The sequence below is a fragment of the Methyloceanibacter sp. genome (genome assembly GCF_051306395.1).
Classification (GTDB): domain Bacteria; phylum Pseudomonadota; class Alphaproteobacteria; order Rhizobiales; family Methyloligellaceae; genus Methyloceanibacter.
Genome location: NZ_JBPPND010000003.1, coordinates 1 through 50,646, shown reverse-complemented (window position 1 = coordinate 50,646; position 50,646 = coordinate 1). Strand labels below are relative to the sequence as shown.

Annotated in this window: 47 protein-coding genes and 1 pseudogene; 25 read left to right on the top strand and 23 right to left on the bottom strand. The window is 64.3% G+C overall.

What is annotated here, in order from left to right:
• The 3 genes from ACSLE4_RS00310 to prfB form a co-directional block, all read left to right on the top strand.
• Positions 1 to 688: N-acetylmuramoyl-L-alanine amidase family protein (locus ACSLE4_RS00310; protein ID WP_435902494.1), on the top strand; the 688-nt coding region annotated here is incomplete at its 5' end.
• Between the two features lie 222 nt (positions 689 to 910).
• Positions 911 to 3,463: a penicillin-binding protein 1A gene (locus ACSLE4_RS00305; protein ID WP_435902497.1), complete on the top strand. Its 2,553-nt coding sequence runs from the start codon at positions 911 to 913 to the stop codon at positions 3,461 to 3,463.
• 93 nt (positions 3,464 to 3,556) lie between these two features.
• Positions 3,557 to 4,670 (top strand): peptide chain release factor 2 gene (gene prfB, locus ACSLE4_RS00300; protein ID WP_435902493.1). Its coding sequence is split into 2 segments (ribosomal slippage): positions 3,557 to 3,625 and positions 3,627 to 4,670, totalling 1,113 coding nucleotides; the frame shifts between segments, so codons are not numbered across the junction.
• Between the two features lie 44 nt (positions 4,671 to 4,714).
• On the opposite strand, the gene ACSLE4_RS00295 is transcribed toward prfB, so the two are convergent.
• Complete coding sequence (locus tag ACSLE4_RS00295; RefSeq protein WP_435902492.1) at positions 4,715 to 5,266, bottom strand: bactofilin family protein; 552 nt, start codon at positions 5,264 to 5,266, stop codon at positions 4,715 to 4,717.
• 524 nt (positions 5,267 to 5,790) lie between these two features.
• Between ACSLE4_RS00295 and ACSLE4_RS00290 the strand changes: the two genes are divergently transcribed.
• The gene (locus ACSLE4_RS00290; protein ID WP_435902491.1) at positions 5,791 to 9,441 is read left to right on the top strand and encodes a YhdP family protein; all 3,651 of its coding nucleotides are present in this window, start codon (positions 5,791 to 5,793) and stop codon (positions 9,439 to 9,441) included.
• A gap of 15 nt (positions 9,442 to 9,456) precedes the next feature.
• Here the strand turns inward: ACSLE4_RS00290 and tyrS are convergent, their stop codons facing one another.
• Together tyrS and ACSLE4_RS00280 are read right to left on the bottom strand one after the other, a co-directional pair.
• Entirely contained in the window at positions 9,457 to 10,710 is a 1,254-nt protein-coding gene (gene tyrS / locus ACSLE4_RS00285; protein WP_435902490.1) for a tyrosine--tRNA ligase, read from the bottom strand.
• Between the two features lie 86 nt (positions 10,711 to 10,796).
• Entirely contained in the window at positions 10,797 to 11,465 is a 669-nt protein-coding gene (locus ACSLE4_RS00280) for an alpha/beta hydrolase (protein WP_435902489.1), read from the bottom strand.
• Between the two features lie 280 nt (positions 11,466 to 11,745).
• Here ACSLE4_RS00280 and ACSLE4_RS00275 point away from each other — a divergent pair, with 280 nt between their 5' ends.
• From ACSLE4_RS00275 to ACSLE4_RS00240, 8 genes are read left to right on the top strand one after another with little or no spacing between them, the layout of a single operon-like run.
• Complete coding sequence (locus tag ACSLE4_RS00275) at positions 11,746 to 12,897, top strand: cysteine desulfurase family protein (RefSeq protein ID WP_435902488.1); 1,152 nt, start codon at positions 11,746 to 11,748, stop codon at positions 12,895 to 12,897.
• Positions 12,898 to 12,933: 36 nt separating this feature from the next.
• The gene (sufB, locus tag ACSLE4_RS00270) at positions 12,934 to 14,406 is read left to right on the top strand and encodes a Fe-S cluster assembly protein SufB (protein ID WP_435902487.1); all 1,473 of its coding nucleotides are present in this window, start codon (positions 12,934 to 12,936) and stop codon (positions 14,404 to 14,406) included.
• Between the two features lie 31 nt (positions 14,407 to 14,437).
• On the top strand, positions 14,438 to 14,698 hold the full coding sequence (locus tag ACSLE4_RS00265) for a hypothetical protein (RefSeq protein WP_435902496.1): 261 nt from the start codon (positions 14,438 to 14,440) through the stop codon (positions 14,696 to 14,698).
• Between the two features lie 46 nt (positions 14,699 to 14,744).
• Positions 14,745 to 15,500 (top strand): Fe-S cluster assembly ATPase SufC, encoded by a 756-nt coding sequence (gene sufC, locus ACSLE4_RS00260; protein WP_435902486.1) that lies wholly within the window; start codon positions 14,745 to 14,747, stop codon positions 15,498 to 15,500.
• 11 nt (positions 15,501 to 15,511) lie between these two features.
• Positions 15,512 to 16,864 (top strand): Fe-S cluster assembly protein SufD, encoded by a 1,353-nt coding sequence (gene sufD / locus ACSLE4_RS00255; protein ID WP_435902485.1) that lies wholly within the window; start codon positions 15,512 to 15,514, stop codon positions 16,862 to 16,864.
• Positions 16,865 to 16,876: 12 nt separating this feature from the next.
• Complete coding sequence (locus tag ACSLE4_RS00250; RefSeq protein ID WP_435902484.1) at positions 16,877 to 18,157, top strand: cysteine desulfurase; 1,281 nt, start codon at positions 16,877 to 16,879, stop codon at positions 18,155 to 18,157.
• 14 nt (positions 18,158 to 18,171) lie between these two features.
• On the top strand, positions 18,172 to 18,663 hold the full coding sequence (locus ACSLE4_RS00245; RefSeq protein WP_435902483.1) for an SUF system Fe-S cluster assembly protein: 492 nt from the start codon (positions 18,172 to 18,174) through the stop codon (positions 18,661 to 18,663).
• 46 nt (positions 18,664 to 18,709) lie between these two features.
• Positions 18,710 to 19,099 carry a HesB/IscA family protein gene (locus tag ACSLE4_RS00240; protein WP_435902482.1) on the top strand — a complete coding sequence of 130 codons (390 nt, stop codon included), beginning with the start codon at positions 18,710 to 18,712 and terminating at the stop codon, positions 19,097 to 19,099.
• A gap of 135 nt (positions 19,100 to 19,234) precedes the next feature.
• Here ACSLE4_RS00240 and ACSLE4_RS00235 read toward each other — a convergent pair whose 3' ends face one another.
• Positions 19,235 to 20,731 carry a DEAD/DEAH box helicase gene (locus tag ACSLE4_RS00235; RefSeq protein ID WP_435902481.1) on the bottom strand — a complete coding sequence of 499 codons (1,497 nt, stop codon included), beginning with the start codon at positions 20,729 to 20,731 and terminating at the stop codon, positions 19,235 to 19,237.
• Between the two features lie 268 nt (positions 20,732 to 20,999).
• Here ACSLE4_RS00235 and ACSLE4_RS00230 point away from each other — a divergent pair.
• Positions 21,000 to 21,371: pseudogene (locus ACSLE4_RS00230) on the top strand (methyltransferase family protein); the annotation flags it as partial.
• A gap of 96 nt (positions 21,372 to 21,467) precedes the next feature.
• Here ACSLE4_RS00230 and parE read toward each other — a convergent pair.
• The 5 genes from parE to phnD all read right to left on the bottom strand — a co-directional run bounded on the left by parE (position 21,468) and on the right by phnD (position 27,142).
• A complete protein-coding gene (parE, locus tag ACSLE4_RS00225; RefSeq protein WP_435902480.1) occupies positions 21,468 to 23,537 on the bottom strand; it encodes a DNA topoisomerase IV subunit B in 2,070 nt (689 codons plus the stop codon).
• 108 nt (positions 23,538 to 23,645) lie between these two features.
• The gene (phnE, locus tag ACSLE4_RS00220; protein WP_435902479.1) at positions 23,646 to 24,461 is read right to left on the bottom strand and encodes a phosphonate ABC transporter, permease protein PhnE; all 816 of its coding nucleotides are present in this window, start codon (positions 24,459 to 24,461) and stop codon (positions 23,646 to 23,648) included.
• Positions 24,461 to 25,267, bottom strand: coding sequence for a phosphonate ABC transporter, permease protein PhnE (gene phnE, locus ACSLE4_RS00215; protein WP_435902478.1), 807 nt, complete (start codon positions 25,265 to 25,267; stop codon positions 24,461 to 24,463). The genes phnE (ACSLE4_RS00220) and phnE (ACSLE4_RS00215) overlap by 1 nt, the downstream gene beginning before the upstream one ends.
• Entirely contained in the window at positions 25,264 to 26,088 is an 825-nt protein-coding gene (gene phnC / locus ACSLE4_RS00210; RefSeq protein ID WP_435902477.1) for a phosphonate ABC transporter ATP-binding protein, read from the bottom strand. Before phnC ends, phnE (ACSLE4_RS00215) begins: the two co-directional genes overlap by 4 nt.
• Positions 26,089 to 26,176: 88 nt before the next feature.
• Positions 26,177 to 27,142: a phosphate/phosphite/phosphonate ABC transporter substrate-binding protein gene (phnD, locus tag ACSLE4_RS00205; RefSeq protein ID WP_435902476.1), complete on the bottom strand. Its 966-nt coding sequence runs from the start codon at positions 27,140 to 27,142 to the stop codon at positions 26,177 to 26,179.
• Positions 27,143 to 27,267: 125 nt separating this feature from the next.
• Between phnD and ACSLE4_RS00200 the strand changes: the two genes are divergently transcribed.
• Together ACSLE4_RS00200 and ACSLE4_RS00195 are read left to right on the top strand one after the other, a co-directional pair.
• The gene (locus tag ACSLE4_RS00200) at positions 27,268 to 27,822 is read left to right on the top strand and encodes a thioredoxin family protein (protein ID WP_435902475.1); all 555 of its coding nucleotides are present in this window, start codon (positions 27,268 to 27,270) and stop codon (positions 27,820 to 27,822) included.
• 104 nt (positions 27,823 to 27,926) lie between these two features.
• Positions 27,927 to 28,223, top strand: coding sequence for a hypothetical protein (locus tag ACSLE4_RS00195; RefSeq protein ID WP_435902474.1), 297 nt, complete (start codon positions 27,927 to 27,929; stop codon positions 28,221 to 28,223).
• Positions 28,224 to 28,397: 174 nt separating this feature from the next.
• Here ACSLE4_RS00195 and glnA read toward each other — a convergent pair whose 3' ends face one another.
• Complete coding sequence (gene glnA / locus ACSLE4_RS00190; protein WP_435902473.1) at positions 28,398 to 29,807, bottom strand: type I glutamate--ammonia ligase; 1,410 nt, start codon at positions 29,805 to 29,807, stop codon at positions 28,398 to 28,400.
• 112 nt (positions 29,808 to 29,919) lie between these two features.
• The gene (locus tag ACSLE4_RS00185) at positions 29,920 to 30,258 is read right to left on the bottom strand and encodes a P-II family nitrogen regulator (RefSeq protein ID WP_435902472.1); all 339 of its coding nucleotides are present in this window, start codon (positions 30,256 to 30,258) and stop codon (positions 29,920 to 29,922) included.
• 268 nt (positions 30,259 to 30,526) lie between these two features.
• Here ACSLE4_RS00185 and ACSLE4_RS00180 point away from each other — a divergent pair, with 268 nt between their 5' ends.
• The 7 genes from ACSLE4_RS00180 to ACSLE4_RS00150 all read left to right on the top strand — a co-directional run bounded on the left by ACSLE4_RS00180 (position 30,527) and on the right by ACSLE4_RS00150 (position 37,701).
• Positions 30,527 to 32,014, top strand: coding sequence for an NAD(P)H-hydrate dehydratase (locus tag ACSLE4_RS00180; protein ID WP_435902471.1), 1,488 nt, complete (start codon positions 30,527 to 30,529; stop codon positions 32,012 to 32,014).
• A gap of 113 nt (positions 32,015 to 32,127) precedes the next feature.
• Complete coding sequence (locus ACSLE4_RS00175; RefSeq protein ID WP_435902470.1) at positions 32,128 to 33,822, top strand: tetratricopeptide repeat protein; 1,695 nt, start codon at positions 32,128 to 32,130, stop codon at positions 33,820 to 33,822.
• A 31-nt stretch (positions 33,823 to 33,853) separates the two neighbouring features.
• Positions 33,854 to 34,579: a (5-formylfuran-3-yl)methyl phosphate synthase gene (locus ACSLE4_RS00170; RefSeq protein WP_435902469.1), complete on the top strand. Its 726-nt coding sequence runs from the start codon at positions 33,854 to 33,856 to the stop codon at positions 34,577 to 34,579.
• A 41-nt stretch (positions 34,580 to 34,620) separates the two neighbouring features.
• Positions 34,621 to 35,028: a dihydroneopterin aldolase gene (locus ACSLE4_RS00165; RefSeq protein ID WP_435902468.1), complete on the top strand. Its 408-nt coding sequence runs from the start codon at positions 34,621 to 34,623 to the stop codon at positions 35,026 to 35,028.
• A gap of 1 nt (position 35,029) precedes the next feature.
• A complete protein-coding gene (locus tag ACSLE4_RS00160; RefSeq protein WP_435902467.1) occupies positions 35,030 to 35,692 on the top strand; it encodes an amino acid kinase family protein in 663 nt (220 codons plus the stop codon).
• Between the two features lie 10 nt (positions 35,693 to 35,702).
• Positions 35,703 to 37,112: a DUF6513 domain-containing protein gene (locus tag ACSLE4_RS00155; protein WP_435902466.1), complete on the top strand. Its 1,410-nt coding sequence runs from the start codon at positions 35,703 to 35,705 to the stop codon at positions 37,110 to 37,112.
• Positions 37,113 to 37,131: 19 nt separating this feature from the next.
• Positions 37,132 to 37,701 (top strand): DUF447 domain-containing protein, encoded by a 570-nt coding sequence (locus ACSLE4_RS00150; protein ID WP_435902465.1) that lies wholly within the window; start codon positions 37,132 to 37,134, stop codon positions 37,699 to 37,701.
• Here ACSLE4_RS00150 and ACSLE4_RS00145 read toward each other — a convergent pair.
• Positions 37,698 to 38,738, bottom strand: coding sequence for a GlxA family transcriptional regulator (locus tag ACSLE4_RS00145; protein ID WP_435902464.1), 1,041 nt, complete (start codon positions 38,736 to 38,738; stop codon positions 37,698 to 37,700). The genes ACSLE4_RS00150 and ACSLE4_RS00145 overlap by 4 nt on opposite strands.
• 128 nt (positions 38,739 to 38,866) lie before the next feature.
• On the opposite strand from ACSLE4_RS00145, the gene ACSLE4_RS00140 reads away from it, so the two are divergent.
• Together ACSLE4_RS00140 and ACSLE4_RS00135 are read left to right on the top strand one after the other, a co-directional pair.
• Positions 38,867 to 39,445 carry an OsmC family protein gene (locus ACSLE4_RS00140; RefSeq protein ID WP_435902463.1) on the top strand — a complete coding sequence of 193 codons (579 nt, stop codon included), beginning with the start codon at positions 38,867 to 38,869 and terminating at the stop codon, positions 39,443 to 39,445.
• A gap of 165 nt (positions 39,446 to 39,610) precedes the next feature.
• Complete coding sequence (locus tag ACSLE4_RS00135) at positions 39,611 to 40,030, top strand: CBS domain-containing protein (RefSeq protein WP_435902462.1); 420 nt, start codon at positions 39,611 to 39,613, stop codon at positions 40,028 to 40,030.
• 63 nt (positions 40,031 to 40,093) lie between these two features.
• On the opposite strand, the gene ACSLE4_RS00130 is transcribed toward ACSLE4_RS00135, so the two are convergent.
• From ACSLE4_RS00130 to ACSLE4_RS00120, 3 genes are all read right to left on the bottom strand, one after another.
• Positions 40,094 to 40,345: a hypothetical protein gene (locus ACSLE4_RS00130; RefSeq protein ID WP_435902461.1), complete on the bottom strand. Its 252-nt coding sequence runs from the start codon at positions 40,343 to 40,345 to the stop codon at positions 40,094 to 40,096.
• Positions 40,346 to 40,570: 225 nt separating this feature from the next.
• Positions 40,571 to 41,743, bottom strand: a complete 1,173-nt coding sequence (locus ACSLE4_RS00125) for an acyl-CoA desaturase (protein ID WP_435902460.1) — start codon at positions 41,741 to 41,743, stop codon at positions 40,571 to 40,573.
• A 99-nt stretch (positions 41,744 to 41,842) separates the two neighbouring features.
• On the bottom strand, positions 41,843 to 42,877 hold the full coding sequence (locus ACSLE4_RS00120) for a hydantoinase/oxoprolinase family protein (protein WP_435902459.1): 1,035 nt from the start codon (positions 42,875 to 42,877) through the stop codon (positions 41,843 to 41,845).
• A 67-nt stretch (positions 42,878 to 42,944) separates the two neighbouring features.
• Here ACSLE4_RS00120 and ACSLE4_RS00115 point away from each other — a divergent pair, with 67 nt between their 5' ends.
• A complete protein-coding gene (locus ACSLE4_RS00115; protein WP_435902458.1) occupies positions 42,945 to 43,727 on the top strand; it encodes a HisA/HisF-related TIM barrel protein in 783 nt (260 codons plus the stop codon).
• A gap of 107 nt (positions 43,728 to 43,834) precedes the next feature.
• Here the strand turns inward: ACSLE4_RS00115 and fae are convergent, their stop codons facing one another.
• The 8 genes from fae to ACSLE4_RS00075 all read right to left on the bottom strand — a co-directional run.
• Positions 43,835 to 44,344 carry a formaldehyde-activating enzyme gene (fae, locus tag ACSLE4_RS00110; protein WP_435902457.1) on the bottom strand — a complete coding sequence of 170 codons (510 nt, stop codon included), beginning with the start codon at positions 44,342 to 44,344 and terminating at the stop codon, positions 43,835 to 43,837.
• A 218-nt stretch (positions 44,345 to 44,562) separates the two neighbouring features.
• The gene (locus tag ACSLE4_RS00105; RefSeq protein WP_435902456.1) at positions 44,563 to 45,411 is read right to left on the bottom strand and encodes a triphosphoribosyl-dephospho-CoA synthase; all 849 of its coding nucleotides are present in this window, start codon (positions 45,409 to 45,411) and stop codon (positions 44,563 to 44,565) included.
• Positions 45,408 to 46,343: a RimK family alpha-L-glutamate ligase gene (locus ACSLE4_RS00100; protein ID WP_435902455.1), complete on the bottom strand. Its 936-nt coding sequence runs from the start codon at positions 46,341 to 46,343 to the stop codon at positions 45,408 to 45,410. Before ACSLE4_RS00100 ends, ACSLE4_RS00105 begins: the two co-directional genes overlap by 4 nt.
• A 5-nt stretch (positions 46,344 to 46,348) precedes the next feature.
• Positions 46,349 to 47,311, bottom strand: a complete 963-nt coding sequence (mch, locus tag ACSLE4_RS00095; protein ID WP_435902454.1) for a methenyltetrahydromethanopterin cyclohydrolase — start codon at positions 47,309 to 47,311, stop codon at positions 46,349 to 46,351.
• Positions 47,253 to 48,464: an ATP-grasp domain-containing protein gene (locus ACSLE4_RS00090; RefSeq protein ID WP_435902453.1), complete on the bottom strand. Its 1,212-nt coding sequence runs from the start codon at positions 48,462 to 48,464 to the stop codon at positions 47,253 to 47,255. Before ACSLE4_RS00090 ends, mch begins: the two co-directional genes overlap by 59 nt.
• 25 nt (positions 48,465 to 48,489) lie before the next feature.
• Positions 48,490 to 49,386 carry an NAD(P)-dependent methylenetetrahydromethanopterin dehydrogenase gene (locus ACSLE4_RS00085; protein WP_435902452.1) on the bottom strand — a complete coding sequence of 299 codons (897 nt, stop codon included), beginning with the start codon at positions 49,384 to 49,386 and terminating at the stop codon, positions 48,490 to 48,492.
• 119 nt (positions 49,387 to 49,505) lie between these two features.
• Entirely contained in the window at positions 49,506 to 50,477 is a 972-nt protein-coding gene (locus ACSLE4_RS00080; protein WP_435902451.1) for a GHMP family kinase ATP-binding protein, read from the bottom strand.
• A 26-nt stretch (positions 50,478 to 50,503) separates the two neighbouring features.
• Positions 50,504 to 50,646, bottom strand: a 143-nt coding sequence (locus tag ACSLE4_RS00075) for a nuclear transport factor 2 family protein (protein ID WP_435902495.1), incomplete at its 5' end; no start/stop codon positions are given.

The following is a 50,646-nucleotide window of genomic DNA, read 5'->3' as shown; positions in this document are numbered from 1 at the left end:
ACTCGATCCCGGCCATGGTGGCGTCGATCCGGGCGCGAGCAGCGCCAACGGCGTGAACGAGAAGGCGGTGGTGCTCGAATTCTCCAAACGGCTGAGGGAGAAGCTTATCGCCACGGGGCGATACGAGGTGTTCATGACCCGGGACGACGACACCTTCCTGCCGCGGAAGGAGCGCGTCGCCTGCGCCCAGAAGAAGGGGGCCGGGCGGTGCCTGACGATCCACGCCGATTACTTCCCGACCAAGATCGACGACGCCCGCGGCGCCACCGTCTACACGTTGTCGGAGAAGGCGAGTGACTCCGAAGCGCGCGCGCTCGCCGCCAAGGAAAACTTCTCCGACGCCATCGCCGGGGTGGAACTGCCGGAGGATTCCGACGAGGTGGTGACCAACATCCTCATCGATCTCGCCCAGCGCGAGACCAAGAACCGCTCGGTGGTGTTCGCCCGGTCGATCGTGGGCGAGCTTGCCGCCAAGGGGACGCTGCACACCAAGCGCCTCCGCTCGGCCGGCTTCCGCGTCTTGAAGGCTCCGGACGTCCCCTCGGTGCTGCTCGAACTCGGCTTCCTGTCGAATCCCGACGACGAGAAGCAGCTCACCTCCGAGGCCTGGCGGGACCGTATGGCCGATTCGGTGACCGCGGCCATCGACGGCTACTTCACCAAGCGCATCGCCCGCGTTCCCTTCTGATTTTAACGATAGCTGGGCCTGACCCCCCAAGAAGCCCTAAATTCCGGACGACTCTTGCGTTTTGTTGCCATATTCTTGGTTAGGGTGGGCTCGGGTGCCCCGTGAGGCTGACAGGCGGGGTCGGGACGGTAGAAAACCATGGATATCACGACACCGGTCAAGCCGCCGGAGCAACGGCGGCGCCGTAAACGCGGCGGCTTCTTCCTGCGCTTTCTCGGCTTCATGTTCGCCGCCAGCATGATTCTGGTCATCGCCGTAGCGGGCGCGGCCGCCTTTGTGCTGTGGAAGGTTTCGCAGGAACTGCCCGACTACGAGGTGCTCGCCAAGTACGAGCCTCCAGTGATGACGCGCATCCACGCCAATGACGGCCGGCTCATTGCCGAGTATGCGCGCCAGCGGCGCATTTACGTGCCAATCACCGCAGTCCCCAAGCGCGTGACCGAGGCCTTCATCTCGGCCGAGGACAAGAATTTCTATCAGCACGGCGGCCTGGACATTCAGGGCATCCTTCGCGCCGTGGTGACCAATCTGAGCGCGGTCCAATCCGGCGGCCGCATGGTCGGTGCTTCGACAATCACTCAGCAGGTAGCCAAGAACTTCCTCCTTTCGAACGATCAGAACATCGAGCGGAAGTTGAAGGAAGCGATCCTCGCCATCCGCATCGAGCGCGCCTTCACCAAGGAGCAGATTCTCGAACTTTATCTGAACGAGATCTATCTCGGCGCCGGCGCCTACGGCGTGGCCGCCGCGGCGCAGACCTATTGGAACAAGGCGCTGAACGAGCTGACTTTGGCGGAGGCAGCCTATCTCGCCACCCTGCCGAAGGCGCCGAGCAACTACGACGCCTTCAAGCATACCGAGCGCGCCATCGCGCGGCGGAACTGGGTGATCGACCGTATCGTCGAGAATGGCTTCGCCACTCATGAGGAGGGCGAGGCCGCCAAGGCTCAGCCGCTTGGCGTGCTGGCGCGGACGTATGGTCCCAAGATCCATGCCTCGGAATATTTCGCCGAGGAAGTGCGTCGCAAGATCATCGACGATTTCGGCGAGGACAAGCTCTATGGCGGTGGGCTGTCGGTTCGCACCACGCTCGATCCTCGGATGCAGGCCATCGCCCGCAAAGCGCTGGTCAAGGGGCTAACCGACTATGATCGGGTCCATGCCGGCTGGCGCGGCGTGGAGGAGACGATCGACCCCGCCGGTGATTGGGGCAAGACCCTTGCCGGCGTTCCGGTGTGGAGCGACATCGAGCCGTGGAAGCTTGCCGTCGTACTCGAAGTCTCGAACGACGAGGCCAAGATCGGCATCCGTCCGGGCCGCGACAAGGAAGGCAAGCTGGTCGCCGAGCGCGAAACCGGTGTCATTCCCGCCGCGGAAGTGAAATGGACCCGCAAGACGGTGACGCAGGCTCTCAAGCCCGGTGACGTGGTCTATGTCGCTCCCCTCGAACCGAAGACCGACAAGGACGGCAATCCCGCGCCGGAAGAGACAGTCGCCGGGAAGTGGTCGCTCCAGCAGGTTCCGAAGGTGAGCGGCGCCATCACGGCGATGGACCCGCATACGGGCCGCGTGCTCGCCATCATCGGCGGCTTCAGCTTCCACCAGAGCCAGTTCGACCGCGCCACTCAGGCGCTGCGCCAGCCGGGCTCCTCGTTCAAGCCCATCATCTATCTGACGGCGATCGACAATGGCTACACGCCGTCCAGCATCGTCGTCGACGGACAGATTTGCGTTAGCCAAGGCCGCGGCATGCCGCCTTGGTGTCCGAAGAACTATTCGGGGGGCGGCGCTGGTCCTTCCACCCTGCGCTACGGCATCGAGAAGTCGCGCAACCTGATGACGGTCCGCTTGTCGCGCGATATCGGCATGCCCGTCATCGCCGAGTACGCGCGGCGCTTCGGCGTCTACGACAACTTGATGCCTGCACTATCCATGTCGCTCGGCGCTGGCGAGACCACGCTGCTGCGCATGGTCAACGCCTATGGGATGATCGCTAATGGCGGCAAGAAGGTCGAAGCCACGTTCATCGACCGCATTCAGGACCGCTACGGCCGTACTGTATGGCGGCATGACAAGCGCGATTGCAGCGGGTGCGACGCGCGCGAATGGGATCGCCAGGCCGAGCCGGAACTCGTCGATGTCCGCGAGCAGGTGGTCGACCCGATCTCCGCCTTCCAGATGGTCGGCATCATGGAAGGTGTCGTGCAACACGGCACCGCACGCCGCTTGACGTCGCTGAACCGGCCGTTGGCCGGCAAGACCGGCACCACCAACGACTACAAGGATGCCTGGTTCATCGGCTACACGCCCGATCTCGTCGTCGGGGCGTATGTCGGTTACGACCAGCCGAAGCCGATGGGGCGCAGCGCCACTGGCGGCGGTCTCGCCGCGCCGATCGTGAAGGATTTCCTCGAGGAGGCGCTGAAAGACGTGCCGCCGGTGCCGTTCCGGGCGCCGCCCGGCGCCATGCTGGTCCGTGTCAACCACAAGACGGGCTTGCCCGCCCGCAGGGGGGACAGCGGCGTGATTATGGAAGCTTTCAAGCCGGGACACGTCCCCGACGGCGCCGTCATCGTCGAAGGCGAAGCGCCGGAAGGCGCCGAGCAGCAGGGCGAGGCCTTCCCGGAGTACCCGGATAACGCCCGGGCCGGCGGTCCGCCGCAAGGATTTCCGCCCCCGCGGCAATACCGGGCGCCGCCGCCGGGCCAGTCCGGCTTCCAGGGGCCGCCCAGCAACGACCGGGCTTTGACATCGGGCGCCGGCGGCCTCTACTAGACCTTCATTTCGAGAGTTGGATCCGGGCGCGGCTGCCGCGCCCGGGGCCATGCGTATTGACGAGCCAACACGTCAAGAACACTGAGGAAGAAGATGCGCGCCGAAACCGAGACGCTCGTGAATGAGATCAAGGAGTCCTTATCTTTGCTACGGAGGCATCTTTGACCCCGATCAAGCAAAGGCGCGCCTGACGGAACTCGACCGCGAGGCGGAGGCGCCGGACTTTTGGAACGACGCTCAGCGCGCGCAAGGCCTCATGCGCGAACGCCAGCAGCTCGAAACTGCGCTCAACGCCTTCGACCGTATCGCACGCGAGCTCGACGACAACCTCACGCTCGCCGCGCTCGGCGAGGAAGAGGGCGACGAGAGCATTATCGCCGAGGCGGACGAGGCGCTGCGCAAGCTGCGGGCCGAGGCGCACACCCGTGAGGTGGAGGCGCTGTTGTCGGGCGAAGCGGATGCCAACGACGCCTATGTGGAGATCCACGCGGGCGCCGGCGGCACCGAAAGCCAAGACTGGGCGCAAATGCTGGAGCGCATGTATATGCGCTGGGCGGAAGGCCGCGGCTACAAAGTCGAGCTGATCGGCGAGAACTACGGCGAGGAGGCCGGCATCAAATCGGCCACGGTCCTGGTCAAGGGCATGAACGCCTATGGCTGGCTCAAGACGGAGTCGGGCGTGCATCGCCTAGTGCGTATATCGCCGTTCGATTCGAACGCCCGCCGGCACACCAGCTTCGCCTCGGTGTGGATCTATCCCGCGATCGACGACACCATCGAAATCGAAATCGACGACAAGGACGTCCGCATCGACACATACCGAGCTTCGGGCGCGGGCGGGCAGCACGTCAACACCACCGACAGCGCCGTGCGCATCACTCATGAGCCTACCGGCATTGTCGTGCAGTGCCAGAACGAACGGTCGCAACACAAGAACCGGGCCACGGCATGGGCCATGCTGCGCGCGCGGCTTTACGAGGCCGAGCTCAAGCGCCGCGAAGAGGAAGCGCTCGCCACCGCGGCCTCGAAGTCCGATATCGGCTGGGGTCACCAGATCCGGTCCTACGTCCTTCAGCCCTATCAGTTGGTGAAGGACCTGAGGACGGGCGTCGAGAGCACGAACCCGCCGGCCGTGCTCGACGGTGATATCGACGGGTTCATCGAGGCGGCGCTTGCCGAACGCATCAGCGCCGACGCCAAGACCTAGCCCGGGCGTCAATGAAAGCGCGCGATCGGCGAAAGCGTTGTCGGCTACTCGGCGGCGTGGCTCGAGAAGGGATTCTCCGACTCCGCGCTCTTTTCCGAACGCGGACTAGGCGACTTCACATCGGCCATCGGATCGTCCGAACGGCGCGACTTCCCTTCGAAATACGCACCCTGCTCGATGGCAAGGCTCTGATGGAAGATGTCGCCCTCCACATGGGACTGCGCCTGGAGCGTCACACGCAGGCCCCGGACCGAGCCCATGACCTTGCCGCGCACCACCACGTCCTCGGCGATGACAGAGCCGTTGATCTGGGACTTGTCGCCGAGCAGCAGCGAGCCGCAATGGATGTCGCCCTGAATTTCGCCGTCGACCTGGATCTCGCCCTTGGACGTCACGTTGCCCGTGATCGTCAGGTCCTCGCCGATGATGGAGGGAACCATCTTGCTGGCGCTGGAACTGGAACTTGGGCTCGGGCCTTTGGCGTAAGTGGCCGGCCGCTCGGTGAACGGCGATGACTTCGACTCCGAGCCGCTGTTCGAACGCTCACCACCCAACTTGGTGACGGCCTCGCCCGGCTCAGGTTTCTTCGTGAACATACTTGGGTACCTCCCCATCCAATACGAGTGACGCAGCGCGAAAGGCAACTCGGCACCAGGTCCCGCGACAGGAGACAGTAAAGCTGTCTAAGTGAATTGTCGCGGCGCTTCTCGCCCGAGAGCTAATACCCAGCACCCAACTCCTGATCGTGACAATATCGTCTCGGTTTAACCTTGTCATGGGGGTTCTATGCCCGGCTCCGGGCCGCTTCCGGAGGCCGGAGAACGCCGGTTTACACCCTGAATCGCCTTGGTTTAGCCGATTTTGATGCTTCTTATGGCACAAGACCTTAGCCTCGCTTTGCGCGCCGTGGTAACGAGGCCCAAGGCGGGATGTTTAAGGGTGCGCCTTGGGGGGTGCCGGTACAGACCAAGAGCGGATCGGGCTCGCGGCGCTAGGATCAAGCGGCGGTGGCCGTTCTGGTGTCTGGCTTGTCGCCGCAGCCCTCTTTCGAGGGCGCGGCAGGATCGTTGGCCAAACTGTTGGGACCTGTGACTGAATGGACGAACCGCTCGCAGGAGCCTTGGCCAAGCTGACCGCGGAGGGTCGCAAAGCCATCCGCGCCTTGCCCGTCCGTGGCCGTCAGCTGGTGAAGAGCGTTCCGCCGCCGGTTCAGGTTCAGCTCGCCAAGCTTTCCAACCGCAGCGCCCATGTCTGCCGCGAAGTCTTCGCCGGCATTCTTGTCGTCGGCCTCATCGCCATCGTTCTCGGCTATGGACGCTTGGCGCGCGGTCCCATGTCTCTCCCGGGGCTGGTCCCGCCGATCGAGGGTGCGATCAACGAACAGCTCTCGGGCCTTCAGGTGAAGATCGACGACGCTGTGCTTCAGCGCAGCGGCGAGGGCCCTGGCGTGCTGTTCCGCCTGCGCAATATTCGCCTCATCGACCCCGATGGGGAGGTGGTGGCACAAGCGCCGCTCGCCGCCATCGGCATGAGCGGCAGCGCGCTTCTAACGGGGCGGCTGGCGCCGGGCAGCGTCGACTTCATCGGGCCGCGGCTGTTGATGAGCTACAATGACGGCCAAGGCCTGTCGCTCGCCTTCTCCAAGCCAGGCGAGGACGGCGATGCGCTGATGCGGGGCACGCTTGCTGAGGACGGCGCGTCCAGCGGCGTCGCGAAACAAGGGACGCCGCAGATGGCCCCGCCCGCGCCTGCCGGGGGCGCGCGCAAGTTCAACCTTACCAACACCGTGAATGAGGTGTTCCAGCGCGCCCGCCGTGGCGACACCTCCTATCTCACCCGTTTCGGATTCAAGAACGCGATCGTCGTCCTCAACCGGGACGGCGATCAGACGCTGTGGCAAGTGCCGGACTTCGCCATCGATTTCGACCATCGGGACCGGCGCAGCATCATTGTCGGCCAGGCCAATGTCGCCTCGAGCCGTGGCGATTGGCAACTCGAAATGCGCACCGAGCAGCATGCGCAAACCAAAGGTCTTGGCATCACCGCGCTGATCGAGAACTTGGTGCCATCCGGGATCGCGGGCAACTTCCCGACCATCGGCATCCTGCGGGCGCTGGACATGGCCGTCGACGGCGAGACGACGGTCGAGCTTTCCCAGACAGGCGACTTCATCTCGGGCGAGGCGAGGGTGCGGCTGGCGCCGGGCCAGATCACCCCGCCTTGGGATCGTGACACGCCGATGCGGATCGACCACGGCGATGTCACCGTTCGCTATCTGAAGGGGCAGGATATCGTCGAGATCGCGCCTTCGACGCTGCGTTGGGGAAAGAGCCAAGCGACATTCAGCGGCACGTTCACCCCGGTGCGCAATGACAACAAAGTTGTTTCTTGGAACTTCACCATGCGGGCCGACGACGCCGTGCTCGGGGTCGAGGAATTCGGGCTCGGTCCCACCAAGATCGATGAATGGACGGCGACGGGTAGTCTGTCGCCCAAAGACGGCAGCGTGACGCTCTCCGGTTTCGTCATTCGTGCCGGAGACGCGAAGATCGCGGTGTCCGGCGCCGTGGTCGGCGGGTCGTCGGGATCGCCCGCGGTCAATCTTTCGGGCGAGGTCAGCCCTATGCCGGTGGACACGCTGAAGCAACTTTGGCCCAAATTCCTGGCCGGCAAGGCCCGCACCTGGGTGCTGGAGCGCACCGCCGGCGGCCAAATTCTTGGCGGCAGGTTCAACGTCGCACTCCCCGCCGGCGCCCTCGATGCCATCGAGCAGGGCGCCGCGGCGCCGGAAGGGGCCATCAACGTCGAGCTCAACTTTACCGGCATGAGCATCGCCTACATTCCCAAGATGCCGCCTGTGGTGACCGGCAACGGTAAGCTGACGGTCGCGGGCACGGAGTTCACGGTCGACATTCCGTCCGGGAAGATTGTCGTTTCGGAGGGCAACGAGGTTGCGCTCAGCGAGGGGCGTTTCTACATACCGGACCTGCGCGAGGATCCCCAGCAAGGCGTCATCACCTATAAAGCGTCTGCGGCGACGCCTACGGTCATGCAACTTCTGGATCACGAGCCGCTTGGCTACATTCAAGAGGTCGGCCTGAAGCCCGATTTCCTCGGCGGGTCCGCCGCCGGCGAGTTCATCTTGTCGATGCCGCTCAAGGCGGAGCTCGATTTCCAGGAGATCAAGATGAGTGGCATGGCCCGCCTCGAGGACGCCATTGCCGCCAACCTGGTGGGCGACATGGGCATCCAAGGCGGTACGCTCAACGTCGATCTTTCCAATGAGGGCGTTAGCGCCGCCGGCGAGATCACCATCAAGGGCGTGCCGGCGAATATCCATTGGCGGCGCGTCTTCTATGCGCCCGACGAAGAGCAACCGCCGATCGCAATCTCCGCGACCCTGGATGCGGCCTTGCGCGAGCAGCTCGGCATCAAGGTCAATCATCTGGTGAAGGGACCGACCCCGCTCACCCTGTTCGTGAAGGGTATGAAGCCGGGAGAGGAGATCGAAGGGGCTGCCGGCATGAGCATGGAGGCCGACCTGACCAACGCCGAGCTCCTGTTCGGCAGCATGGGTTGGACCAAGCCTGCGGGCCAGGATGCCAAGATCAGTTTCGATGTGGTCAACCACGAGGACGGCTCGACGGACCTCGCCAACTTTAAGATCGTCGGCGACAAGATCGCCGTTTACGGCGATATCGCGCTCGATCCGGAGAAGCACCTCAAGAACTTCTATTTCTCAGACTTCTCGGTGAATCCCGAAACCCACGTGGAGATCAAGGCCGAGGTTCGCGACGATCAGGTGCTCGAGATTCACGCCGAAGGTCCAAGCTTTGACGGCAGACAGTTCTTCCGGTCGCTGTTCTCGGCGGGCCAACTGGTCGAGGACGGCTCGGCGGAACCCGACGATCCCTTCGGCATCGATTTCACGGCGAAGATCGGCCGCGTGGTGGGCTTCTACGACACCACGGCCACGGACGTGGATGTCATGCTCAAAAAGCGCGACGGACGGCTTATCGCGCTGCGCGGCAAGGGCAATTTGAACGGCAAGCAGCCGGCGGGGGCCGAGCTCGAAATGCGGAACAAGGCGCGCATTCTCAAGGCCGAAGCCCTGAATGCGGGCGCCGCCTTCCGGCTCGTCGGCTTCTACCGAAGCATCGAGGGAGGCGAGGCGTCGCTCCAGGTCAACATGGACGCGGGCGGACCGGGCGCCAAGTCCGGTACTTTGTGGGCACGAGACTTCAGCGTCGTTGGCGACAGTGTCGTCGCCGACGTTCTCACCGATCCAAGCTCGACGGCGGTACTCGGCCAAAACAAGCGCCCGGTCGCCCAATCGAAGATCGCCTTCAAGCGCCTGCGTGCGCCTTTTGTCGTCGGCGCCGGCAAGTTCCGGCTGCGCGATGCCTATGTGAACGGCCCGCAGCTCGGCGCGACCTTGCGCGGCACGGTCGACTTCAAGTCGCAAACGGTCGATCTCGGCGGCACCTATGTCCCGCTCTATGGGCTGAACTCGGCGCTCGGCGCCATTCCCATTCTCGGCCGGGTGCTGGTCGGCCGCCAGGGAGAGGGCGTGGTGGGCATCACCTTCGCCATCAAGGGCAAGCTCGAGGACCCCACGGTGCTGGTCAATCCCATGTCGGTGATGGCGCCGGGCATCTTCCGGCAGATTTTCGATTTCACCGGCTCGGTTCCCCCCGATGCGGCGGCGGCCAACACGACAGGCCAAGAGTACGAGCGCATTCGGCCGTTCCAGTTCCAGGAATCCAGATAGTCGGGGGAGGTCCGCTTAGATGGGCCGGATCAGCGCGTGGCGCTTCTTGCCGAGCGAGAGCTTGATCACGCCGTCATCCGTCAGGTCCGCAAGGCTCAGCACCTGCCGTTCATCGGTGGCGGCCACGTCGTTGACCTTGATGCCGCCGCCTTTGATCTGACGCCGCGCCTCGCCGGTCGATTTCACGAAGCCGGCCAGCACGCTCGCGGTCAGCACGCCCAAGCCCTTTTCGAGGTCCGCGCGGGGCACGTCGATGCTCGGCAGGCTCGAGGCGATCTGTCCTTGCTCGAACGTCGTCCGCGCCGTCTCCGCCGCGCGGTCGGCCGCGTCACGCCCATGCACGAGCGCGGTGGCTTCCGTGGCCAGGACCTTCTTTGCCTCGTTCAGCTCGGCCCCTTGTAGCGCGGCAAGCCTGTCGATCTCATCAAGGGAAAGTTCTGTGAACAGCTTGAGGAAGCGCGGCACGTCGGCATCCTCGGCGTTCCGCCAGAACTGCCAGTAGTCATACGGGGAGAGCATATCGGGGTTGAGCCACATGGCGCCTGCCGCCGTCTTGCCCATCTTGGCGCCGGACGAGGTCGTCAGCAGCGGCGTGGTCAGCCCGAACAGCTCCACGCCTTCGGTGCGCCGGCCGAGCTCAATCCCGGTGACGATATTGCCCCATTGGTCCGAGCCGCCCATTTGCAGGCGGCAACCCTCGCGCCGGTAAAGCTCCACGAAGTCGTACGCCTGGAGCACCATGTAGTTGAACTCGATGAAGCTGAGATTCTGCTCGCGCTCGAGCCTGAGCTTCACGGAGTCCTGGCTCAGCATGCGGTTGACGCTGAAATGCCGGCCATAATCGCGCAGGAAATCGATGTAGTTGAGCGCCTCGAGCCAATCGGAGTTGTTGACCAGGATGGCGTCGCGCTCCCCGTCGCCGAAGCTCAAGAACTTCCCGAACACCGATTCGATGCCCGCGATATTCGCAGCGATCTCGGCATCGGTGAGGACCTTTCGCATCTCGTCCTTGCCGGAGGGATCGCCCACCTTGGTGGTGCCGCCACCGATGAGCACGATTGGCCGGTGCCCGGTCTGCTGAAGCTTCCTGAGCAACATGATGCTGACCAGGTTGCCCACATGCAGGCTCGGCGCCGTGCAGTCGAAGCCGATATAGCCGGTGATGATCTCGGACCGCGCGAGCTTATCGAGCGCCGCTTCGTCGGTACATTGGTGGATGTAGCCGCGCGTGGCGAGCTCGTGGAGAAGGTCCGATTTGACGGTGCTCATGGCGTCAGAGGGGCGCTCGAGGGTCGACAATGGTGTTCGCCAGAGCGTCTATCAGGTTTGGGAGGCGAATACCAAACCCTGCGCGCCTACGCCGCCGAGTCCTTCCGCGTCTTCCGCTTGCCCAGGCGCTTGTCGAGATAGCCGTCGACCACCTCCATGAGGCCGTCCATGCGCTCCTCGAAGAAGTGGTTCGCGTCCGGCACGGTCTGGTGGTCGATGACGATGCCCTTCTGGGTCTTCAGGCGATCGACGAGCCCACGCACCGAGTCCGTTGGCACGACTCGATCTTTCGCGCCGTTGACCATTAGCCCGGAGGACGGGCAGGGCGCTAGGAAGGTGAAGTCGTAGAGGTTCGCGGGGGGCGCCACGGAGATGAAGCCTTCGACCTCGGGACGGCGCATCAGCAGCTGCATGGCGATCCAGGCGCCGAACGACACCCCGGCGATCCAGCAGGACGGCGCATCGGCGTTATAGCCCTGGAGCCAGTCGAGCGCGGTGGCCGCGTCCGCGAGCTCGCCTGGCCCGTTGTCGAACAGGCCCTCGCTGCGGCCCACGCCCCGGAAGTTGAAACGCAGCACCGAGAAGCCGCGCTTCTGGAAGGCGTAATACAGGTGGTACACGACCTGATTGTTCATCGTCCCGCCGAACTGCGGATGCGGATGCAGGATCAGGGCGACAGGCGAGCTCGGAGAGCCCTCGTGATGATAGCGGGCTTCGATCCGGCCGCTGGGGCCGCTGATATTGACTTCAGGCATGAACGATTGGCCTCGACTTGGCGTTGTTGCGCTGCTGGGGTTGTGCTCTACGATCTATATGGGGCGGGTGTTCCGGCGCACCAACAAATGCCGCAAACCTTGACTCTGCCGCCTCAGCATCCTATACAAGCTAAGAGCTTAGAATTGTTCCAAACAAGGCCGTTCCAAATCAGCTGGGCGCTTGGAGCGGTCCGATTGTCAGGCCGCGCTTCATAGCATGGGCAACCGGGGCTCGTGCAAGCGTTAACCGGCGGCGTTTGGCCGCGAGCTTCGGCAGAGCATGAACCAGCGCGCTTATCTCGACCATAACGCGACGTCTCCCTTGCGCCCGGAAGTGCGTGAAGCGGTTGCCGCTGCGCTGTCGCTTCAGGGCAATCCCTCTTCGGTGCATGCGGAAGGCCGCGCCGCCCGTGCCGCGGTCGAGGAGGCCCGCGCCAAGGTGGCGGCGCTGGTCGGTGCGCGCCCCGAAGACGTGATCTTTACGAGCGGCGGCACCGAGGCGAACGCGCTGGCGCTGGCAGCACCCGCCGGCGAGGACTCCTGGCACTGTTATCTGTCGGCGATCGAGCATCCCTCGGTGCTGGCGGGCGGCCGGTTCCATCCGGAGACCACCACCCTCATTCCGGTCACGGCAGACGGCGTGGCCGATCTCGCGGTGCTCGCGGAAAAGCTCGAAAAGCACAAGCCCGGCGGCTGGCGGCCGCTCGTGTCTCTCATGGCCGCCAACAACGAGACCGGCGCCATCCAGCCGGTGGCCGACGCCGCTCAGCTCGTCCATGAGGCGGGCGGCATTCTGCATAGTGACGCGGTCCAGAGTGCCGGCCGTATGCCCCTTGATATCCGTGTACTCGGTGCCGACATGATGACCTTGTCGGCCCACAAGATCGGCGGACCGAAGGGGGTAGGCGCACTCGTCCTCGCGGAGGGCGTGGGTGTCGAGCCTCTGATCAAGGGTGGCGGCCAAGAGGGCCGCCGCCGCGCCGGCACCGAGAACGTGCCGGGTATAGTCGGCTTCGGTGTCGCGGCCGATCTCGCCGCCGCCGAGATTTCTCGAATGAATGAGATCGCCGCGCTCCGGGATACCCTGGAAGCGGGTGTGCGTGGTCTTGCCGCCGATGCGGTGATCTTCTCGGATCGCGTGTCGCGCCTGCCCAACACCTCCGCGATCGCCATCCCCGGCGTGAAGGCCGAGACGATGGTCATCGGGCTCGATCTCGCCGGCGTCGCCGTGAGCGCGGGAAGCGCCTGCTCTTCGGGTAAGGTCGAAGCCTCACACGTGCTCGCCGCCATGGGCGTGGCGCCCGAAGTGGCCCAGGGCGCGATCCGCATAAGCCTTGGTTTCGGCACTGAGAATACCGATATCCAATATTGTCTCAGCGCTCTCGCCGGCCTCATCAAGCGTCTCAAGAAAGATGCGAAGGAAGCAGCCTAACCGGCTGGTGAAACACTAGAATTTGGGAAGAAGAATATGCCCGCAGTTGAAGAAACCGTCGAACGCGTCAAACAGATCGACGTCGACAAGTACAAATACGGCTTCTTCACCGACATTGAATCGGTCAGGGCCCCAAAAGGCCTGAACGAGGACGTCGTCCGTTTCATCTCGGAGAAGAAGGGCGAGCCGCAGTGGATGCTCGACTGGCGGCTTGACGCCTATCGCCGCTGGCGCACCATGCAAGAGCCCACCTGGGCCAATGTCCAGTATCCAAAGATCGATTTCGAGGAGCTCTATTACTACTCGGCGCCGAAGAGCACGGCCGGCCCCAAGAGCCTCGCCGACGTCGATCCGGAGCTGCTCAAGACCTATGAGAAGCTCGGCATCCCGCTGAAAGAGCAGGAAGTGCTGGCCGGCGTGCAGGGCGCGCCCAGGGTCGCGGTCGACGCCGTGTTCGATAGCGTGTCCGTGGTCACCACCTTCAAGGAGGAGCTGGCCAAGGCGGGCGTGATCTTCTGCTCCATCTCCGAGGCCATCAAGAACCATCCGGAGCTGGTGAAGAAGTATCTGGGCTCGGTGGTGCCGGTGTCCGACAATTTCTACGCGACGCTGAACTCCGCGGTGTTCTCCGACGGCTCGTTCGTCTACGTGCCGGAAGGGGTGCGCTGCCCCATGGAGCTCTCCACCTATTTCCGCATCAATGCCGAGAACACCGGCCAGTTCGAGCGCACGCTCATTATCGCCGACAAGGGCGCCTATGTGAGCTATCTCGAAGGCTGCACCGCGCCCATGCGCGACGAGAACCAGCTTCATGCCGCCGTGGTTGAGCTGGTCGCGCTGGAAGACGCCGAGATCAAATACTCGACGGTGCAGAACTGGTACCCGGGCGACGCCAAAGGCAAGGGCGGCGTGTACAATTTCGTCACCAAGCGCGGCGATTGCCGGGGCGACCGCTCCAAGATTTCCTGGACGCAGGTCGAGACGGGCTCCGCCATCACCTGGAAATACCCATCTTGCATCCTGCGCGGCCACGGCAGCAGAGGCGAGTTCTACTCGATCGCCATTTCCAACGGCTATCAGCAAGTCGACAGCGGTACCAAGATGATCCATCTCGGCCGCGATACGTCGAGCCGCATCATCTCCAAGGGCATCGCCGCCGGGCACTCAAACAACACCTATCGCGGGCTCGTTTCGGCGCATCGCAAGGCCACGAACGCGCGGAACTTCACCTGCTGCGACTCCCTGCTCATCGGCGACAAATGCGGCGCACACACCGTGCCCTATATCGAGGCGAAGAATGCGAGCGCGACCTTCGAGCACGAGGCGACCACCTCGAAGATCTCTGACGACCAGCTGTTCTATTGCCTGAGCCGCGGGCTTTCGGAAGAGGAGGCCGTGGCGCTGATCGTCAACGGCTTCGTCCGCGACGTGCTTCAGCACCTGCCCATGGAGTTCATGGCCGAGACCCAGAAGCTCATCGGCATCTCGTTGGAGGGCAGTGTTGGGTAGCGCACGGATCCTCGACCAGGACTTAAAGGCCATGTCCCGCGAGCAGTTGATCGAGGAAGTGATGCGCCTGCGCGCGGGTATCAGGGAACATCGCGACGCGAGCGGCCATGATCTTTGCTGGCATCATCCTAGGCTCTGGGGTCTCTTGCCGGGGAAGACCGATCCGCTGCCGGTGGTTCCGCCTTGGCCTGAGTTTCTCGCCGGCTGCCTCAAGTACCGCAAGTCGCTCGATGAGCAACTACCAGGGAGAGTCGAGTCTGTCGGCGACTACGAAGGCGAGAAAAGCCGGTAGCCTGGGTCACTTCAGATGCAATGCCAAGGGTTAGAAAGAAGTCGTAATGCTTGAGATCAAAAACCTGCACGCCAAAGTCGACGGCAACGAGATCCTCAAAGGCCTCGACCTCACCCTGCCTGCTGGCGAGGTGCATGCCATCATGGGGCCGAACGGCTCCGGCAAGTCGACGCTCGCTTATGTGCTGGCCGGCAAGGAGGACTACGAGGTTACCGACGGTTCGATCACCTGGAAGGGGGAGGATCTGCTCGCGATGGACCCCTCCGAGCGCGCTGTCGCCGGCGTCTTCCTGGCCTTCCAGTATCCGATGGAGATTCCCGGCGTCGCCACCATGACCTTCCTGCGCAGCGCCGTGAACGCGGTGCGCAAGGCCCGCGACGAGGAAGAGTATTCCACGCCGGATTTCCTCCGCCTGGTCAAGGAGAAGGCGAAGGCGCTCAAGATCGATCCCGAGATGCTGCGGCGTCCGCTCAATGTCGGCTTTTCCGGCGGCGAGAAGAAGCGCAACGAGATCCTGCAAATGGCGCTTTTGGAGCCGGGGCTTTGTGTGCTCGATGAGACGGATTCCGGCCTCGACATCGATGCGCTTCGCATCGTCGCCGACGGCGTGAATGCGTTGCGCTCGAAAGAGCGCTCCATGCTTGTGATCACGCACTATCAGCGTCTGTTGAACTACATCGTGCCGGACAAGGTGCACGTGATGTCCGACGGCCGCGTGGCGCGTTCGGGCGGGCCTGAGCTTGCTCTTGAGCTCGAGAGATCCGGTTACGCCGAATTCGGCGGCGAAGCCACGGCCGCGTAGGGGGAGCGTTTATGGACCTGTCCGTCCAACAGTTTCGCAGCAAGGCCGAGCAGGAGCTGCTCGATCTCTACGCGAAGGCGGAGAACGCGCTACCTGGCGCGGCCAACCCCTTCGTGGCGGAGCTGCGCAAGACCGCCATCAAGGCTTATGCAGGCCTAGGACTGCCTCATCGCCGCGTGGAGGCCTGGAAATACACCGATTTGCGCGCGCGCCTTGAAGAGGTGAACCCGCTCATCGTGGCGTTGGGCGCCTCCGTGAGCGAAGCGGAGTTCGAGAGAGCTTTGGGCAAGCGGATCGCCGCCTTGCCGGCCTATCGCCTGGTGCTGGTCGAAGGCGAGCTTCGGGTCGATCTGTCCGACATGGCGGGCCTGGGCGAGGCCGGCGCCGAAGTGGGCTCGCTCGCCCATTTGCTCGAAATGCCGCCGGAATGGCTCAAGGAAGCGCTCGGCCAGGTGAATCCGCGCGAGGACGACGCGGTGCTCGCGCTCAACACCGCGCTGATGACCGGCGGCGTCGCCTTGCGTCTCCCTCGGGGCCTGACCCTGCAAAAGCCCATCCATATCGTGCATCTCGACGGCACCGGCCAGCCGGCCTCGACCTTCACCCGCAACGTCATCGTCGCGGAGGAGGGGGCGTCCGCCACCGTGCTTGAGAGCTACGGCACGCTCGGCATGCAAGGGCTTCAGCGCAACGCCGTGACCGAGGTCAAGCTCGGCGACAAGTCGGCGATTCAACATATCAAGCTGCAACGCGAAGCCACTGATACGATTCACCTGAATGTGTGGACTGCGAGCATCGCCGCCGATGCCCGCTACAACGCGTTCCAGTTTTCCCTCGGCGCGGCGCTCGCCCGCAACCAGCTCTATGTAGGCTTCGACGGCGAAGGCTCGGCGACGGACGTGTCCGGCGCCGATCTTCTGCGCGGCAAGCAGCATTGCGATACCACGCTCATCGTGGAGCATCGCGTGCCGGCCTGCGAAAGCCGCGAGCTGTTCAAGCTCGTCCTCGACGACGAGGCGCGCGGCATCTTCCAGGGCAAGGTCGTCGTTCTGCCAGATGCGCAGAAGACCGACGGTAAGCAAATGGCGCAGGCGCTGCTGCTCTCCGAGACGGCGGAGTTCGACTCGAAGCCCGAGCTCGAGATCTTCGCCGACGACGTCGTCTGCGGTCACGGCGCCACCTCCGGCCAGATCGACGACGAGCTCCTGTTCTATCTGGAGTCCCGCGGCCTGCCGGAGCAGGAAGCGCGCGCGCTGCTGATCCAAGCTTTTGTCGGCGAGGCCTTCGCGGTCGTGGAGAACGAGGCCTTGCAGGAGGCCTTCGCCGCCGCGTCCGCCGAATGGCTCGGCGCGCCGGCGGAGTAGGGCGAGGAGCCGATGACCATCCTCACACCATCGGCCAAGGACGTTCGGGTCAAGGATCTCCGCGCGACGGATGCAAGCTTCGACGTCGAGGCCATCCGCGCGGACTTTCCCATTCTGTCTGAGACGGTCCATGGCAAGCCGCTGACTTATCTCGACAATGGCGCATCGGCTCAGAAGCCGCGGCAAGTCATCGACGCCATCGCCCACGCCTACGGCCACGAATACGCCAACGTCCATCGCGGGCTGCACCATCTGTCGAATTTGGCCACCATCAACTTCGAGAAGGCGCGCGGGAAGGTGCGGGCGTTCCTCAATGCGCGCGCCGACGAGGAGATTATCTTCACCCGCAACGCCACCGAGGCCATCAACCTCGTGGCCTCGTCCTTCGGGCGGCCGCGCATCGGTGCAGGCGATGAGATTCTGCTCACCATCATGGAGCATCACTCGAACATCGTGCCCTGGCACTTCATTCGCGAGCGGCAAGGCGCGGTGCTGAAATGGGCGCCGGTGTCGGACGAGGGCGAGTTTCTGCTCGACGAGTTCGAGAAGCTCATCACCCCGCGCACCAAGATAATCGCCATTACACACATGTCGAACGTGCTGGGCACGATTGTGCCGGTGAAGGATGTCGTGCGGATCGCGCACGAACACGGCATTCCGGTCTTGGTGGATGGTGCCCAATGCGCGGTCCACCTTCCGGTCGACGTGCAAGAGCTCGATTGCGACTTCTACGCCTTCACCGGTCACAAGCTCTACGGCCCCACCGGCATCGGCGTGCTCTACGGCAAGAAGGAGCTGCTTGAGGAGATGCCGCCGTATCAGGGCGGCGGCGAGATGATCGGCTACGTCACCACCGACGAGATCACCTACGGCAAGCCACCGCACCGCTTCGAAGCGGGCACGCCGGCCATCGTCCAGGCGATCGGGCTCGGCGCGGCCATCGATTATGTGGAGGGGATCGGCCGCGAGCGCATCGCTGCCCATGAGCGGGTGGTTCTCGACTACGCCATGGAGAAGCTCGGGGAATTGAATTGGCTGAGGATTTTCGGCCGCGCCAAGGACAAGGGCAGCATCATTTCCTTTGAAGTGGACGGGGCTCACGCCCACGATGTGAGCACGATCCTGGACCGCTACGGCGTGGCCGTGCGCGCTGGCACCCATTGCTGCGAGCCGCTGCTGGCCCGGTTCGGCGTGACCTCGACATGCCGTGCCTCATTCGCCATGTATAATACCTTCGAGGAGGTCGACCGGCTGGCGGATGCGCTACGGAAGACCCGTGAGATGTTCTCTTAAGAGAGACAAGCGAGATGACTGAAAAGACTCAGCGAAACGAGACCGAGGAAGCCCCCGACGATCTGTCGCCGGGCATGGCGCAGTCCGCGCCCGGTCACGTGCAGACGCCTGGCGAAGCGCCGGCGCCGGGTGAGCCAGGTGCCGCGCCGGACCCCGCGGCTATCGAGGAGGACGCACCGTCCTCCATTCCGCCGGAGGAGTTGGAGCGGTTGCGCGAGGACCTTGTCGCCGCGCTCAAGACCGTGTTCGATCCGGAGATTCCCTGCGACATCTACGAGCTTGGGCTCATCTACAAGATCGACGTCGACGACGACCGCAATATCGAGGTCGACATGACGCTGACGGCGCCGGGGTGTCCCGTGGCGGGCGACATGCCGGGCTGGGTCGAAAATGCCGTGTCTTCGGTGCCGGGCGTCGGCCAGGTGAAGGTCAACCTGACCTTCGACCCGCCCTGGGACATGTCGCGCATGTCCGACGAGGCGCGCCTCGCTTTGAATATGTTCTAAAATTCAAGCCCTTGAACGACCGAGCAAATCATCCCAAGTTTCTATCATGAACACTCGCCCTCGCCCCCAAGCCATGCGCCTCACTGAAGCCGCCGCGGAGCGCATCCGCAAGCTCTCCGCAGATTCGGGCAAGGAGATCGAAGGCGTGCGCATCGGCGTGAAGAACGGCGGCTGCGCCGGCATGGAATACACCATGGAGTACGCGCAAGAGCGCGGGCCTCATGACGAGGTGGTGGAGGACAAGGGGGTCAGACTTTTGATTGACCCCACGGCTGTGATGTTCCTGCTCGGCACCGAGATGGACTATCAGGTGAACGAGATGCGCGCGGGCTTCGTGTTCAACAACCCGAACCAGACATCAGCGTGTGGCTGCGGCGAGTCGGTGATGTTGCAGGCCGCCACCGAGCGCGATACAGCCGAAGCCTCCTCCGACTAAAGCTCCGCATTATCCATTGTGATCGTCATGGCCGGGCTTGTTCCGGCCATCCACGTTTTGACCGCGCGGCAGAGAAATCGTGAATGCCGGAAAAGGCCGGCACGACAGGAGTTGGATTTGGGAGGCCTAGGGCGTCTACGGCACTCGGACCGAGCGCATCATGAAGGCCGGGACGTGGTCGCCCATGCCGCGAGCCTTGCCCCGGGGCTGCTCGGAGGGCCTTGAATCGTCCTTCGGCGCCTGCTTTTCACGCCGGCCGTCCCTGCCTTGCGCCTCGGGCGCCTTCGAGGGCTGGCTGTTGCTTTCGGCGGCCTTCGGGGCCTGGCCGTTGCTTTCGGCGGCTTTGGGCGATCTTGGTGCCGGCTTTGGCGCCTCGCTGCGTTGGGCGGGCTTCGCCTCGCCCGAAGCGCTTGAGGACTGCTGGCCGCCGCGCCGCGAACGGCCACCGCGCCGGCGTCCCCGACCATTGCCGCGATCCGACGTTTCGGCCTCCGCCGCCTCTTCGGGAACAGGAGCGCCGTCGAGCCAGGGAATCTCCTGGCGCAACATCGCTTCGATGGCCTTCAGGGCCTTGCGGTCCTTGGGTGTCACCAGCATGGCGGCAAAACCGTGGAGGCCTGCGCGGCCCGTGCGGCCGATGCGGTGTATGTAGTCTTCCGGGTGCACCGGCACGTCGTAATTAAAAATGTGGCTCACCGCGGGAATATCGAGCCCCCGGGCCGCCACGTCGCTCGCGGCGAGAAAAGCGATCGTGCCGTTGCGGAAAGCGTCCAATGTCGCCGTGCGCTGCCGCTGGTCCATATCGCCATGCAGCGCACCGACATTGAAGCCATGGCGCTGTAGCGAGCGGAACACGACACCGACATCCTTTTTTCGGTTGCAGAAGATGATGGCGTTCTTGACGGCCACCTCCTTCATCAACTCGCGAAGGGCCTGGCGCTTGGCGGCGGGCTCGTCGGACGTCCTTTTCAGGCGTTGCACGATGGTCGTCGCGGCGGTGGCCGGCGCCGAGACTTCGATGCGTTCGGGATTGTGAAGGAAGTTGTCGGCGAGACGTGCGATTTCGGGCGGCATGGTCGCCGAGAAAAAGAGGGTCTGCCGCGTGAAGGGAAGCATCTTGCAGATACGCTCGATGTCGGGAATGAAGCCCATGTCGAGCATTCGATCGGCTTCGTCGACCACCAGGATCTCGACGCCGTTGAGGAGAAGCTTGCCGCGCTCGCGGTGATCGAGCAGTCGGCCCGGCGTCGCGATCACCACGTCGGCGCCGCGGTCGAGCTTCTTGTCCTGTTCGTCGTAGGACACGCCGCCGATCAGAAGCGCCACCGTCAGCTTGTGGCTCTTGCCGAGGAGCTCGAAGGCTTCGGCGACCTGGGCGGCGAGTTCTCGCGTCGGCTCCAGGATCAGCGTCCGCGGCATCCGCGCTCTTGCGCGTCCGCGTTCGAGCCGCGTCAGCATGGGCAACACGAAGGAAGCCGTCTTGCCGGTGCCGGTCTGGGCGATGCCGAGCACGTCGCGGCCCGTGACCGCGATCGGAATGGCGGTCGCTTGAATCGGGGTGGGTGTATCGAAACCCGCCGCTTCCACGGCAGCTTCGACTTTGGGGCTTAAGCCAAGATTAGAGAAGCTCATGCGTTAGCAATATTACCGCGCTGACCTGTTAGGCCACGCGTCTTCTTTCTAAAGGCGCAAAGATTTGCTGCTACGATTCGCGGGCTTCGCGCAAGTGATCATCGAAGCATTACGGCCTTATGACCGTTGATGGCTTGTCCATGACATAGGCGGCATGAACGGCGTGCGCAAGGGGCAAAAGTTCGCAGAAACAGAGTAAATAGCCCGGCATGGGGCTATTTTCGGCTCCCAAGACGTGAAATCCGGGTGGCAAAGGGCGGAGCGCGGGATGAGGACGAACGACTATGCCGACGTGGCGATCAAGCCGCCACTCCTGTTCCTGGCCGCGCTGGCGCTGGGCTATGTCCTGACCCGCTATGTTCCCATAGGCCCGGGTCTCGCCTCGCCGAATGGGCTCGGCCTCACGGTGGGTCTGATTTTTGTCGCGGTTGGCTTCGCGCTGGCCATCCGCGCCATGCAAATGTTCCGCCGCGCCGGCACCCATGTGGCGCCCGGCCAGCCGGCGGCCGCGCTGGTCACCGCGGGGCCTTACCGCTTCACGCGGAATCCCATCTATATCGGCTTCGTGCTGGTCTATTTCGGTCTGTCGATCGTGCTGACGAGCGTATGGATCCTGCTGCTGCTCGTCCCCGTGGCGCTGATCCTTCAGCGCGGCGTCGTGCTCCGCGAGGAAGCCTATCTGGAGCGCAAATTCGGCGAGGGCTTACACGGAGCGCGTGCCGCGCTGGCTCTGAGGCTAGATGTCGAGCTCCTCCGGCTCGGCGAAAGCGGCCCGCTCCTGGATGAACTTGAAGCGCGCTTCGGGCTTGTTGCCCATAAGCTGATCGACCAGCTTGGTGGTGCCGGTGCGGTCTTCTTCGTCGATCTCCACGCGCAGCAGCGTGCGCGTCGAACGGTTCATGGTCGTTTCTTTGAGCTGCTTTGGAAGCATCTCGCCCAAGCCCTTGAAACGACTCACGTCGATTTTGCCGCGCCCGTTGAACTCCGACGCCATCAATTGATCCTTGTGGGCGTCGTTGCGGGCGTAGAGCGTCTTGGCGCCCTGGCTGATGCGAAAGAGCGGAGGCACGGCGAGATAAAGATGCCCGCCTTCGACCAGCCCCTTCATCTCCTGATAGAAGAAGGTGATGAGCAGCGAGGCGATATGCATGCCGTCCACGTCGGCGTCGGTCATGATGACGACTTTCTCGTAGCGCAGGTCGTCCTCGCTATAGCGGGTGCCCGTGCCACAGCCGAGCGCCTGGATGAGATCGCTCAAGAGTTGGTTGTCGGCAAGCTTGGCGGAACTCGCGCTCGCCACGTTGAGGATCTTGCCGCGCAAAGGCAGCACGGCTTGCGTGGCGCGGTCGCGCGCCTGCTTGGCGGAGCCTCCGGCGGAATCGCCCTCGACAATGAAGATCTCGGTGCCTTCGGCGCCCGTGGAGGCGCAATCGGCAAGCTTGCCGGGGAGGCGTAGGCGCCTTGTCGCCGTCTGCCGGCCGACTTCTTTTTCTTTGCGCCGCCTTAAGCGCTCCTCCGAACGATCCACCACCCAGTCGAGCAGGCGGCTCGCTTGGTTGGGATGGCCGGTCAACCAATGATCGAAGGAATCGCGCACGGTGTTCTCGACGATGCGCGCCGCTTCCTGCGTTGCCAGCCGGTCCTTGGTTTGGCCCTGAAACTCCGGCTCGCGGATGAACACCGACAGCATGGCGGCGGCCGTGCCGAGCACGTCGTCGGCGGTGATCTGTGACACGCGCTTGACCCCGGCGAGTTCGCCATAGGCGCGAAGGCCCTTGGTCAGCGCCGCGCGCAAACCCGCCTCGTGGGTGCCGCCGTCCGGCGTCGGCACGGTGTTGCAGTAGGAGTTCAAGAATCCGTCGGCATTGACCCAGGCGATCGCCCATTCGACCGAGCCATGCCCTTGCGCCTTTTCGATGCGCCCGGCGAACACGTCGTTAGTGACGGTGGTCAGACCTTCGATGCGGGTGGCGAGAAAGTCTTTCAGACCGCCGGGGAAATGGAGCACTGCCGTTTCGGGCGTCTCGGCGTCGTTGCCGAGCAGCGCCTTGGCGCAGGACCAGCGGATCTCGACGCCGCGGAACAGATAGGCCTTGGACCGCGCCATACGGAACAGGCGTGACGGCTTGAAGGCCGCGCCCTTGCCGAAGATTTTGGGATCCGGCTTAAAACGGATGCGTGTGCCGCGCCGGTTCTTGATGGGCCCGAGATTTTTGATCGGGCCATCGGGCACGCCGCGCGTATAGCTCTGCCGGTAGAGCTTCTGGCCGCGCGCGACCTCAACCTCGAGCGACTCGGACAGCGCATTCGCCACCGACACGCCGACGCCGTGCAGGCCGCCGCTTGTGGCGTAGACCTTGGAGTCGAATTTTCCGCCCGCGTGCAGCGTGGTCATGATGACTTCGAGCGCGGACTTCTTCTTGAACTTGGGATGCGGATCGATGGGGATGCCGCGGCCGTTGTCGGCCACCGTGAGGATCCCGTCCGCGTCGAGGTCGACCTCGATGCGGCTCGCATGTCCCTCAACCGCCTCGTCCATGGCGTTGTCCAGCACCTCGGCGAAGAGGTGGTGCATCGCTTTCTCGTCGGTGCCGCCGATATACATGCCCGGGCGCCGCCGGACCGGCTCGAGCCCCTCCAGCACCTCGATGTCCGCGGCCGTATAGGCGTCGTCGCCGGTTCCGCGGGCCTTGGAGGCCTTTTTCGCGGGCGCCTTGGCGGTCGCCGGCCTCCTTTGCGGGGCGGCGTCGAACAAATCGTCCGGGGAAACGGATTTGCGTTTGGTTGCTATGGACGGACTCCTCATGCCGGAAGGCGTGTCGCCTTCGCGAATCCGGAGAGAATCAACGACTTTTGGAACTGTTCGTTAGCTCGCACGCGCTTGGGGCTTTTTCAAGAGCCTGGCGCGTGGATGTCAGATGATGGCCGCACGGACCTTGGCCGAAATCCATTCGGAGATGGCGACCGTCACGAGGATGACGATGAAGATGACGGTGACCTCCGCCCAAGCGAGCCGGGCGAGCGACGACTGGAGCTGAAGCCCGATGCCCCCGGCGCCGACCAGGCCGAGAATGGTGGATTCCCGGATATTGATGTCCCAGCGGAACACGGAGATGCCGGCGAAGGCGGGCGCGATCTGCGGCCACACGGCGTAGTCCATGACCTGCCAGCGCGAGGCTCCGGTGGCGGCGACGGATTCGACCTGGGCCTGGTCGATCTCCTCGATCGCCTCGTAGAGCAGCTTGCCGATAAAGCCGATGGAGCGCAGCGCGATGGCGACGATGCCCGCCGTCAGGCCGGGCCCAATGATGGCGACCAGCAGCAGCGCCCAGATCAGCGAGTTGATCGAGCGCGAGGCGACGATCACGAGGAGCGCCACCGGCCGGACCAGCGCCGCACTCGGGGTCGTGTTGCGCGCGGCGAGAAACGCGACAGGCGTCGCCAACACGAGGCCGAGCGCCGTGCCGAGCGTGGCCATGTTGAGCGTGTCCCAGAGGGGCCCCCACAACCGGTCGAGATAGGACCAGCGCGGCGGCCAGGCGCGGGCGAGAAGATCGCCCGCTTGGCGCGGCGCGTCCTCGACGAACAGCCAGATCGTGTTCTTGTTCATCACCTGCCAGCACAGGACGAACAGCACCGCGAGCGTCAGCCAACCGGCCCAGATGCCCCATTGGGTGAACTGTGTGCGGCGCTGCCAGAGGAGCCGGTCGTTTACGGTAGTCACCGGCATCACTGCACCCATTTCCGCAAATGGCTGGAGGCATATTCGGCGGCGAGCACGACGAGGATGATCATGATCAAAATCGCGCCCGCCGTGTCGTAGTCGTAGCGCTGCATCGCCGTGTTGAGCGTGGCGCCGATGCCGCCTGCGCCGACAATGCCGATGACCGCGCTCTCGCGGAAATTGATATCGAGCCGGTAGAGCGACAGACCGATCAGCCGGGGCATGACCTGGGGCTGAATGCCGTAATTGATCACCTGCCACCAATTGGCGCCGGTGGCGCGGATGGCTTCTGCTTGAGCCTCGTTGATGTCTTCGATGTCCTCGGCGAGCAATTTCGCCATGAAGCCGATCGTGGCGAAGGAGAGGGTGAGGAAACCCGCGAACGGGCCGAAGCCGAACATTGCCACAAACAGGATGGCGATGATCACTTCCTGGAAGGCGCGCGACAGCGCGATGATGGCGCGGCAGACCGCATAGACCGGCAGCGGCGCGATGTTGCGCGCGGCGCCCAAACCAATCGGCACCGAGATCAGACAGCCGACCACGGTGGAGGTGACCGTCATGGTCAGGCTCTCCTCCATGCCGCGCCAGATGTCGCGGGATCGCGTCGTGAAGTCCGGCACGAGGAAGCCTTCGAGAAAGCGCGCGCCTTGGCTCAAGCCTTCGCCGATCCGCTCCCAATTGACGTCGAGGGTGGAGAGCGCTGCGGCGAGATAGACGAGCCCGCCGAGATAGAGTCCCCAGCGCAGCCACGGATTGGCGATGAGCGGCGGGCGTTTCCAGCGGTGCGGCTGAGTAAGTGCCGTGCTCATGCGAGCCCGGCCATGCGTTCCTCGCGTGCATGCGCGTCAAGATCAATGTCGTCTTCGGCCTTATCGTCGTGGATCTGCGTCCAGTCCTCTTCGCCGTAGATCTCGGTGAGCATGGCCGTGTTGAGCGCGGCCGGGGCGCCGTCGAAGACGATTTGCCCTGCGCGCAAGCCGATGATGCGATCGACGAACATCTTGGCCAGCAGTACGTCGTGCAGGCTGATGATCGCGGGCAGCGTGCGCTCGCGGCAGATTTCGCAGATAAGCCGCATGATCTGCCGCGCCGTCTTCGGGTCGAGCGAGGCCGTGGGCTCGTCAACCAGTAGAAGTTCGGGGTCCTGCTCGAGCGCCCGGGCGATGCCCACGCGTTGCCGCTGACCGCCGGAGAGCGCGCTGGCCCGTTTGTCAGCCTGCTCGGTCAGCCCGACCCGGTCGAGCAGCGTGAACGCCTTGTCCACGTCGGCTTGCGGAAAGCGCCGGAGGAACGAGCGCCAGAACGGCACGTAGCCGAGACGCCCCGAGAGCACGTTCTCCATGACGCTCAGCCGTTCGACCAGCGCGTATTCCTGGAAGATCATGCCCATGCGCCGGCGCGCGCGGCGCAAGCCTCCGCGCCCGAGCTGCGTGATGTCGGTGTCGTTGAGTTGCACCTGGCCGCTTGTCGGCTCGACCAACCGGTTGATGCAACGGATGAGCGTGGACTTGCCCGCGCCAGACGGCCCGATCAGCCCGACGACCTGCCCGGCGGGCACCTCGAAGGAGACGCCGTTGAGCGCGTGATCGCCGGTCCTATACCGTTTGCTGAGAGAGGAGACGCGCAGCATCGCTCACATCCGGGCCCAAAGGTTCCGGCATGGTATGGGAAAGGCTCCGCGCCGCAAACTCATGAGTGGGCCGGGCTAACAGGTTGCGTCAATTGCAGGAATAGACGACGCCGTTCGCCTCGTCGATCTGGCGGATGACGGCCCAATCGTCCTTGAAGCTGATGGGGATGAATTTGGTATCGCCGGACTTCGAGAACTCTTCGAGCAGCTTGGTGCCTTCCCAATCGAAGGAGAAGAACGCGTTCCTGATCTTCCCCTGAAGCTCCGGCGTGAGATTGTGGGCAACGCCGAAGCCCGTGGTGGGAAAAGTCTGAGATGTATAGATGGTCTTGAGCTGATCCTTCTCCACGAGGCCGCGGTCGATCATGCGCGCCTTGATCGAGTTGGCGACCGCCGCGGCGTCATAGTCCTTGTTGGCGACGCCGAGCACCGAGGTATCGTGCGCGCCGGAGAACCTCGGCGTGTAGTCGCGCTCGGCCTTCAGGCCGAACTCCGATTTCAGCAAAGCCGACGGCGCCTTGTAGCCGGAGTTCGACGTCTCCGAGGTGAACGCCATCGTCTTGCCCTTGAGGTCCGCGGGCTTCTCGATGCCTGAGCCCGGATAGGTGATGATCTCCATCTCGTAGCCGAACGAGCCGTCCTCACCCGCCATCATCGTGAAGGGGCGGAAACCCGCGCACGCCACGGCAAGTGGGTTCGAGCCGGTGTTGAAGCCCGCGACGTGCAAGCGCCCTGCGCGCATCGCCTCGATCTGTGCAGCGTTCGACTGCACGGGGAAGAATTGCACGCGCTTGCCCGTCACCTCGGTCAAATGGTCGAGGAATTCCTGCCACACCTCGGCATAGACCGCCGGGTCCTCGACGGGCGTATAGGCGAAGATCAGCATCGAGGGATCGACTTGCGCGGACGCATCCGCCGGGATATCGGCGATCATGTCGCCGTCTTTGTCCTGATAGCGGCTGTCGAGCTGGAAGGCCGCGCTCACGGGAAGGCCGATGGCCGCCGGCACGCAAAATGCCACCGACACACCGAGCGTCAGAAGAAATCGCCTCATCCTGTCGGTCTTTCCCCTAGCTTGTCTGGTTTTGATCCGGACCGGCCCATGCGCTAGCATTAGGCACAAGGCCAGCCCCGAAGCTAGTGGGCGGCCATGACAGATTTGCGAAGAGGAGACCCCGTGTGGCTGAGCATACCCCCGTCTGCGATTTCGGCTGGAAGGCGCCCGAATTCACGCTTCCAGGTGTCGACGGCAAGACCTACGGCTTGCAGGAGCTGAAAGGTCCGAACGGCACGCTCGTCGTGTTCATCTGCAATCACTGCCCCTATGTCAAAGCGGTGATCGACCGCCTCGTGCGCGACGCCACGGAGCTGAAGGCGCTCGGCGTCAACACCGTGACCATCTGCTCCAACGACGCGACCACGCATCCGGACGACTCCTTCGAGCCCATGAAGGACTTCGCGCAAGAACACGGCTTCACCTTTCCCTATCTCCATGACGAAAGCCAAGACGTGGCCCGCGCCTACGATGCCGTCTGCACGCCGGACTTTTTCGGCTTCAACAAGGACCTGGAACTTCAGTATCGTGGCCGGCTCGACGAGAGCGGGCGCGATCCCGCGGGGCCCGATGTGCGCCGCGAATTGTTCGAGGCGATGAAACAAGTCGCCGAGACTGGCCAAGGCCCGCGAGCCCAGACGGCGTCCATCGGCTGCTCCATCAAGTGGAAGGCGGCGTGAGCGTTTTGGGTCACCGTTAAACCCCCGTTTAAGTCTACGGCTTTTCCGTTTCTTTACCTGCGTGTCGCTAAAATTCATCCCAAATCGAGGGGAATTTGCGCGGCATGTTGATTCGATACGCCATGCTGATGGGAGCGGCGGCCGCGGCTATTTGGGGCGCCGTCAATCTCGGCACGAGCAATGCGAGCATGATGTTGGTCGATGCGGGGCAGGGCGCGCCGCAGACGAACCTGTCGCTATGGGTGCTCGGCCTGATTGCGGCGTTTATCACCCTGTCGCTCGGCCGCTTCGTGATCTTCGGCCTGCCCTCGATGATGGACGATTGGTACCGCGACAACAAATCGTGGCTGGTCTTGGGCGGCGGCGGGGCTCTGATCTACGGGGTGTTTTATTTGATGTAGCCGCAAGGCTCGGGAGTTTTGGGGGAGCCTGGCAAGGACCAATGGCTTCCCGCGTCCGACGGGGGAACGCGGGAGGAAAAGGGCTAAAGGTTCTGCAAGGCCGGGCGAAAGAGGGGCGGCCGCCCAATAAGCGGCCGTCCCATCTTCGTTTGAACGGTCTAAGCCTGAAGCGGCCTAGACGCTGTAATACATGTCGAACTCGATCGGGTGGGGCATCATCTCGAAGCGCTCCACCTCTTCCATCTTCAGCTCCAGATAGGCGTCGATCGCGTCGTCGGTGAACACGTTCCCCTTCTTGAGGAAGGCGCGGTCGGCGTCCAGCGACTCGCAAGCTTCGCGCAGCGACCCGCATACGGTCGGCACCTTCTCGAGCTCCTCCGGCGGCAGATCGTACAGGTTCTTGTCGATCGGATCGCCCGGATCGAGCTTGTTCTCGATGCCGTCGAGGCCGGCCATGAGCATGGCGGCGAAGGCGAGATACGGATTCGCGGTCGGATCGGGGAAGCGCACCTCGACGCGCTTGGACTTCGGACCCGTGCCGAGCGGAATGCGGCACGAAGCGGAGCGGTTGCGCGAGGAGTAGGCCAGCAGCACCGGCGCCTCGTAACCGGGCACCAGACGCTTATAGGAGTTGGTGCTCGGGTTGGTGAAGGCGTTCAGCGCCTTGGCGTGTTTCAGGATACCGGCAATGTAGTGCAGCGCCGTGTCCGACAGGTCGGCGTATTTGTCGCCGGCGAAGATCGGGCTGCCGTCCTTCCAGATCGACTGATGGGTGTGCATGCCCGAGCCGTTGTCGCCGAATACCGGCTTCGGCATGAAGGTCGCGGTCTTGCCGTAGACATGCGCCACGTTGTGGATCACGTATTTATAGATCTGCATCGCGTCGCCGGTCTGGATGATCGGGCCGAACTTGATGCCGAGCTCGTGCTGGGCGGCGCCCACCTCGTGGTGGTGCTTTTCGGTGCTGACGCCCATCTCCGACATCACCGAAAGCATCTCCGAGCGCAGGTCTTGCGCGGAATCGACCGGCGGCACGGGGAAGTAGCCGCCCTTGGTGCGCGGCCGGTGGCCGAGATTGCCCATCTCGTACTCGGTGCCCATGTTTGACGGCAGCTCCGTGGAGTCGATGCGGTAGCCGCAGCTATAGGGCTCTGCGGTGAAGCGTACGTCGTCGAAGACGAAGAACTCGGCCTCGGGTCCGAACACGGCCGTGTCGCCTACACCCGTCTGCTGCATATAGGCTTGCGCCTTGCCGGCGATGGAACGCGGATCGCGCTCATAGGGCTCGTTGGTGAGCGGCTCGAGCACGTCGCAGAACACGGCCAGCGTGCTCTGCGCGAAAAACGGGTCGATCACCGCCGAGTTGCAGTCCGGCATGAGCTTCATGTCCGACTCGTTGATCGCCTTCCAACCGGCGATCGACGAACCGTCGAACATCACGCCCTCTGCAAAAGCCTCTTCGTCCATGAGGGCCGAGTCCATCGTCACGTGCTGCAACTTCCCCCGCGGATCGGTGAAGCGCAGATCGACGAACTTGATCTCCTCGTCTTTGAGCTTCTTAGCAATGGTCTTTGCGTCTGCCATGTCCACTCCCTGTCATGCGTGCTTAAGCTGCCCATTGAGGGGGGCGGCTGTTAGGTTGCTTCCATTTATAGTCTGAACTTCTATAGTCTGAACTTCTCCAGGCCGTCCCCCGTCAGATAGCATCGTTTCCGGTCTCGCCCGTCCGGATGCGCACGGCTTCCTCAACGTTGGAGACGAAAATCTTTCCATCGCCGATACGCCCCGTCTTGGCCGAGGCGATGATGGCTTCGACGGCTTTTTCCACCATGTTGTCGCCAAGCACGAGCTCAAGCTTCACTTTGGGCAGGAAATCAACGACATACTCGGCGCCGCGGTAAAGTTCGGTGTGCCCCTTCTGCCGGCCGAACCCCTTGGCCTCGGTTACAGTGATGCCTTGAAGCCCAATCTCTTGCAGGGCTTCCTTCACCTCATCGAGCTTGAAGGGCTTGATGATCGCTTCAATCTTTTTCATTCTTCGTGATACCTCCCAGCAACGCACAGCAGCCCTTCGCCGCGAAGTCGCGCCGCCAATTAAAAGCACTACGCGCCAGCCAAAGCACGCAATGTGCCAACTTTATGTGCGAAAGTTATTCAAATGATTCCAGCACCCTATCGCCTAATCGCAAATTGTGAAGGCGAAATGAATTGGGAGTGTGCCCACTATATAGGCGGCTCGCCTAATATTCGTGCAGAAATGCGCGCGGCGGAACCAGAACGCATGTCCGGCGGAAGGCAAAGCCATGCTTGAGCTGTTGACCGCGGAGGAAATGGGACGCGCCGACCGTCTCACCATCGAGAGCGGCGTACCCGGCGCCATGCTCATGGAGAATGCGGGCCTCGGCGTCGCCGATGAGATCTCGGCGCGGTTTCCCGATGCCTCGACTGTCGCGGTGCTGTGCGGTCCCGGCAACAACGGCGGCGACGGCTTCGTCGCGGCGCGGCATCTCCTGGAGCGCGGTTATCGCGTGCGCCTCGGCTTCGATGGCGATCCGGCCAAGCTCCCGGCCGATGCCGCTCACATGGCGGGACGGTTCAAGGGCGCCGTCGGCCCGCTGGGCACCGATCTACTCGCCGACGCCGAAGTGATCGTCGACGGGCTGTTCGGGGCAGGGCTCGCGCGGCCGATCGAAGGCAGGCTTGCCGCGCTGATCGAGGAAGCCAATGAATGCGGGGCGCCGATCGTCGCCATCGACGTGCCGAGCGGCATCGACGGCACGACCGGCGCCGTCCGCGGCACGGCGATGCGTGCCGTCGCCACGGTCACCTTCTTCCGGCGCAAGCCTGGGCATCTCCTGCTGCCGGGCCGGCTTTGCTGCGGCGCGGTGCGTGTTGTCGATATCGGCATTCCAGCGTCCGTTCTGGAAACGGTGAAGCCTAACACCTTCGCCAATGAGCCCGGCTTGTGGCTTGCCGAATTCCCGTGGCCCACGGAGGAGGGACACAAATATCTGCGCGGTCACGCACTGGTCGCCTCCGGTCCCATGGAGTCGACCGGGGCCGCGCGGCTCGCCGCGCGCGGTGCGCTAAGGGCCGGCGCTGGGCTCGTTACCGTCGCCTCGCCGCGCGACGCGCTCGCCGTGAACGCGGCACAGCTCACCGCGATCATGGTGCGCGAGGCGGACGGGCCCCAAGGGATCGCCGCGCTGCTTGCCGATCCGCGCAAGAATGCCTTTCTCATCGGCCCGGGCCACGGTGTCGGCGAAGAGACGAAGGCCATGGTGCTCGCGGCGCTCAAAGCCGGGCCGGCGGTGGTGCTCGACGCCGACGCGCTGACATCGTTCGCCGACGACAAGGAGACGCTGTTCAACGCGATTCATGCGCGTGAAGCACCTGTGGTGATGACCCCGCATGAGGGCGAGTTCGCCCGCCTGTTCGGCGATGTCGCGGGAAAGTCGAAGGTCGAGAAATCGCGCACCGCCGCGTCTCAGGCCGGCGCGACCGTGGTTCTCAAAGGCGCCGACACGGTGATTGCCGCGCCAAGCGGCGAGGCCGCCATCGATGCCAACGGTACCCCCTGGCTCGCCACGGCAGGCTCCGGCGACGTGCTGGGGGGCATGGTTCTCGGCCTCCTGGCCCAAGGCATGACGGGCTTTCTCGCGGCGAGCGCGGCGGTATGGATGCACGGCCAGGCGGCCAAAATCTTCGGGCCAGGGCTCATCGCCGAGGATCTTCCGGAGACACTGCCTCAGGTCTTGCGGGGCCTGGAAAGCGGCCGGGCGCAAGGCTGACCGAAGCCTGTGGACGGCCCCCAAAGCGAAGAGTGACCGTTTATTGACACACTCCAACGTTATGGGGGACATGAAGGGTTATAACCCCTGGGAGAGGCCGAGCCGACGCCGCCATGGCATCCTTTCGCGCGAAAATTTGTCTGACCCTCGCCGCCGCTACAGTCGTGGCCGTGGTGGGCGCGGCCCAGGCCGAGGATCAGGTTCTGCTGCGCGCCCGCGAAGGCGCCGCGGCCATGATCCGTGGGCAGTTCGAGCGCGCGGTTTCTCTCTACGACGAGGCCCTGGCCACGCCGGATGTCTCCAAATTCGTCCAGGCCAGCATCTACAGCGATCGCGGCGTCGCCAAATGGCGCATGAAGCAGACCCGGGAAGCGGTCGACGATTTCAACGAGTCCATTCAGCTCTCGCCGGAAAGTGCCACCGTCTACAACAACCGCGGCAACGCGCTGATGGATCTCGGGCATCCTGAGGAGGCCATCAAGGACTTCGACCGCGCGATTCAGCTTCAGCCCGCCTACGGCGCCGCCTACAACAACCGCGGTAATGCCTATGCCGCCTTGCATGACTATGAGGCGGCGTTCCAGTCCTTCCGCAACGCCACGACGCTTCTGCCCAAGAGCCCTGCGCCCTTCAACGGCCGCGGGCGCGCGCACACAGAGCTCGACCGCTATCATGCGGCCTTGCGCGATCTGACCCGCGCCATCGCGCTCGACCAGAAATATGCCGCCGCCTACCGCAATCGCGCCGAAGCCCATTTCGCCATCGGCAATTACGGCGAAGCGGCGGAGGACGCCACTCAAGCGCTCGATTTGGAGCCCGACCGGCCACAGCCCAAGCTCGTGCTGCTGCGCGCCGAAGCCTACGCCGCAGAGAACAAATTCCGTGAAGCGATCGCCGACTTCGACCGGGCGCTCGAACTCGACCCCAATTTGATCGAAGCTTACGTGGAGCGCGGCGTGCTGTTCGCCAAGAACAACCGCTACGACGACGCCATCGGCGATTACAACCGCGCCATCGAGATGGATCCTAAAAACGCCAAGGCCTTCGCCATGCGCGCCGAGGTGAAGCTGAACCAGGAAGCGCCGGGCGAAGCCTTGACCGACGTCAACCAGGCGCTTTTCTTAAGCCTCGGCGATCCGCTCGCCTTGCGCATCCGCGGCAACATCTACGAGGCTGAGGAGCGCGTCGGCGACGCCATCTACGATTATCAAAAGGCCCTGACCAAGGACCCGTTCCAGGCCGAAGCCCGCGCCGCGCTCGTCCGTCTCGATCAAGAGGTGCCCGCGGACACCGGCCAGCCGCTCGGCGAGCCCGTGGACGGCTGGGTCGTTAGCGAGGCGTCGCCCGGCCGCTACATTGCCACCAACCCGGACTACCGCGGCTTGCGCGCCGAGATCGAAATGTTCGGTCAGGGCCAGCCCAAGATCCTGGAATGGAAGCTGCTGCGCGGCGCCTTGTCGGGCATCGGGTTGCTGAAATACTACGCCGGCAGTGCCGGCGAGGACGGCGAGCTGGAATATGTGGCGATTATCGACACGCGCGCCGACAAGGTCGTCTCCATCGAGCCGGAGCGTTGGGGGTCGAAGCCCGCCACCTGGACCTGGCAGGCCGTTTCGGTGGTAGTGACCGATCCCGACGGCCATTCCAACGAGGTGGCCCTGCGCAAAGTCAGCCGAACCGCTCCCGTGGCCCGCCGCCAGAACGACGGCGTTTTCGGCGGCCAGAGCCGAAGCCGCCAGAGAACGCAACGCCGCGGCGGTGGCGGCGGCGGCGGCAGCCCCGGCATGCTCGATTGGCTGTTCCGCTGATGCAGATTGCCGGCGCGTGCCAAAGACATTCATGACCCGGTTCCTCGCCAGCGTCCGCGATCCCGCCGAGACTGAGGTGGTCCTCGCCGCCGGCGCCGATATCGTCGATCTCAAGGACCCGGCGCAGGGCGCGCTGGGCGCCGTCGCGCCGGAGCTTATCGAGGCGTGTGTGGCGCGGATCGCGCGCCGCACGCCGGTGAGCGCCACGGTGGGCGATCTCCCCATGGAGCCCGACGGCGTAGCACAAGCGGTGGCAGCGACAGCGGCCTTGGGCGTTGACGACGTGAAGCTTGGCATTCTTCCTGGCGGCGATCCGCAAGCCTGCTTTGCCGCTTTGCGTGCGCTCGACCTGCGCACGGGGCTGATCCTCGTGCTCTTCGCCGACGCCATGCCGGCCTTCGATCCGGTGGCGGCGGCGAAGGCCGCGGGCGCACGGGGGCTGATGCTCGACACGGCCGGCAAGGGGACGGGCGCGCTCCCCGACCATATGGCGATGAACGATATCGCAGGATTCGTGGAGGCAGGACGCCGCGCGGGGCTCATGGTAGGCGTCGCCGGGTCTCTGCGGGCGTCCCATGTGGCACCGCTGCTCGCGCTCCAGCCTGACGTGATCGGCTTTCGCGGGGCGCTGTGCCGCGATGGGGTGCGGGATCGCGGGCTCGATCCGGAGGCATGCCGCCGGATCCGGGCCTTGATCCCAGCGGGCCGGGCTCACGAACAGCGTTTCCAGGAGCCGCACGCCGCCGCTCTATGCTAGAGCTTCGGCACGACCCGAATGCCGCCACAGGACCGGAGCGAATGATGGAACAGCGACTGGGACGCGTGTCCTCCACGCGCGAAACGGGCGACACGCTCGACCGGATTTTCGTGCACGATTACGTGCTCGATGTGGAGATCGGGGTGCACCATAACGAGAAAGGCGTGACTCAGCGCGTGCGCTTCTCCGTCGATATCGACGTCGCGCCGAGCACCGGCGCGCTCGATGACGACATCGCACGAACCCTCGATTACGACTACGTCATCAACGGCATCAAAGAGATCATCGCGCGCGGACACATCAATCTGGTTGAGACCTTGGCCGAGGAAGTAGCTCAGCATTGCCTGGCCCATCCGCGCACGGCCTGGGTCAAGGTCGTCATCGAGAAGCTCGACAAGGACCCCGGCGCCGTTGGCGTCGAGATCGTCCGGAGGAAGCGGGAGGACTGAGATGGACGCCGCGCCGCAAAGAGCCGCGTCCGTCCTGCGCGCGTCTACGGCCCGTCCCATCGTGGTCAAGCTTGGCGGCAGCGTTGTCCGCTCAGGCGCGCTTGCCTCCTGGCTCGAGGTTATTGCCGAGGCCCAGACCCCCGTGGTGATCGTGCCGGGGGGAGGAGCGCTCGCCGACGAAGTGCGCACTTGTCAGCAGCAGCTCGGATTCGGCGAGGCGTCCGCCCATCGCATGGCGCTGCTTGCCATGGACCAGCTGGCCTGGGCCGTTGCGGGTGTGCGGCCTGGCTTCGAAGTGGGCACCACGGAAGCGGTCTTGCGCGCAATCCTCGGCCGCGGTCTCGTCGCGCTCTGGGCGCCGTCGGCGCTGATCGCCGAACGCACCGATATCGAGGCCACCTGGCGGCTGACCTCCGACAGCCTGGCGCTCTGGCTTGCCGGCAAGCTCGGCGCCGAGCGCTGCTATCTCATAAAGTCGGTCGCCGCGGCGCGCGGTACGAGAAGCGCGCAAGCACTGGCGGCCGATGGCGTCGTGGACGAAGCCTTCCCGGCCATGCTCGCCGACACAGGCGTCCGCGCGGCGATATTCGGCCAAGGCGATCAGCCGGCGCTGGCCGAGGCGCTCGCCGGCGACGCGACGCAAGCCGGCCTTCTGATCGAATAGGCTCCAAACCATGGCCGAGACCATTCTGTTTCTGACCGGACATCTGGCGCAGCCTCGTCTGGAAGCCGTGCTCGACGGCATGGACGCGGAGTTCGACTGGAAGGTCTTCGATATCGGCGTGAAGGTCGCGGCACTGATGACCGAGGAGATCATCCTGCGCCGGCTAGAGTCGGCGGGCGATGCGGAGAAGATCATGCTGCCCGGCCGCTGCCGCGCCGATCTCGATCGGCTGAGTGAGCATTATGGGGTGCCGGTCGTGCGCGGACCGGACGAGGTCAAGGACATCCCGATCTTCTTTGGCCGTGCGCGCAAAGCCTCCGACATGACGCAATACGACATCCAGATCTTCGCGGAAATCATCGATGCCACGACTCTGAGCATCGAACAGATTCTCGAACGCGCCGAGGAGTATTCCTACAAGGGCGCGAACGTGATCGACTTGGGATGCCTGCCCGATACGCCGTTTCCCCATCTCGAAGAGGCGGTGGTCGCGCTCAAGAGGCACGGCTACAAGGTCAGCATCGACTCCGCGGACCCGGACGAGCTGCTGCGCGGCGGTAAGGCGGGCGCTGACTATTTGCTGAGCCTCAACGAATCCACGCTCCATATTGCCGACGAGGTCCCCTCGGTTTCCGTCCTCATCCCCAGGGACCATGGCGACATGGCATCGCTCGACCGGGCGATGGATGCGCTCGATGCCAAGGGTCTTCCGTATCTCGCCGACCCCGTGCTCGATCCGATCAATTTCGGCTTCATGAAATCCCTCGAACGCTATGCGCAGCTCCGCCGGGAGCGCCCGGAGGTCGACATTTTGCTCGGCACCGGCAATCTCACCGAGCTGACCGACGCCGATACCACGGGGATCACCGCTGTATTGATCGGCATCGCTTCCGAACTCAAGATCAAGAACGTGCTGGTAGTGCAGGTCAGCCCGCATACAAGGCGGACCTACGAGGAGCACGACATCGCACGGCGCATGATGTTCGCCTCCCGCGCCGACGGCGAGCTCCCGAAGGGGTATACGGACCAGCTGCTTGGCCTTCACGCGAAGCGGCCCTTTCCGCAGACCCCGGAGGAGATCGAGGAAAACGCCGCCGCCGTGCGCGATAGGAATTATCGCGTCGAGGTCGCCGAAGATGGCGTGCACATCTATAACCGGGACGGTCATCACGTCGCTCAGGATGTGTTCGGGCTGTTTCCCAAGCTCGGGATCGAGGAAGACGGTCCTCACGCGTTCTATTTGGGGGCGGAGCTGGTAAAGGCGGAGATCGCCTGGAGGCTGGCCAAACGTTACGCTCAGGATGAGCCGCTCGATTGGGGCGTCGCGGCCGACTGCCCGGTCGACGACCGGACCCGGCTAAAGGACGCTGGACACACGCTGCTCGCGAAAAAGAAGAAGAAGGCGGGCAAGGCTTCATGACGCCGAGAAGGAATGCCTCATGCCGATGATCCGCGAATGCATTGTCACCACGCTGGGCGAGGAGGGGAGGGTGCATATCGCGCCGCTCGGCCTCATCGAGGACGGCGACGGCTGGATCATCGCCCCGTTCCGCCCCTCGACCACGTTGGACAATTTGCAGACCACGCCGTTCGCCGTGGCGAATTTCACCGACGACGTGCTGGTCTTTGCCGGCTGTCTCACCGGCAACAAGGACTGGCCGACGCGCAGCGCCACGGAAATCCCCGGCGCCATTCTCGATGGATCGCTCGCCCATGCCGAGCTTGCCGTGGAGCGCGTGGAGGAGGACGAGCTACGCCCACGCTTCCATTGCCGGATCGTGCACGAAGCGACTCATGCGCCCTTCAAGGGCTTCAACCGCGCGCAAGCCGCGGTCATCGAAACCGCGATCCTCGCCAGCCGCCTCAAGATGCTGCCGCGCGAGAAGATCGAGCAGGAGCTCGCCTATCTCCAGATCGCCGTGGAGAAGACGGCGGGTCCGCGCGAGCACGAAGCCTGGCGTCTGCTCGTCGAGACGATCGAGGACTTCTACAAGCACACCCCCGCTTAGGGCGAAGGCAGCGCGGGTTCCGACGCAGAAATGAAGGGCCGGAACATTTTCCGATACTGACCGGGCGTCAGTCCGATCGAGCGCTTGAACAGTTTGCGGAAGAAGGGGAGGTTCTCGTAGCCGAGGTCGGCGGCGATGGTCTCGAACGAAACGTCCTCGGATTCGAGGCGCCGCTTGGCTTCCTCCACTCGCAAGTTCTGCACATAGCCGATCAGCGTGGTACCGGTCGCCACCTTGAAGCGCCGCTTCACGCTGCGCTCGGGGATGCCGGCGATCGTAACGACCTTGGCTACGGCCTCGGCGTCGCGATAGTGCTTGGCGAGCCACTGCTCGCAGACCCGCACGACCGAATCCGCATGCGGCTGCGGGCGCACCAGCGCTGCATAAGGCAGCTGACCCTCGCTGTGCCACTTGAGCAGGTAGACCTTGGCAATGCGCAAGGCCTCACCAGGGCTCATATGCCGCGCGATGATGTGCAGCGCGAGGTCGTGCCACGACGTGGTGCCACCGGCGGTCACGATCCTGCCCGCAGGGTCGGCGAACACCAGCGCGGGCTCAGGCCGGAACCGGACCTTCGGGAATCGAGTCCGGAACAGGTCCGCGTATCCCCAGTGCGATGTGGCGTCCCTGTTGTCCAGGAGACCCGTCGCGGCAAGCATCACCGATCCCGAGCAGGCCGAGTAGATGGTGCTCCCGTCACGGTAGCGCTCGCGGACCCATGCAAGGAGCGATGGATACCGGCCTTCCATGTCATCGTCGGGCGCGAGCCACAACTCCGGCAGAATGACGATATCGGCGCGTGGATCGTCTACGGCACTGAGATCGGGCTGGACGGGAATCCTGTGGCCGCAGGTGAACGGGGTCTTCGACGGCGAAACGATGCGGACATGGATCGATTGCCGCTGCGGTTCTGCGCCGGCCAACTGCTGCCAGAGCGAGCCGGCGGACGATAGGACGTCGATCATGCCGTAGAGGGCGGAGCCCGCCGTTTCCGGCACGGCGATGATCAGGGCTTCGACGGGAGCGGTCTTGTCCATGGGCCGATCTTGGCACGAATCGACCCTTTTTGACGAAAATCGATCTGAGAGCGAGGAGGGGCGCTCTCTACCTTCACCTCCAGGAGCCACCGCACGGGTGCGGATGGCGAAATTTCAGGAGGACGAGCATGAGCACGCAGCAAGCAATGACACGGCCAGTCATGGTCAATGGCCTGGATGTGCAGGCAGCCTTCGAGACGATTGATGCCATCAAGGCCGATCCCGGATTGGCCAGGTTCCAGTTCCGAGCGGCGAATACGTGGATCAACGGAGGGACGAACCGCTCCACCATCCGCGACTTCTACGGGGCGGGGCGTGAGGACGTCTCACGGGAGGAGCCGTTCGAGTTCATGAACGGAGAGCCGCCTGTCCTGCTCGGCGACAACGAGGGCGCCAACCCCGTGGAGTTTCTCCTGCACGCCATGGCGGGATGCGCCACGACCACGCTCGTGCTGCACGCAGCGGCACGCGGCATCACGATCCGCCACCTCTCAACGAAGCTCGAGGGTGAGATCGACATGCGTGGCATGCTTGGACTCGATGAGAGCGTGTCGCCGGGTTACGAGCAGATCCGCATTCTCATGAAGATCGAGGCGGATTGCTCCGACGAGATGCTGGAAGATCTGCTGGACGTGGCGCGGACCCAATCGCCGGTGTGCAGCACGGTCTGCCGGCCGGTGCCTGTCGTGATTGAGAGAGCGGCCTAGGCACGCCTCGCGCGAGTCTAACCCGCCCCTCGACAAGACCGGGCGCTGAGAGGCCTCGCAGGCTGCCCGTGTCAGCTCGTCCCATCCCTGCTATAATTGCGAAACGGGAGGGACCGGGCTGCATTAGACACAAAGTAGCGAAGCTCCAACACTGGAGGTCCACCCATGAAAGTCAAAAACGCAATGCATCGGGGCGTCGATTGGGTTAGCCCAGACACGCCCATCAGCGAAATCGCCAAGTTGATGCGCGGCCATGACATTGGCTGCATCCCGGTCGGCGACAGCGACAAGCTCGTCGGGATGGTCACGGACCGCGACATCGTCTGCAACGGTCTGGCAAAGAACGGGTTCGATGCCGCCAGCATGACGGCCCGGGATGTGATGAGTTCTGGCATCCATTGTTGCCGGGAAGACGACGATCTGGACAAGGCGGTCCATCACATGGAGCAGCTCCAGATCCGCAGGCTGCCCGTGATCGACAAGGACAAGCGCATGGTCGGCATGCTCAGCCTGGGCGATGTCGGAGAGGCGGCACCGAACGCGCTGCTGTCCGAATGCGTCAGGCACGTTTCGGCGCATCACTAGGCAAATGACGCGGCGATCCGAGGCGGCCGCTAGGCCCCTCGGATCTTCATCGTCTTCATGCGGCTATTTGGGGCCGAGATAGGGATCGGTGTAGCGCGCGTCGGCGCAAGCCACGCCATTCCAATAGTGGTACTCGCCGCAACTGCGTGGACGGAGCGGCGCGAAGATCACCGCGTTGCCATCGGCCGTCACGACGACGTCGCCATTCTCTACCATGCGGCGCGGTCCGGACGGCCACACGCGGTGACGGCGGTGGTAGCGCTCGCGCCAACCGACAGTTTGCACGGCGCTCTGATCGACGGAAAGAGTGGTCAAGGCCGGAAGCGGGCTTGCCGTTGCGCTTTCTGGGCCAAGGCCAAGAACGAGGCTCCCTGCAACGAGGGCTGCAGCAGAAGTCAGAAGAATTCGCATGTCACGCTCCTTGGTTAGTCCTACCCGTCACTTGAACAACGGTTGAGCCTTGGATTTGGTTCAAACCAAGGGGCGCAGGATCAACAATTGGTTTCTGACTGTCCCAGGGGGATCCAATCGACGGATGGGCTAAGGCCGGCGCTCGAGGGTGCCGGCGAGCTTGGCGCCCACCGAGGCGAGCAGCATCTCGTAGGCCCGGTCGGCGATCTCCTCCATCGACTTGGTCTTGGCGAACATCGCTCTGGCCTTGGCCGAAAGCTCCTCGCGGCTCGGCATATGCGGCACATGCGGAAGATGCATCGTGGCCAGCACCTCCGCCGTGCGGTCATGGGCCCGGGCCAGCCGCTCCCGAAAGGCCGTCAGCTCCGATCCCTGCAGGGCCGAGGCGATGGAATTCGCGATGCGCTCGGAGTTGAAATGCGCCACGAGCTGCTCGGCCGCGCGATTGATGACGCTGGCGCCGAGACCGTGCTCGTTCTGCACCACCTGCTTGGGGGGCATTCTCAGATCCCAAACGACGCCGACCCAGGACAGCGCCTTGAGGATGTAGAAGGTCGGGTCGATCTCCCACCAGCGGAAGCCTTGCCGCACGCTGCTTTGGAAGGCGTGGTGATTGTTGTGCCAGCCTTCGCCCATGGTGAACACGGCGAGCAGCCAGTTGTTGCGGGAATCGTCGCCGGTGACATAGCGCTTGCGGCCGCTGACATGGGCAAGCGAGTTGATGCAGAACGTGCCGTGATAGACGAGCACCGTGCTCCAGAAGAAGCCGACGAACAGGCCGGACCATCCGGCGATCAGGAAGCAGAGCAGAGCGAGCACGGCGGCCGGCACCAGCTCGTATTTGTGCAGCCAGCGAAGCTCGGGATAGCGCACAAGATCGGCGACCGCCGCCTCGTCGAACGTGTCGTGGCGGCGCGAGAAGATCCAGCCCAGATGGCTATAGAGAAAGCCGGTGTGGCGCGGCGAGTGGACATCGAGCTCGGTGTCGGAATGGAGATGGTGATGTCTGTGCTTGGCCGCCCACCACAGCACGCTCTTTTGCGCGGTGCTTTGGGCGAGGACGGCGAGGACGAAGCGGAAGGCCCGGCTGGTGGAATAGGCGCGGTGCGAGAACAGGCGGTGATAGCCGGCGCCGATGGCGAAGATTCGCAGCCAATAGAGCGTCACGCAAAGGACCAGCGCCTGCCAGGTGACCCCGGACCAGATCGCGCCGAAACAGGCTAGGTGAACCAAGACGAAGGGAACCGCGGACGGATAGACGATGTCGTCATGCTCTTCGTGAAGGCCAGCGTCGGTCGGCATAGGGGCAGAATCCTCATCTTCTTGGTCACCGCATTTAGCGCTTTTCTGGGGGCAAAGGCCAGATATGGTGATAGCGGCGCCGCCGCTAATCCCAAACATCTAGGCATGGGGAGACGCCGATGCAAGCAGCCCCACGGCCACTGCAGGGGCGCATCGTGCGGCCATCTCCCGCGCATCCTCCGCGCAATCGATGATCTCGGCGAAATCGCGATAGGGGCGGTCGAGCTGCTCGGCCAGGGTTTCGGCGAGGAAGCGGCCGCAGCCGGCCCCGATTATGGGCGCATCGGCGGCGAGGCCCTCGCGTTCGATGAGGACTTTCGCGTCGGACGAGATCTGCGCGAGCTGCCGCCGCGCCAGGAAATGGGCGAGCGCCTTCCAGGCGATGAAATCCGCATCGTCCGCGTCGCGTCCCAGCATGCGCGCCAATCGCGCGGCGCTCTCATCGAGGCTCTTTCCGCGCTGGTCGGCTGCGGGGTAGGGGTCGGCGTCCTCGGGCAGCTCTCCGGTCAGGCGATAGACGTCGGCCATGGTGGCGAAGCGCTCGGCGGCCATGCCTTGCATGCGGCCCTTGAAGGGAGCGGTCTGCGCCACCGCCATGACGGGCGTGCGCACCACCCCGCCATAGATCAGTTCGCCTTCGGTCAGGCGCTCGCCGTCGGTCAGCCCGACAGCGGCGGCTTTGCCGGCTTTCAGAGGAATGAGGTCGGTGGTGGTGGTGCCGATATCGATCAGGAGCCCGTCGCCCGCAAGCGTTGCGGTGAGCGTGGCGCTGGCATGCCAATTGGCCGACGCCACGTCCTGCCAATGCTCGCGCACCGCGTCGGCGCCGATCAGCCCATCGCGCAGGCTATAGAAGAGTGTGTCCTCGCCGGTCGCCTTGCGCATCAGCCCGACGAGATAGGCCACGCCCGCCGCCCGCGACGGAAACACATCCGAGAGCTCGCCCGTCATGGTCACCGCGTGCCGGCTACCCTCCGGACACGCCCTCAGCGCCTCGTCCAAGGCCTGATTGAACTTGGCGGGGTCGGGAATCGCGGGGCAGGGGGTCTGCGTCACGGACACCACCCGGCCGTCCTCGATTCGCGCCAGCTTCAGGTTGGCGCCGCCCAAGTCCCACCCAAAAGACGCTTCCATTCGGCCCTCATTTGCCAAGACGCTATTCCTGGTCATGATAGGAAGAAGCATCGGGAGGCACGGCGCCATGACGCTTCATTCCGAGGTCTCCGTAAATCACGCCTCGGGCGCGTTCGCCGTCATCCCCGTGCTCGATCTGAAAGACGGGGTAGTCGTCCATGCGCGCGCGGGCAAGCAAGCTCACGCGGGAAAGCGGGCCGAGTACCGGCCGATCGCCACCCCGTTCGGCCCGCCCCATGACGCGGCGGCCATTGCCAGGGCGATGCTCGGCATCACCTTCTCGTCGGCACTTTATATCGCCGATCTCGATGCGATCCTCGGCCGGGGCAACAATTTCGAACTCTGCCGGGAACTGGGCTACATCTTTCCCAGCATCGATCTGTGGATCGATGCCGGCTTCTCCGACGTCAGCGATTGCGCCTTTTGGCTGCCGCTCGGCGCCACGCTCGTCATCGGCAGCGAGACGATCGCGAGCCTGGACGCCTGGGAGAATATCCGCGGCAACTTTGCCTCCAACCTCGTGCTGTCTCTCGATTTCGATGAGCAGGGCTTGCGCGGCCCCGAGGAGGTGATGGCCGATCCGTCGCTCTGGCCCGACAGGCTCATTCTTATGAGTCTCGGTCGCGTGGGCACCGAGACGGGTCCGGACCTGGCCCGCCTGCACGAGACGCTGGCGCGCGCGGGCAACCGTGCCGTCTACGTGGGCGGCGGGGTGGCCGGTCTCGACGACATCGCAAAGGTGGCGCAGGCCGGCGCGCGGGGCGTGCTCGCGGCAACGGCGCTGCACTCCGGGGCCATCAGCCAAAAAGAAATCGCCGCTCTCGTGGGAAAGCGGCGATCTCAGATTTGATATGCGGTTAGCTCTGTTTCTTAGAAACCGAGCTTTTGTAGCCACCGCCGAATCGGGCCCGGCCCGTTTCCACTGCCGGGGTCGTCCCGACCTGGGGGTTCTCCTTTTCAGCCAGCGGCGAAAGGATGAGTGGCCGAATCCTTCTTGGCGGTCACGTCGGAGGCCTTCGGCTCGCCGGCGACTGCGCGGGCGAGGGCTTCCTTGGTGGCCGTGTAGTTGAATTCCTGGATCTTCTTGTCGTCCTTGGCTTCCCAATGGATGAACACGCCGACGCAGACAAAAAGATCGTCTGCCTCGTTGGCGGGGATCACACCTTCGGCCACGGAGTCGGCCACGGCCTTGGCCACGGCGTATTGGGCAGGACCGAACATCTGGACGGCCTGGCGGGCGTCCTTGATGGTCACTTTGTTGTAGAGGATCGTCGGCGGCTTGCAGAGCAGGTTCGGCGCGACAACCGCCAGAAGCGTGGTGAAGCCGTCCTTGTTGTTGGTCAGTGCGTTGCAGAAAGCCGTTTCGACGGCGCTGCCGCGCGGACCGAGCAGTAGATCGATATGGGCAACTTCGTTGCCGTCGCCGACGAGCGACTCGCCGACAGAAACACCAGTGATTTTGGCCATGAGGCAACCCCTCCCTAGTACTAGGATGATCAAACAAAACGGCGGCCACCGGCCTTAAGACCCGGCGACGAGCCGACGAAAGTGCTCTGGGTGAACGCTCCTCCGTCCGCAACTCCTGGTCGGAGTTCCGCTGGCGCAACATAAGCCGGGGCCGGAAGGATCGGCAAGTCGATTATTGGCCGTTTTTGCCTGCCGCCGAATGTTCCTTATCGAGCCCTTTACCGGGCTTGCAGCGCGGCGGCGAACAGCGTGGCCACGGTCAAATCGGCGGAAGTTCCCGGATTCAGCCCCCGTTCCTTGAGCGAGGCGTCGAACGCGGAGAGGGGCCCCGCCATGTCTTGCGGATCGTGGCAATGGGACAGTCCCGCTTCGATCGGCCGCGCTTCGTCCCGAACCGCGCTCGCTGCCGCGCCGCCGAACTTGCGCTCGATCAGGGTGTCCGGGATGTGGGCGAGGAAACCGAGATAGACATAGGTCGTGACCCAGGCCACGTGGCCCCAGCGTTTCGTGCCGCCGTCGAGCCATTTGAGACCGAGCTCGAAGACGTCCACGAAGCCGTGGGTGTAATTCCAGGCGATCCGGTCCCGGGTCTCCGCCGCCTGCATGGCCTCATACAGGGTGACCCCGGGCTCCGCCGCCACGTCATGGTGGGGCGCTTGCCCAAGCCCGCCGGGCTCGGCGAGCCGGATCGCGCGATAGGCCGCGCAAGCGTCCTCGACGGTGAGAGAGCCGAGAACCCCCTTGAGCCGGTCTTCCAGGCTGTGGCCCGAAGGATCGAGCGCCGCCTGGGCGAGGGGGGCTGCAAGCAGCACGATGCCGAGATTGGTATTCTGGCTGACAGCCTCGCGCGTGGCCTCTACCGCGGCCTCGATGCGCTCGCCCACCGAGAGACCGGGAGCGCCCATCGCCGGCGCCGCGGCCGCGGCGCTTTTCTCGAAGTCGCCGACGCTCATATTGTGACCGTTGGCGAAGCGATGCACGTTGCCGGGCTTCAGGGCCTCGAGCTCGGCAAGGCAAGCCTCATGAAAGTTTGAGGCAATACGTTCGGAGGTGAGGGGTGCGGTCACGCTTCCTCTTGGGTCTTGCGCCTGCCCGCGGGCAGCGCCGCATCGAGAAACGCATCGACCACATGGTCTGAGATGCGCAGCCGCGTGACCTTCTGAAGGCCGTTCCAAGCCGGCATGGAGTTGACTTCGAGCACGAGAAATCTCCCGTCGGGCGCTTGGATCACATCGACGCCCGCATAGTCGGCGCCCACCGCGGCCGCGGCGCGCACGGCGAGATCGCTCAGTTCCTGGCTGGCGATGGCCGCCTTGGCGCGGGCGCCTTGCTTGATATTGGTGATCCAGCTTTCGCCATGGCGGATCATCGCGGCAACAACACGGCCGGCGCAGACGAACAGCCGCCAATCCTGGTGGCGCCCTTGTGCGCCGGGAACGAATTCTTGCAGATAGTAGACGCCGTTCACCGCTTCGGGCGGCGAGAGGTCGGAGGCCGCTTCGATCAGGCGTAATCCGTTGCCTTGGGCGCCGAACAGCGGCTTCTCGACGACGCGGTGTCCTTCCGCGGCGAGCCGGGCGACGATCGCTTCCGCCGTGCTCCTGTCGACGCCGGCAAAGGTCCGCGGCGTCGGCAGCCCGGCCTTTTGCAGGAAGAACGTCGTGGTGGATTTGTCCACGCAGCGCTCGATGGCGCGGGCGTCGTTCCACACCGTGACGCCGAGTTCACGCAGGGCATGGAGCAGCCCAAGATAAAGCGTGACCTCCTCGAAGCTCCCCCCGGGAATGAAGCGCACGAAGGCGCCTTCGGGCCGGTGATCGCCGAGCCATGGAATGGAGAGCCCGGTCGCGGTCTCTGTGGAAAAACCGCAGACCGGCAGCGGCGCCACGATGGGGCGGATGCCCCGCCGCTTGAAGGCGCGCAGCAGGCTCTTCCCATGCCAATCCCGTCCATCGCCGAACAGGACGATGGACGGGGTGATGGCGGGTTCGGCAACCATGGAGCTCAGGCGAAGGAGCGTTGCAGTACGGCGTCGTCGATCTTACCGCTTTGGAAGCTCTCGCCCGTCTTGAGCGATGTCACCGTGACTTTGGCCGGGCTGAACAGCATCGGGTCGATCTGGTAGAAGTCGCCCTTCACCGCCGCGAAAATTTCGGCGAACGGCTTGCCGTAGTCCTTCGAGTTGGCGCTCGGCAATTCGTCGGCGAGCTTCTTGGCCGCGTCCGCTTCGCCCGTGACGTAGAGCTGGGCGCGGCCGGCATAGATAATGGCGTCGTTGGTGCGGCCCATCGCCTCGATGAAGCCGGGCGCCGGCGGCGGCACCGGGACCGTGGCGATGCCGTCGACGACGTCTTCCAGCGGGAAGTGCAGCTCATGCGCCTTATGCAGCGCGACTTCGAGGCAGCGCGCGGCGATCTGCACCGTACCGGCGAGGCTCGAGGTCGGTGCGTAGAGGATCGTCAGCTTGTCCGGCGCGATCTTGCAGGCCTCCGCGATCTTCTCCACCATCGCGGCCGGCGGCGCTTTGTCCGCCTCGATCACCAGCGCGGCGGTTTTCGCCTGGTCGCGATAACCAAGCTCGTCGAACAGCTTCTCCGAAGAGCCCATGGCGCGGGCCGGGCCGGAGCCGAGTACGCTGAATTTCTTGCCGTTGTCCTCGACCGAAAGGCTCCACCCGGCATATTGCGAGCCGAGGCAGGCGAGCACGGGCTGGCTCGTATGCACGGTCACCATGAACGGCCAGGGGTCGTCAGTGCTCGTGGTCTCGAATGTCACCTGGCCCAAACCGCCAAGGCAGATCTCGGACAGTCGCCGGCCGGCCTCGAGGCCCCCCACGGCTTTTACCCCACAATCGACGAGTGTCTCGCCCAGCGAACCCTTCGTCACCTCGACGCGCAAGGCGTCGGCATTATCGATGAGGTCGCGCACCAGCGGCGCGACCAGCGTGTTGATACTCGGTTTCTTCATGTCTTGGCTTGCACGTCCTTCGTTGTTCTTTTTGTTCACCCCGCTCCCCCTCAGACTTTTGAATTTTGGCCAGGATGCTGGCTTTGCGCTCTTGTATGAGGCGCTTCGCCCGTCCTCTGCTCCCGGCGCGGGCCAGTACAGTGCATATCGGACGCTGTTTGTCGATCCGCTCACCGGGGGCCGGGAGGTCGGCCGCCCAGGCGGGCCAAATCATGCTGCGGGGCACAACCAAGGTCTTTGGCGCGTGGACGTAACCCATGGCCGCAGCCCCTTCGAAGACAGGCATTTTCCAAGGAAGCTTGCCGTCGCGCACCGCGTCCACATGGAGAGTGAGCAGCGGCTTTGCCGCGCCTGCGAAGATATCGAGTGTGGCGCCAGGTCGCGGGTTGATCTCGATCAGATAGGGATGATTCTGGCCGAGCATGAAATCCGCGGAGGCCAGCCCCGTGATTCTTGAGGCCCGGGCGGCGGAGATCACGATGCGCGACATCTCTTCCGCCGCGCCGTCTGAGAGGGACGCCGGCCGTACCGCGCCGCCATAGCGCCACGGCTTGCCGGGAGCGGGCGCCGTCCATTGTTCGCTGAAGCCGAGCACGCGTGCGGTCCGTCCGTTGGCGATGAAGAGCGCCGAGACGGCGCGCCCCTCGACCAGCGCCTGGTAATAGACATTGGTTGCGCGCGTCTGGAACCGCGCCGGGACCACGTGGCTGCCCCCGGCCCCACCGCGGCGCTTGGCGACCCAGCCGGTGGCGTTGCGCGGCCGCGCCGTCACCGTGACGGGATGGGGGATCGCCAAATCGTCGAGCAGCGCGAAGAAGCGCTCCGGCGCCTTGATGGTCTCGACGGTTTCGGCGTCGTTGCCGAGCAGCGGCCAGCGCGCTTCGATTCGCGAGAGGAGATGCGTGCGGTCCTCGAAGCCCGCGCCGTACACAACCCCGAGCACGGGGGCAGGGGCGCCTTGCGCAAGTGCCGCGAGCGCCGGCCCCAAACTCCTCCACTGGAAGCCGCGGGCCAGATCGACCGGCATCTTGCGGCAGGCATGCGCCAGCTTTTGCGTATCGGCGTCGGCGAAGAAATCGGCGACGAGCGGCACATAACCGGCCTCGACCGCCGCACGCGCCAGCGCCCGGCCCGAGACAGCGGCGATCAGCAATGCGCCGCGGTTCCGGGGCGATCGCCTAGGAGGTGAGGTCTTGGGCGAGACTGTAGGCGGCACGGAAATCGAGATAGACCGGCTTCTCGGCCTGGATCATTTCTTTGAACAAGCCTGACTCCGTCTTGTACTTCACGTCGCCGATGGCGAGCGCGCCGATGCCGACGGCGTTCGTGCCCTCGATGGGCGTGCCCTTGTCCTTGATGCCGACGCCTTCGACGCCGAGCGGCGGCACCGCATTCACATCGGCGGCGACTTTCAGGTCCTTGGACTGCTTGATCTGGTCGAGGCTCAGAATTTGACGTCCCGCGGGGCCCGCAGAGAAGACGAGGTCGGCTTCCCGCGCCAACTCCGCCTTCTGCTCTTCGGTGGTGCCGTCGGCATAGCCGAGATCGACGTCGAAGCGGTCATTCGCCTCCATGGTGAGCCGGCGCACGCGTTCCGGCCCGTCATAGCCGACCAGAACAGCCTTGGCGCCATCGGTGGTGGCGATCACGGCGGAGGCGAAAGCCACCACACCCGTGCCGCCGAACACGACCACGCGCTTGCCCTTCAGGTCGGTCTTGAAATTTTCTTTGAGGGCCTTCTTGGCGCAGGCGACCATCGCCGCGGCGGTGGTGAAGGACCCGGCAGGATCGGCGAACACCGAGATCTCGAAGGGCGGCACCATCGCCTTCTTGGCCTTGTCCATCATGTCGAGCGCTTCGATGGCCCGCTTGCCGCCGATAAACATGGCGGTGCGCTTGATGCCGTCGGGGCTACGCGAAAAGATGGCGTCCTGCACGAGGCCATAGACGTCCTCGATGGTCACGTTCGTATAGGGAATTGCGTCGTCGTAACCGGCGTCGAGCGCCATGTTCACGTCGAACGGGCTCATATGCTTGAGCGGCGTGATCATGTGCACAATGCGTGGCAGGGCCATCGCTTACATCTCCCAGCGTTCTTGAGTTTTTGTACGCGAACCGCGTGCGTTGACTGCCTCGCTTTAGCACATCAGGCGAGGCGGCAAAGGGCCTCGGATGCGCCCAATGGCGATTTTTCTCAAGTTGGCGCGATCTCGGCGCCTTCGTTGCGGCCCCTGGCCAAGGTGAAGCGCAAGACACCGCTTTCGTCGCGGTCCCGCGCCGCCGCAAGCAATTTTTCGCCGGCACCCTCGGAGGCTGCGAAGGCAAACCCCGTCGGCCCCCAGGAGCTCTGCCCGAGGCCGATCACGCCATCCGCGCGCAAGCTCTCGAGCACGGTCGCCACATGCGGGCTGGTGTAGGGTCCGCCTTGAAGCGGCGCGAAATAGGCGCCCATGCGCTCCTGGAGGTGCCCCACTTCGGCGCAGAACGCCGCGAAGTCGCAGGCTTCGAGGGCGGGCAAAGCGCGGTCGACGATGCGTGCGCGCAAGTCCGCCTGCTCGGCGTTGGGGAAGGCGGGAAGCGCTTCGAAGGCGGCGATCTCGTCCGCGCCGTCGAGCCCCTTGGTTTCCGGATCGAAGACCAACAGCACCCGCCAGTTTTCGGGGAAGGGGACGCGCGCCACCAACGCCGGAAGCGCACCGTTTCGCGGGCCGCTGTCGAGCACGGCCCCGCCCGCCTCGAAGGTCGCAATGCCGATTCCCGAACGCGCACCCCGCCCGAGCCGGCCGGCGATCTCGAGCGGGCTGAGATCGAGCCCTTCGACTGCGGCGAAGGCGGACCCGACGGCGAGCGCGAGCTGGGTGCCCGAGCCGAGCCCCGCATGGGAGGGAATCGCCGCCTCCATGTGGAGCCGGTAGGCGCGATCGACTCCGCAGCTTTCGGCAATGGTCTCGAGATAACGCGCGGCGCGGTCGGCTTCCGGCCCGCTTGCATGCTCCGCCTCCGCTGACTGCAAGGTGAGCCGCGTGCAGGGTTGATCGAGCGACAGACCGAAACTGCCGAAAGGCTGCGCGCCGCGGCCGCTCGGGTCGAGGAAGCCGAAATGCAGCCGTGCCGTCGTGGTGACGGTGACGGACGAAGGGGGCTGTGAAGTAAGAGATTCGGACAAATCGGATCGCGAAAAATGAATGGATGTCAGAACATGCCGTTCAGGTTCGCCGAGTTTTCCGGCTCGACCTGCAACACATCCCAGTGCTCTACAATCTTTCCTGCGTCATCCAACCGGAAAATGTCGATGCCAATCCAGTCACGATCGCCGGGCCATTCCTGCAAGCAAT

Coding starts and splice junctions, on each gene's coding strand:
- ACSLE4_RS00305 (WP_435902497.1), top strand. CDS start 911: ATGTTCGCCGCCAGCATGATTCTGGTCATCGCCGTAGCGGGCGCGGCC.
- ACSLE4_RS00295 (WP_435902492.1), bottom strand. CDS start 5,266: ATGTTCACGAAGAAACCTGAGCCGGGCGAGGCCGTCACCAAGTTGGGT.
- tyrS (WP_435902490.1), bottom strand. CDS start 10,710: ATGAGCACCGTCAAATCGGACCTTCTCCACGAGCTCGCCACGCGCGGC.
- ACSLE4_RS00280 (WP_435902489.1), bottom strand. CDS start 11,465: ATGCCTGAAGTCAATATCAGCGGCCCCAGCGGCCGGATCGAAGCCCGC.
- ACSLE4_RS00275 (WP_435902488.1), top strand. CDS start 11,746: ATGAACCAGCGCGCTTATCTCGACCATAACGCGACGTCTCCCTTGCGC.
- sufB (WP_435902487.1), top strand. CDS start 12,934: ATGCCCGCAGTTGAAGAAACCGTCGAACGCGTCAAACAGATCGACGTC.
- ACSLE4_RS00265 (WP_435902496.1), top strand. CDS start 14,438: ATGTCCCGCGAGCAGTTGATCGAGGAAGTGATGCGCCTGCGCGCGGGT.
- sufC (WP_435902486.1), top strand. CDS start 14,745: ATGCTTGAGATCAAAAACCTGCACGCCAAAGTCGACGGCAACGAGATC.
- sufD (WP_435902485.1), top strand. CDS start 15,512: ATGGACCTGTCCGTCCAACAGTTTCGCAGCAAGGCCGAGCAGGAGCTG.
- ACSLE4_RS00250 (WP_435902484.1), top strand. CDS start 16,877: ATGACCATCCTCACACCATCGGCCAAGGACGTTCGGGTCAAGGATCTC.
- ACSLE4_RS00245 (WP_435902483.1), top strand. CDS start 18,172: ATGACTGAAAAGACTCAGCGAAACGAGACCGAGGAAGCCCCCGACGAT.
- ACSLE4_RS00240 (WP_435902482.1), top strand. CDS start 18,710: ATGAACACTCGCCCTCGCCCCCAAGCCATGCGCCTCACTGAAGCCGCC.
- ACSLE4_RS00235 (WP_435902481.1), bottom strand. CDS start 20,731: ATGAGCTTCTCTAATCTTGGCTTAAGCCCCAAAGTCGAAGCTGCCGTG.
- parE (WP_435902480.1), bottom strand. CDS start 23,537: ATGAGGAGTCCGTCCATAGCAACCAAACGCAAATCCGTTTCCCCGGAC.
- phnE (WP_435902479.1), bottom strand. CDS start 24,461: ATGCCGGTGACTACCGTAAACGACCGGCTCCTCTGGCAGCGCCGCACA.
- phnE (WP_435902478.1), bottom strand. CDS start 25,267: ATGAGCACGGCACTTACTCAGCCGCACCGCTGGAAACGCCCGCCGCTC.
- phnC (WP_435902477.1), bottom strand. CDS start 26,088: ATGCTGCGCGTCTCCTCTCTCAGCAAACGGTATAGGACCGGCGATCAC.
- phnD (WP_435902476.1), bottom strand. CDS start 27,142: ATGAGGCGATTTCTTCTGACGCTCGGTGTGTCGGTGGCATTTTGCGTG.
- ACSLE4_RS00195 (WP_435902474.1), top strand. CDS start 27,927: ATGTTGATTCGATACGCCATGCTGATGGGAGCGGCGGCCGCGGCTATT.
- glnA (WP_435902473.1), bottom strand. CDS start 29,807: ATGGCAGACGCAAAGACCATTGCTAAGAAGCTCAAAGACGAGGAGATC.
- ACSLE4_RS00185 (WP_435902472.1), bottom strand. CDS start 30,258: ATGAAAAAGATTGAAGCGATCATCAAGCCCTTCAAGCTCGATGAGGTG.
- ACSLE4_RS00180 (WP_435902471.1), top strand. CDS start 30,527: ATGCTTGAGCTGTTGACCGCGGAGGAAATGGGACGCGCCGACCGTCTC.
- ACSLE4_RS00175 (WP_435902470.1), top strand. CDS start 32,128: ATGGCATCCTTTCGCGCGAAAATTTGTCTGACCCTCGCCGCCGCTACA.
- ACSLE4_RS00170 (WP_435902469.1), top strand. CDS start 33,854: ATGACCCGGTTCCTCGCCAGCGTCCGCGATCCCGCCGAGACTGAGGTG.
- ACSLE4_RS00165 (WP_435902468.1), top strand. CDS start 34,621: ATGATGGAACAGCGACTGGGACGCGTGTCCTCCACGCGCGAAACGGGC.
- ACSLE4_RS00160 (WP_435902467.1), top strand. CDS start 35,030: ATGGACGCCGCGCCGCAAAGAGCCGCGTCCGTCCTGCGCGCGTCTACG.
- ACSLE4_RS00155 (WP_435902466.1), top strand. CDS start 35,703: ATGGCCGAGACCATTCTGTTTCTGACCGGACATCTGGCGCAGCCTCGT.
- ACSLE4_RS00150 (WP_435902465.1), top strand. CDS start 37,132: ATGCCGATGATCCGCGAATGCATTGTCACCACGCTGGGCGAGGAGGGG.
- ACSLE4_RS00145 (WP_435902464.1), bottom strand. CDS start 38,738: ATGGACAAGACCGCTCCCGTCGAAGCCCTGATCATCGCCGTGCCGGAA.
- ACSLE4_RS00140 (WP_435902463.1), top strand. CDS start 38,867: ATGAGCACGCAGCAAGCAATGACACGGCCAGTCATGGTCAATGGCCTG.
- ACSLE4_RS00135 (WP_435902462.1), top strand. CDS start 39,611: ATGAAAGTCAAAAACGCAATGCATCGGGGCGTCGATTGGGTTAGCCCA.
- ACSLE4_RS00125 (WP_435902460.1), bottom strand. CDS start 41,743: ATGCCGACCGACGCTGGCCTTCACGAAGAGCATGACGACATCGTCTAT.
- ACSLE4_RS00120 (WP_435902459.1), bottom strand. CDS start 42,877: ATGGAAGCGTCTTTTGGGTGGGACTTGGGCGGCGCCAACCTGAAGCTG.
- ACSLE4_RS00115 (WP_435902458.1), top strand. CDS start 42,945: ATGACGCTTCATTCCGAGGTCTCCGTAAATCACGCCTCGGGCGCGTTC.
- fae (WP_435902457.1), bottom strand. CDS start 44,344: ATGGCCAAAATCACTGGTGTTTCTGTCGGCGAGTCGCTCGTCGGCGAC.
- ACSLE4_RS00100 (WP_435902455.1), bottom strand. CDS start 46,343: ATGGTTGCCGAACCCGCCATCACCCCGTCCATCGTCCTGTTCGGCGAT.
- mch (WP_435902454.1), bottom strand. CDS start 47,311: ATGAAGAAACCGAGTATCAACACGCTGGTCGCGCCGCTGGTGCGCGAC.
- ACSLE4_RS00085 (WP_435902452.1), bottom strand. CDS start 49,386: ATGGCCCTGCCACGCATTGTGCACATGATCACGCCGCTCAAGCATATG.